58 protein-coding genes (1 of these 58 only partly in view) are annotated in these 57345 nt (G+C 47.6%); 34 read left to right on the top strand and 24 right to left on the bottom strand.

Going from position 1 to position 57345, the window contains the following annotated elements; all coding sequences use genetic code 11:
- Window positions 1-133 precede the first annotated feature (133 nt).
- From BIY29_RS03000 to BIY29_RS03020, 5 genes are all read right to left on the bottom strand, one after another.
- The gene (locus tag BIY29_RS03000) at window positions 134-1804 is read right to left on the bottom strand and encodes a flagellin N-terminal helical domain-containing protein (RefSeq protein WP_121573652.1); all 1671 of its coding nucleotides are present in this window, start codon (window positions 1802-1804) and stop codon (window positions 134-136) included.
- Window positions 1801-1992, bottom strand: coding sequence for a hypothetical protein (locus BIY29_RS03005; RefSeq protein WP_205680300.1), 192 nt, complete (start codon window positions 1990-1992; stop codon window positions 1801-1803). Before BIY29_RS03005 ends, BIY29_RS03000 begins: the two co-directional genes overlap by 4 nt.
- A 653-nt stretch (window positions 1993-2645) precedes the next feature.
- Entirely contained in the window at window positions 2646-2930 is a 285-nt protein-coding gene (locus BIY29_RS03010; protein ID WP_121573654.1) for a CsbD family protein, read from the bottom strand.
- 374 nt (window positions 2931-3304) lie between these two features.
- Window positions 3305-3523 (bottom strand): KTSC domain-containing protein, encoded by a 219-nt coding sequence (locus BIY29_RS03015; protein ID WP_121573656.1) that lies wholly within the window; start codon window positions 3521-3523, stop codon window positions 3305-3307.
- A 163-nt stretch (window positions 3524-3686) separates the two neighbouring features.
- Window positions 3687-5351, bottom strand: coding sequence for a methyl-accepting chemotaxis protein (locus BIY29_RS03020; protein WP_121573658.1), 1665 nt, complete (start codon window positions 5349-5351; stop codon window positions 3687-3689).
- 560 nt (window positions 5352-5911) lie between these two features.
- Between BIY29_RS03020 and dsrB the strand changes: the two genes are divergently transcribed.
- The 16 genes from dsrB to BIY29_RS03100 all read left to right on the top strand — a co-directional run bounded on the left by dsrB (window position 5912) and on the right by BIY29_RS03100 (window position 23680).
- Window positions 5912-6112: a protein DsrB gene (dsrB, locus tag BIY29_RS03025; protein WP_121573660.1), complete on the top strand. Its 201-nt coding sequence runs from the start codon at window positions 5912-5914 to the stop codon at window positions 6110-6112.
- 1549 nt (window positions 6113-7661) lie between these two features.
- Window positions 7662-8012 (top strand): flagellar transcriptional regulator FlhD, encoded by a 351-nt coding sequence (flhD, locus tag BIY29_RS03030; protein ID WP_109053302.1) that lies wholly within the window; start codon window positions 7662-7664, stop codon window positions 8010-8012.
- 2 nt (window positions 8013-8014) lie between these two features.
- Window positions 8015-8593, top strand: a complete 579-nt coding sequence (gene flhC / locus BIY29_RS03035; RefSeq protein ID WP_121573662.1) for a flagellar transcriptional regulator FlhC — start codon at window positions 8015-8017, stop codon at window positions 8591-8593.
- Between the two features lie 135 nt (window positions 8594-8728).
- Window positions 8729-9616 carry a flagellar motor stator protein MotA gene (gene motA / locus BIY29_RS03040; protein ID WP_121573664.1) on the top strand — a complete coding sequence of 296 codons (888 nt, stop codon included), beginning with the start codon at window positions 8729-8731 and terminating at the stop codon, window positions 9614-9616.
- Window positions 9613-10665 carry a flagellar motor protein MotB gene (motB, locus tag BIY29_RS03045; protein ID WP_121573666.1) on the top strand — a complete coding sequence of 351 codons (1053 nt, stop codon included), beginning with the start codon at window positions 9613-9615 and terminating at the stop codon, window positions 10663-10665. Before motA ends, motB begins: the two co-directional genes overlap by 4 nt.
- 39 nt (window positions 10666-10704) lie before the next feature.
- The gene (gene cheA / locus BIY29_RS03050) at window positions 10705-12714 is read left to right on the top strand and encodes a chemotaxis protein CheA (protein WP_205680305.1); all 2010 of its coding nucleotides are present in this window, start codon (window positions 10705-10707) and stop codon (window positions 12712-12714) included.
- A 34-nt stretch (window positions 12715-12748) separates the two neighbouring features.
- Entirely contained in the window at window positions 12749-13246 is a 498-nt protein-coding gene (gene cheW, locus BIY29_RS03055) for a chemotaxis protein CheW (RefSeq protein WP_109053297.1), read from the top strand.
- 135 nt (window positions 13247-13381) lie between these two features.
- The gene (locus BIY29_RS03060) at window positions 13382-15067 is read left to right on the top strand and encodes a methyl-accepting chemotaxis protein (RefSeq protein ID WP_121573670.1); all 1686 of its coding nucleotides are present in this window, start codon (window positions 13382-13384) and stop codon (window positions 15065-15067) included.
- Between the two features lie 67 nt (window positions 15068-15134).
- Window positions 15135-16763: a methyl-accepting chemotaxis protein gene (locus tag BIY29_RS03065; protein ID WP_121573671.1), complete on the top strand. Its 1629-nt coding sequence runs from the start codon at window positions 15135-15137 to the stop codon at window positions 16761-16763.
- A gap of 27 nt (window positions 16764-16790) precedes the next feature.
- Entirely contained in the window at window positions 16791-17663 is an 873-nt protein-coding gene (gene cheR, locus BIY29_RS03070) for a protein-glutamate O-methyltransferase CheR (protein ID WP_121573673.1), read from the top strand.
- Complete coding sequence (locus BIY29_RS03075) at window positions 17663-18715, top strand: protein-glutamate methylesterase/protein-glutamine glutaminase (protein ID WP_121573675.1); 1053 nt, start codon at window positions 17663-17665, stop codon at window positions 18713-18715. Before cheR ends, BIY29_RS03075 begins: the two co-directional genes overlap by 1 nt.
- Before the next feature lie 38 nt (window positions 18716-18753).
- The gene (cheY, locus tag BIY29_RS03080) at window positions 18754-19143 is read left to right on the top strand and encodes a chemotaxis response regulator CheY (RefSeq protein WP_121573677.1); all 390 of its coding nucleotides are present in this window, start codon (window positions 18754-18756) and stop codon (window positions 19141-19143) included.
- Between the two features lie 15 nt (window positions 19144-19158).
- Window positions 19159-19803, top strand: coding sequence for a protein phosphatase CheZ (gene cheZ, locus BIY29_RS03085; RefSeq protein WP_420808401.1), 645 nt, complete (start codon window positions 19159-19161; stop codon window positions 19801-19803).
- A 241-nt stretch (window positions 19804-20044) separates the two neighbouring features.
- Window positions 20045-21196: a flagellar biosynthesis protein FlhB gene (gene flhB / locus BIY29_RS03090; RefSeq protein ID WP_121573681.1), complete on the top strand. Its 1152-nt coding sequence runs from the start codon at window positions 20045-20047 to the stop codon at window positions 21194-21196.
- Window positions 21189-23273, top strand: a complete 2085-nt coding sequence (gene flhA / locus BIY29_RS03095; RefSeq protein WP_121573683.1) for a flagellar biosynthesis protein FlhA — start codon at window positions 21189-21191, stop codon at window positions 23271-23273. Before flhB ends, flhA begins: the two co-directional genes overlap by 8 nt.
- Window positions 23270-23680: a flagellar protein FlhE gene (locus BIY29_RS03100; protein WP_121573685.1), complete on the top strand. Its 411-nt coding sequence runs from the start codon at window positions 23270-23272 to the stop codon at window positions 23678-23680. Before flhA ends, BIY29_RS03100 begins: the two co-directional genes overlap by 4 nt.
- Window positions 23681-23709: 29 nt before the next feature.
- Here BIY29_RS03100 and BIY29_RS03105 read toward each other — a convergent pair whose 3' ends face one another.
- The 3 genes from BIY29_RS03105 to flgA form a co-directional block, all read right to left on the bottom strand.
- Entirely contained in the window at window positions 23710-24165 is a 456-nt protein-coding gene (locus BIY29_RS03105) for a flagella synthesis protein FlgN (protein ID WP_121573687.1), read from the bottom strand.
- Window positions 24162-24464: a flagellar biosynthesis anti-sigma factor FlgM gene (gene flgM / locus BIY29_RS03110; RefSeq protein ID WP_121573689.1), complete on the bottom strand. Its 303-nt coding sequence runs from the start codon at window positions 24462-24464 to the stop codon at window positions 24162-24164. Before flgM ends, BIY29_RS03105 begins: the two co-directional genes overlap by 4 nt.
- Before the next feature lie 81 nt (window positions 24465-24545).
- Complete coding sequence (flgA, locus tag BIY29_RS03115) at window positions 24546-25229, bottom strand: flagellar basal body P-ring formation chaperone FlgA (protein ID WP_121573691.1); 684 nt, start codon at window positions 25227-25229, stop codon at window positions 24546-24548.
- Between the two features lie 217 nt (window positions 25230-25446).
- Here flgA and flgB point away from each other — a divergent pair, with 217 nt between their 5' ends.
- From flgB to flgL, 11 genes are all read left to right on the top strand, one after another.
- The gene (gene flgB, locus BIY29_RS03120) at window positions 25447-25860 is read left to right on the top strand and encodes a flagellar basal body rod protein FlgB (RefSeq protein ID WP_121573693.1); all 414 of its coding nucleotides are present in this window, start codon (window positions 25447-25449) and stop codon (window positions 25858-25860) included.
- 6 nt (window positions 25861-25866) lie between these two features.
- Complete coding sequence (gene flgC / locus BIY29_RS03125) at window positions 25867-26271, top strand: flagellar basal body rod protein FlgC (RefSeq protein WP_121573695.1); 405 nt, start codon at window positions 25867-25869, stop codon at window positions 26269-26271.
- Between the two features lie 10 nt (window positions 26272-26281).
- The gene (gene flgD / locus BIY29_RS03130; protein ID WP_121573697.1) at window positions 26282-26959 is read left to right on the top strand and encodes a flagellar hook assembly protein FlgD; all 678 of its coding nucleotides are present in this window, start codon (window positions 26282-26284) and stop codon (window positions 26957-26959) included.
- A 75-nt stretch (window positions 26960-27034) separates the two neighbouring features.
- Window positions 27035-28243 carry a flagellar hook protein FlgE gene (flgE, locus tag BIY29_RS03135; protein WP_121573698.1) on the top strand — a complete coding sequence of 403 codons (1209 nt, stop codon included), beginning with the start codon at window positions 27035-27037 and terminating at the stop codon, window positions 28241-28243.
- Window positions 28244-28264: 21 nt separating this feature from the next.
- Window positions 28265-29020, top strand: a complete 756-nt coding sequence (locus tag BIY29_RS03140) for a flagellar basal body rod protein FlgF (protein WP_121573699.1) — start codon at window positions 28265-28267, stop codon at window positions 29018-29020.
- A gap of 21 nt (window positions 29021-29041) precedes the next feature.
- Window positions 29042-29824, top strand: a complete 783-nt coding sequence (gene flgG / locus BIY29_RS03145; protein ID WP_121573700.1) for a flagellar basal-body rod protein FlgG — start codon at window positions 29042-29044, stop codon at window positions 29822-29824.
- Between the two features lie 105 nt (window positions 29825-29929).
- Window positions 29930-30580 (top strand): flagellar basal body L-ring protein FlgH, encoded by a 651-nt coding sequence (locus tag BIY29_RS03150; protein ID WP_420808400.1) that lies wholly within the window; start codon window positions 29930-29932, stop codon window positions 30578-30580.
- Between the two features lie 16 nt (window positions 30581-30596).
- On the top strand, window positions 30597-31700 hold the full coding sequence (locus tag BIY29_RS03155) for a flagellar basal body P-ring protein FlgI (protein WP_121573702.1): 1104 nt from the start codon (window positions 30597-30599) through the stop codon (window positions 31698-31700).
- Entirely contained in the window at window positions 31700-32674 is a 975-nt protein-coding gene (gene flgJ, locus BIY29_RS03160) for a flagellar assembly peptidoglycan hydrolase FlgJ (protein ID WP_240629927.1), read from the top strand. Before BIY29_RS03155 ends, flgJ begins: the two co-directional genes overlap by 1 nt.
- A gap of 113 nt (window positions 32675-32787) precedes the next feature.
- Window positions 32788-34437, top strand: coding sequence for a flagellar hook-associated protein FlgK (flgK, locus tag BIY29_RS03165; RefSeq protein WP_121573704.1), 1650 nt, complete (start codon window positions 32788-32790; stop codon window positions 34435-34437).
- Between the two features lie 44 nt (window positions 34438-34481).
- Complete coding sequence (gene flgL / locus BIY29_RS03170; protein WP_121573705.1) at window positions 34482-35447, top strand: flagellar hook-associated protein FlgL; 966 nt, start codon at window positions 34482-34484, stop codon at window positions 35445-35447.
- Between the two features lie 94 nt (window positions 35448-35541).
- Here flgL and fliR read toward each other — a convergent pair whose 3' ends face one another.
- The 13 genes from fliR to fliF all read right to left on the bottom strand — a co-directional run bounded on the left by fliR (window position 35542) and on the right by fliF (window position 46466).
- Window positions 35542-36324, bottom strand: a complete 783-nt coding sequence (gene fliR, locus BIY29_RS03175; protein WP_121573706.1) for a flagellar biosynthetic protein FliR — start codon at window positions 36322-36324, stop codon at window positions 35542-35544.
- A gap of 2 nt (window positions 36325-36326) precedes the next feature.
- A complete protein-coding gene (gene fliQ, locus BIY29_RS03180) occupies window positions 36327-36596 on the bottom strand; it encodes a flagellar biosynthesis protein FliQ (protein WP_121573707.1) in 270 nt (89 codons plus the stop codon).
- Between the two features lie 26 nt (window positions 36597-36622).
- Complete coding sequence (fliP, locus tag BIY29_RS03185; RefSeq protein ID WP_121573708.1) at window positions 36623-37396, bottom strand: flagellar type III secretion system pore protein FliP; 774 nt, start codon at window positions 37394-37396, stop codon at window positions 36623-36625.
- A 2-nt stretch (window positions 37397-37398) separates the two neighbouring features.
- A complete protein-coding gene (fliO, locus tag BIY29_RS03190; RefSeq protein WP_205680301.1) occupies window positions 37399-37809 on the bottom strand; it encodes a flagellar biosynthetic protein FliO in 411 nt (136 codons plus the stop codon).
- Complete coding sequence (fliN, locus tag BIY29_RS03195) at window positions 37809-38222, bottom strand: flagellar motor switch protein FliN (RefSeq protein WP_121573710.1); 414 nt, start codon at window positions 38220-38222, stop codon at window positions 37809-37811. The genes fliO and fliN overlap by 1 nt, the downstream gene beginning before the upstream one ends.
- A complete protein-coding gene (gene fliM / locus BIY29_RS03200) occupies window positions 38215-39225 on the bottom strand; it encodes a flagellar motor switch protein FliM (RefSeq protein ID WP_121573711.1) in 1011 nt (336 codons plus the stop codon). The genes fliN and fliM overlap by 8 nt, the downstream gene beginning before the upstream one ends.
- 5 nt (window positions 39226-39230) lie before the next feature.
- Complete coding sequence (gene fliL, locus BIY29_RS03205) at window positions 39231-39710, bottom strand: flagellar basal body-associated protein FliL (protein WP_121573712.1); 480 nt, start codon at window positions 39708-39710, stop codon at window positions 39231-39233.
- Between the two features lie 154 nt (window positions 39711-39864).
- Entirely contained in the window at window positions 39865-41265 is a 1401-nt protein-coding gene (locus tag BIY29_RS03210) for a flagellar hook-length control protein FliK (protein WP_240629931.1), read from the bottom strand.
- Between the two features lie 4 nt (window positions 41266-41269).
- Entirely contained in the window at window positions 41270-41707 is a 438-nt protein-coding gene (gene fliJ, locus BIY29_RS03215) for a flagellar export protein FliJ (protein ID WP_121573713.1), read from the bottom strand.
- A complete protein-coding gene (fliI, locus tag BIY29_RS03220; RefSeq protein WP_121573820.1) occupies window positions 41707-43083 on the bottom strand; it encodes a flagellar protein export ATPase FliI in 1377 nt (458 codons plus the stop codon). The genes fliJ and fliI overlap by 1 nt, the downstream gene beginning before the upstream one ends.
- Window positions 43083-43790 (bottom strand): flagellar assembly protein FliH, encoded by a 708-nt coding sequence (gene fliH, locus BIY29_RS03225; protein ID WP_121573714.1) that lies wholly within the window; start codon window positions 43788-43790, stop codon window positions 43083-43085. The genes fliI and fliH overlap by 1 nt, the downstream gene beginning before the upstream one ends.
- Complete coding sequence (gene fliG / locus BIY29_RS03230; RefSeq protein ID WP_121573715.1) at window positions 43783-44775, bottom strand: flagellar motor switch protein FliG; 993 nt, start codon at window positions 44773-44775, stop codon at window positions 43783-43785. Before fliG ends, fliH begins: the two co-directional genes overlap by 8 nt.
- Window positions 44772-46466 (bottom strand): flagellar basal-body MS-ring/collar protein FliF, encoded by a 1695-nt coding sequence (gene fliF, locus BIY29_RS03235; protein WP_121573716.1) that lies wholly within the window; start codon window positions 46464-46466, stop codon window positions 44772-44774. Before fliF ends, fliG begins: the two co-directional genes overlap by 4 nt.
- Before the next feature lie 241 nt (window positions 46467-46707).
- Here fliF and fliE point away from each other — a divergent pair, with 241 nt between their 5' ends.
- A complete protein-coding gene (gene fliE, locus BIY29_RS03240; RefSeq protein ID WP_121573717.1) occupies window positions 46708-47019 on the top strand; it encodes a flagellar hook-basal body complex protein FliE in 312 nt (103 codons plus the stop codon).
- Window positions 47020-47158: 139 nt separating this feature from the next.
- On the opposite strand, the gene fliT is transcribed toward fliE, so the two are convergent.
- From fliT to fliD, 3 genes are all read right to left on the bottom strand, one after another.
- Window positions 47159-47530 (bottom strand): flagellar protein FliT, encoded by a 372-nt coding sequence (gene fliT / locus BIY29_RS03245; protein WP_121573718.1) that lies wholly within the window; start codon window positions 47528-47530, stop codon window positions 47159-47161.
- A gap of 170 nt (window positions 47531-47700) precedes the next feature.
- The gene (gene fliS / locus BIY29_RS03250) at window positions 47701-48111 is read right to left on the bottom strand and encodes a flagellar export chaperone FliS (RefSeq protein WP_121573719.1); all 411 of its coding nucleotides are present in this window, start codon (window positions 48109-48111) and stop codon (window positions 47701-47703) included.
- Between the two features lie 13 nt (window positions 48112-48124).
- Window positions 48125-49540: a flagellar filament capping protein FliD gene (gene fliD / locus BIY29_RS03255; RefSeq protein ID WP_121573720.1), complete on the bottom strand. Its 1416-nt coding sequence runs from the start codon at window positions 49538-49540 to the stop codon at window positions 48125-48127.
- Between the two features lie 524 nt (window positions 49541-50064).
- Here fliD and BIY29_RS03260 point away from each other — a divergent pair.
- From BIY29_RS03260 to BIY29_RS03280, 6 genes are all read left to right on the top strand, one after another.
- Window positions 50065-51270, top strand: coding sequence for a FliC/FljB family flagellin (locus BIY29_RS03260; RefSeq protein WP_121573721.1), 1206 nt, complete (start codon window positions 50065-50067; stop codon window positions 51268-51270).
- Between the two features lie 193 nt (window positions 51271-51463).
- The gene (locus BIY29_RS03265; RefSeq protein WP_170158876.1) at window positions 51464-54754 is read left to right on the top strand and encodes an O-linked N-acetylglucosamine transferase, SPINDLY family protein; all 3291 of its coding nucleotides are present in this window, start codon (window positions 51464-51466) and stop codon (window positions 54752-54754) included.
- An 82-nt stretch (window positions 54755-54836) separates the two neighbouring features.
- Window positions 54837-56003: a nucleotide sugar dehydrogenase gene (locus tag BIY29_RS03270; protein WP_121573723.1), complete on the top strand. Its 1167-nt coding sequence runs from the start codon at window positions 54837-54839 to the stop codon at window positions 56001-56003.
- Window positions 56004-56049: 46 nt separating this feature from the next.
- The gene (locus BIY29_RS20780; RefSeq protein ID WP_276310276.1) at window positions 56050-56178 is read left to right on the top strand and encodes a hypothetical protein; all 129 of its coding nucleotides are present in this window, start codon (window positions 56050-56052) and stop codon (window positions 56176-56178) included.
- Between the two features lie 40 nt (window positions 56179-56218).
- Window positions 56219-56857 carry a hypothetical protein gene (locus BIY29_RS03275; RefSeq protein ID WP_121573724.1) on the top strand — a complete coding sequence of 213 codons (639 nt, stop codon included), beginning with the start codon at window positions 56219-56221 and terminating at the stop codon, window positions 56855-56857.
- A gap of 181 nt (window positions 56858-57038) precedes the next feature.
- On the top strand, window positions 57039-57345 hold the 5' portion of the coding sequence (locus BIY29_RS03280; protein WP_170158877.1) for an Rpn family recombination-promoting nuclease/putative transposase. The gene runs 209 nt beyond the window's last position; 307 of the gene's 516 nt are visible here — the first part of the coding sequence; it begins with the start codon at window positions 57039-57041; its stop codon lies off the right edge, out of view.

Consider the following 57345-nt stretch of genomic DNA (forward strand, 5'->3'; position numbering starts at 1 on the left):
CCGCACCATTACTAATTAAATGGCGGCTCGATAATCTGAAAGATTTTTTATTTTGTTATTCATTTATATTAAAATGCCTTTAATGGGACGTTTCACGAAAATATATTTCGAGCTTCCCTGAGTTTTTTTGTTGTTACTCTTGCAATAGCGTTAATACAATTTCCGACTGCTGGTTGGCCTGAGATAACATGGAAACGGTTGTCTGTTGCAGAATTTGAGCTCTGACCATCGCAGATACCTCGGTGGCATAATTCGCGTCCGCAATACGGGAACGGGCGGCGCGAATCGCCTCGGTTGTATTCGTCTGAACATTCATCACTGACTCCAGACGGTTTTCCATTGCGCCCAAACTACTGCGTTTTTCATCCACCAGGGCGATGGCATTATCAATCACGGCCAATGGGTTTTCAGGATTACGCAGTCTAATTCCTTCTCCCACTTCGGAGATGTTAATGACGGTCTGATTAGTACTGGCATCGGTATAAGCGGTGTAATTCATTTCATAATAGATTTTAACTTCCCCACTGCCGTTTATTGTTCTGAGCAAAAGGCTATTATTTTCCTGGCTGACGACTGTCGCACTTTTATAGCCGGGTACGCCGTCATCGGATATGTTCATGACATAATTCCCATCAGCATCTTCTGTCAATACGTTGTTATATTGATTACCTTCGCTATCGATATAATTGACAACGACATTATCTGAGTCAATTGTGATGTCGGACGTGCCACTTACACTGGCGACAACAGAAAATGTATTAATTGCCGTACCACTACTTGCCACAATATCGACCTGCACCTCGGTGCCGTTCGTCGTTACTGCAACCGATGCGTTATAATATTGATAGTTTCCTGAACCATCATCGACTTCAAGAATATACTGGCTACCCTGCTGCAATAATCTGGCGTTCTCCGCATCAATGGTATTCCCATTACTGTCTGTAAATGACAATATTGCGGTAGTAATATCCTGGTCATCAATTTGTGTCACCGACGTGTAAAGTTCGGACGATGCAATTGCCCGGATAGTCGTCGTGCTATTTCCTGTCGCCGTATCATGCGATGCAGTATAAGCCGCCAGATAATAAACCGGCTTTCCCTGTTCATCCTGCGCCTGAATATAATACCGGTTGTTACTGCTGCTGCGTACAAATGTCAGCGAGGTTAATGGACTGTCCGGATAAGAATAACTTGTCGTAGTCGTAGTGCTGTCCAGAAAAATATTCGAGGCCACGCCCGTTAGCGTATTTTCATCATACACTTCTCCGCGGATACCACTGATAATCAGGTCGTTCAGCCCCAACTCATCTACGCTGAATCCCGGCGGAGAAAAATCCAGCGATAAGGTTTCGCCGTCGTTCGCGCCAACCTGTATATCCACCTGACCTAAACTGCCATCAAGCAGGGTCAGGTTGTTATAGCTGGTTTGGGAGGCCAGGCGATCCATCTCTTTCAAATTCATGTTGATTTCAGCCTGGATAGCATCCGATTGCTTCTGGCTATAGGTTCCATTCAACCCCTGAACGGTAAGTTCACGTATACGCTGTAGACGACTATTGATTTCGTCCAGCGTGCCCTCCGCCGTCTGAAGCAGGGAAATGCCGTCATTTACGTTGTTCTTTGCCTGGGAGAGTCCATGGTACTGGCTGGTCATCCGGTTAGAGATTGCCTGACCCGCAGCGTCATCCTTTGCGCTGTTGATGCGTATACCTGAAGCCAGACGTTCAATCGCCTGACTCAGGCTGCTGGATGATTTACCCTGCTGATTAAGAATCGTTAAATAGAGGGTATTAACCGGGATCATAGGACACCATAGTATTTAATTTGGCTGTCTATCAGATTGACTAACTGAGTTTTTGAGTTGGCATTGTGTTTACTTTCAGCCAGTAATTTTTTTCTGCGCTTATCATTGGTAAATGAAATATAACTATCAAGTATTCCCGACAGGTATTTGAAATCATCGTCTGTGCATTTATGAATAATCGTTTTCACGGGAGGCTCCTGATTCATATTTTCATTATCCAAAGCAGTTTATTGCTGTCAGCAATCGGCGTAACAGTTTATGGTTTGGATTTCCGTCTGATAAAGAACACGCCATCCCCCTTCCCAAGAATGAGAATAAATCTTTTAAACACATGTGGTTATGAGTGTTTTAAGAAATATCCTATCTGTGTTTTTGATCAAAAGATAATCGTTTTTATAGATCGATTCGATCCTATCGATCGGTTATAACGATCGAAGGCACAGAAAGGAGCGAGCAGCCATTAAGCCAGCGCTGGCAGGTTTGTAGCCACGCCTGAGTGGCTGGTGGTGTGTATAAATCATTCATCGATGTTATTGCCGCTGCTTTCCTATTCGGTAGTATCAAGATCATCGTATTCGGTATGCATATCGAGTTTTCAATCCGTATGGTTTTCTGGCTCGGGGCCTGCTGGCAAATCATCACTGCCAGATTACATGGAAGATCGGCGCAGATGTAACGCTTGGCCAATGGCAACAGTCGGCGGATTGGATTGTGGAATATCTTGAACTGACAATTTTGATGCCCGATCACATTGAGAAGACAATGCAAGGCTATGAGATAAAAGTCCTGACCGTGAAGCCAGGACTTTGTCAACAGTCTGTGGCCCAAATGGGCCTGGAGATCATTTGCGTTTTATCAGAAGGCCAATCACGATGCCAATTGCCCCGGCTGCTAATAAACCTGCGATTGGGGATTCTTTGACTTTACTGGCAACAGTATCTGTTGCGTTGCACAGCACATCGCAAGCTTGTGCTGCGTATTTTCGGGTAGCCCCTTTTATTTGATGTTTCGGTGAGTCGACAGCATCGCCGAAAGTTTCCTGAGCGGCACCAGCAGCTTCATTGGCTTTGTTTGCGACCTTATCAACGAGGTTGTCGGCATCTGTATCAAACTTGTTTGTTGACATATCTATTTCCTTTTTTACTCATAAATGACAATAAAAGGATAGTTCGTAATGCCACTCGATCCACTATTAACTGCATTACATGTTTATAGCGGTCAGCAATATCGGGTGTCAAAATTCTCGGTGCGGTTATTTTTCAAACCGACAGAAAATTACGAATGAGCACAAAAACGATGCTGGTGGACGAGCAGAATGCGGTTTTTGCTGATCAGATACGGGTATAAAAAGAGTTTGTTGCTCAGTTACTGGGAAGGGAAAATCAGACTAACGCCTGTAGTAAAGCAGGGGTGAGCCGGACTGACTAGACAGTGGACATGTTTTTTGTAGCACTTTTGTCGTAGCGCTTATCTGGGCATGTTTCCGGCTCATTCTGATCATTAGTTAATTTTTCGGCACAAAAATTTGTCTTTTATGACGCCATCAAAAAAACGGCCCTTAGATACAACAGATTCAGATATGAATTTCCCGTAAATGCGAGCTGGAACGCCAATGTATTGATAGATATCTTTATTATGAAATTCTATTTCAAGAATACGTTTTTCAGGATCGTATCCAATCGAACGAATTCTTGACGATGACACCAATTGCCGCTGCAATGACTCCCCCTCCTTTATGTGGAATGTTGGATGGAACTATAAAGGATTTTAAGCGTGTCGTGTTGTCAATATCATGCTGGACACCAGAGACTCGTGTAGCAGGTTACCCAACTAGTGCGTATTCCTGGGGGTGAGCGGGCGTTACCGCCCGCGTTAATACCCGTTAAAATGTTTCCCAATTGGTGTTATTGGTACTTATTTTCTTTGATGAAGCTGATGGCAGCGTTTGTGTCGGTTTAGCTGGCGTTTTTGCTTTCAGTGGCTCAACTGACTCGGCAAGTTTGAAAATAGAGACAATTTCTGTCAAACGGCGCGCCTGTTCTTCGAGTGATGCTGATGCAGCGGTTGACTGTTCAACTAGGGCGGCGTTTTGCTGCGTCACGCTATCCATTTCAACCATAGCCTGACCAACCTGAGTGATCCCTTTGCTCTGCTCGTTGGAAGCGGAAGCAATCTCACCCATGATGTCGGTTACGTTAGTCACGGCTTTAACGATGTTCTCCATGGCATCGCCGGCAAGCGCTACCTGGTCTGAGCCTGTTTTTACATTATTTACCGACTCATCGATCAATCCTTCAATCTCTTTTGCTGCTTGTGCACTACGCTGTGCCAGATTACGAACTTCACTGGCAACAACGGCAAATCCGCGCCCTTGCTCTCCGGCGCGTGCAGCTTCTACGGCCGCGTTCAGTGCCAGAATGTTTGTCTGGAAAGCGATACCATTTATGACATTAATGATATCGGCAATTTTCTGGGAGCTACTGGTAATTTTTCCCATAGTCTTGATTACGTCACCGACAATCTCGCCGCCATTGTTCGCTATTTTAGAAGCATTCTGCGCCAAAACACTGGCCTGGTTAGCGTTGTCTGCGTTCTGTTTCACTACGGCGCTCAATTGCTCCATGCTGGCCGCGGTTTGCTCCAGTGCTGATGCCTGTTCCTCCGTACGTGAGGATAAATCCGTATTGCCTGAAGATATTTCACCAGAGCCACGGTAAATCTCTTCCGCACTGCCCCGGATTTCAGATACGGTTGTGATCCAGTTATTTTGCATTTGCTGAACGAAAGGAATCAATTGCCCAACGCAGTTTTTACCCATACTGAGCATTTGGGTGTGTAAATGACCCACCGAGAGTACCTGAAGGTGTTTTTTAATTAATTCGAGAGGTTTAACCACGAAAATAGCCAGATAGCGATCGGTTAGCAGGACAATAATAAGTCCGATAATCAGTGCTAAAACCAGGATCTTTTGACACCAGTCGACCCAGAGATCAATCCTACTTTGCGCTTCGCCTTTTAACTGTTCAATGACGGCGTTGTATTTATCAATCGCCGTGGTGAAATCTCTGCGTAGCGGGCGATAGGTTTGACTTGATTGCTGTATAAAATCATCAATGCGATCTGCCTTGACGGCCTCATACATTGGGATAACGCCTTCAGTGAAGAGGCGATAAGAGCTGTTATAGATATTGTCAATGGTGGCGGGATCAATATTCGCATGATCGACCACTTTGAATTGAGCCAGGCCGGCCTTAAGTTTTTCTAACTCGCCAGCGACGGACTGAAGTTCCACATTGGCCTCGGCAGCATCATTTTTCTGTTTTGCACGAGCAGCACGTTCAAGAATGCTTACTGCCCGGTAGTACTGTCCATTGGCACCATTAATAATGTCGCCATTACTTTGCTGGACATTGGTTAGCTTCAGTTCAAAAGTAAGCTGACTCAACGAGTACAATGCGAATGCTGAGACGCCCCCCCATAATAAGGAAAAGAGTATAAGAATCAAAATCATCATAGTTCTGATTTTAATATTGCGGACGAAGTTCATGATGTAATTCCCGGTGGTGAAAATAATATGAATTAATCCTAAAAAAGACAGGATCGCTGCTAGCGTTTCCTTTCGAATACCCGCCTATCGGGGACTATCTGTAGGCAGGTTAATTGTCCGTTGCGGTAATTTCTTACGTTTTGGTTATCGGCATATAAAAGCTAAACTTCATCAATGCTTGACATGATTTTGCTTACTTTAGCGCGAGATTTTATTATTACAGGTGGATGAGAGTGCAGAAATATGAAGAAAAATGCAGGAATATTATGAATATCGGGCTGACGTTATAGATTGGTTGTAACTTGCTTTATCTTTCTCTATCCGCCAATCAGTATTCGACTGTTCGTTCAACTTTTAATCTTTTCTACAAATATGTGGTGGTGTATAAGATGGGAATTTACTCGCTTATCCTGGATAATGGGGTTCCGTTAAGCCATTGACCGAAATATCACCAGCCTCGATAAAGCTAAGTTAACTATTATCTGCATGTTATATTATTATACCATTCAACAATGATAATACTGTTTCTTTAGAGTCAGAGGGATTATTGAGAAAATTTCATGAAAGTTAATGATTTAGTGACAGTTAAAACAGACGGAAGATCGCGAAGGGAAGGGGTGATCCTGGCCGTTGAAGAGTTTCAGGAAGGAACGATGTATTTAGTTTCGCTTGAGGATTATCCTGCTGGTGTCTGGTTCTTTAATGAAGTTGAGAACAAAGATGGAACCTTCGTAGAGCTTAAACATTCTGCTGGGGAGTAACGAAGAGCAGATATTGACCAGCTCAAAAATCAATATCTGCTCCGTGCGTTAGTCAGTCTGCTATGTTAAAAGCTTCCCCTGTGGTCTTTCTCTGGTTGGGTTACTGACTGGGTTAATGCAAGGGAAGAGGTTGGTTGCGTTACCAATGTGGGCTGGGAAACGGGAGCAAAGGTATATATTTGCGACTGTTGGTCGGACAGCTTAAATATTGCCACGGCACAGGATAGCAGCTTCCAGAGAAGCCGCTGTCACGGTGGCCTCAAAAGTTCATTTGGAAGGCAATACTCTGCGTTGTTCGAAACGATAACGTTTTGCCTGTAACTCGAATTTTTTAGGATACAAAAATAAAAGAAAATTCGCTATTGGCTTTAGCCTGAATTAAATAGTGGTTGGTTATATAATCAGTGAGTTAATAACGTAATGCCAGATAGTGTCTGGGAACGAAATTATTAATATTGTTATTCTCTTTTTAAGAAAGTGATTTTAATTTCATCAGGTTATCTATAATTTCGTTAATGGCATTTTCTGTCAGGGAAGTAAGCGCTCATGCGATTCCCTCGTTATTATTAAAAACTTGGTTGATACATTGTTGTTTATCAACATTGGCTAATTATCAGGCTGATTTTATGTATTACAACAGTTTCACCTCTTTTTTCTGCGGAATATGAAGTAACGGCGCGAATCGGTTTATTCAGCATCAGCAGTATGTGGCAGATGATCGTAGCCCGTGTGTCATAATTTCCTTGTCCGCGTTACGTTTTCAGGTTTGGTTTCGAGCATTACGGCTCTTGTCAGTGTGAGGATTGGCATCGATACGACCAAATTCAATGTATTCGTGATTGTCTGATATGCCCGCTGATTTTACCTAGCGCACTGTATTGCCTTTACTATTGCCGTTGTAAGTAATCAGTACTTGTATTGATTGGTACAGGTGAGAGGTATTGACTGTTTTTTCGCGGCCTAAATCAATACGTAAAGAAATGAATGTTTTGGTAAAAATATAAACACATATCTGATATGTAAATTCGCTATATAAAAGTAATCTTTATTTATCTATATTTATCTTTCCATTACATAGCACGCAAAGTATTTTTCACCATGCTTATGCCTTTTTGTAACGTAAAATACATTTTTTTGTGTTAAAAATGAGCGATTAAGGAGACTTGGTAGATGAAAAATCACCCACAGCACTTCCAATTTTGTGATCTGTATCACATAATAACCAAAATCATTCCTCGCTTGCGTTGTATGTGCTACGGATTAGGCGGTACAGTTGCGCTGTTTTAGGATTAATCCTATGCTGGTTAGGATAGTGACAGAAACCTTTAAGGATTCTGAAGAACTAAGGGCGAATGGACTCAATGCATAATGGATGCATGATGAAAGTTGGCAGAAGTACTTAACTGTCCTGCATTAAGAAATGAAAAATAGTGACTAGTATCTGGCACTGATAGTTTTTTATGCCATCAATGGAGAGTGATTTTTGAACTGGGCGATATGGTCTATCACCTAACTTATGTTTTAAACATAGCCTGTCGGGATGGGAAATATGGGTACCTCTGAATTACTCAAGCACATTTATGACATTAATCTGTCTTATTTGTTACTGGCACAACGGTTAATTAATGACGAGAAAGCTTCTGCGATGTTTCGTTTAGGCATCGATGAAGCAATGGCAGATATGCTGATGCAGCTTACCCTGCCGCAGATGGTTAAATTAGCAGAAACTAACCAACTGATATGCCATTTTCGTTTTAATGATCACAATACCATCAAACTCTTGACTCAAGAATCGCGTGTGGATGATTTGCAACAAATTCATACTGGTATTTTGTTGTCGAGTCATTTATTACAACAGTTAACTTCGAAAGAAGAAAACTTGCCTAAGAAAAGGGCATAGTAATGGCGGAGAAAAGTATTGTTCAGGAAGCAAAAGACATCCAGTTAGCAATGGAACTCATTTCGCTGGGCGCTCGTTTGCAGATGTTAGAAAGCGAAACGCAGTTAAGCCGTGGACGTTTGATTAAGCTGTATAAAGAACTTAGAGGAAGTCCACCGCCAAAGGGAATGCTACCGTTTTCAACGGATTGGTTTATGACCTGGGAACAGAATATTCATTCATCCATGTTCTATAACGCCTACAGTTTTTTGCTAAAAAATGGGCAATGTAGTGGTGTTGAGGCAGTCATTAAAGCTTATCGTCTTTATTTAGAACAATGTTCACCCAAAAACGATACTCCATTGCTGGCGTTAACGCGCGCATGGACGCTCGTTCGATTTGTCGACAGTGGTATGTTGCAACTCTCTTCATGCAACTGCTGCAACGGTATGTTTATCACCCATGCCCATCAGCCAAAAAACAGTTTTGCCTGTAGCTTATGTCAACCCCCCTCCAGAGCAGTAAAAAGACGTAAACTTTCGCAAAATCTTGCCGATATTATACCTCAACTGCTGGATGAACAGGTAAAACACGCAGTCTGAGCTTGGTAGCGATTTGTGAATCTATCACTGTTTGTTATTAAGGGCAGTGATAGGTTTTCTTCTTAAGTAATTTCTGGCTACATACTCTGCGCTTTTACCTCACCTTCCGCCCACTTTTTTTACTAAGGAATTCTTGTGCTGGTTATCTTGGGTTATATCGTAATTGTGGGTTCAGTACTTGGTGGTTATCTCATGGTCGGTGGGGCCCTGGGCGCACTTTATCAACCCTCAGAGCTGTTGATCATCGGTGGCGCCGCAGTCGGTGCCTTTATCGTTGGTAACAACGGCAAAGCGATAAAAGCCACGCTGCGTGCTTTACCGATTTTGATTAAAAAATCTAGATATAACAAAGCGTTATATATGGATTTGATGGCGGTGCTATTTCGTCTGATGGCAAAATCACGCCAACAGGGGATGCTTTCTCTTGAGTTTGATATTGATAACCCTCGCGAGAGTGAAATCTTTTCAAGCTATCCCCGTATTTTGGCGGACAGTAATGTCGTTGAATTTATTACCGATTATCTGCGTTTGATGGTGAGCGGTAATATGAATGCCTTTGAAATTGAAACGTTGATGGATGAAGAGATCGAAACTGTCGAGCATGAATGTGAGGTTCCGGCTAACAGCCTGAACCAGATGGGGGATGGATTGCCGGCATTTGGTATAGTTGCGGCAGTAATGGGCGTGGTTCATTCTCTGGCCTATGTCGACCGCCCCGCTGCCGAACTGGGTATGATGATAGCGCACGCAATGGTAGGGACCTTTCTGGGGATTTTGCTCGCCTATGGTTTCGTGTCGCCGTTGGCTGCATTGTTGCGTCAGAAAAATGCTGAAAAAATCAAAATATTACAGTGTATCAAAGTCACATTACTTTCCAGCCTTAACGGTTATGCGCCGCAAATTGCAGTAGAGTTCGGCCGAAAAACATTGTACTCAACGGAAAGACCTTCCTTTACCGAACTGGAGGAGCATATACGCCGGGTGAAAGCTCCTGCTCAATCAGCGGCGGAAAATGACGCATGAAACACCAACACCCCATTATTCGCAAAAAGCGTAAATCCGGGCATGCAGGTCATCACGGAGGCTCCTGGAAAATTGCGTATGCTGACTTTATGACAGCGATGATGGCACTGTTTTTGGTTATGTGGCTGATTGCGATTTCTACGCCAATGCAGTTAGCCCAGATTGCTGAATATTTCCGGACTCCGTTAAAAATAGCGTTAACCGGTGGTTCTAAAACCAGTGAGAGTTCCAGCCCGATCCCAGGTGGTGGGGATGATGTAACCCAGCAGGATGGTGAGGTTAAAAAGAACATTAAAATCGATACGCTGGAAGGGAAATTAGACGAGATCCGGTTGAACAAGCTGAGGGAAAGATTAGATCAGCTTATTGAAGCTGATCCGCGGCTACGTGCCCTGCGTCCACATTTACTGATCGAGATGGTTGATGAGGGGCTGCGTATACAGATTATTGATAGCCAGAATCGCCCGATGTTTCAGACCGGGAGCGCGCAGGTTGAACCTTACATGCGTGACATCCTGCGGGCGATAGCGCCTATTTTGAATGATATCCCGAATAAGTTGAGTATCTCAGGTCATACTGATGATGTGCAGTACGCCACCGGTGAGCGAGGTTATAGCAACTGGGAATTATCAGCCGATCGCGCCAACGCCTCCCGCCGTGAACTTCTCATCGGCGGATTGGCTGATGGTAAAGTGCTTCGGGTTGTCGGTATGGCCGAGACGATGGGGCTGAAGCAGGCGAACGGCGGCAATGATGCGATTAACCGTCGTATCAGTCTGCTGGTGCTGAACAAGCAGGCACAAAAGAATATTGAACACGAAAACGCCGAACATAGTGCGGTAGAGGTGGATAGTGCGGAAAATTTACAAAATATGGGGTTGGAAAACCCTAAACCTCCCACGCCACCTGCCGACAATAGTAATAATAATATGGATGGAAGTGGTGAAACTCCGCCGCAACCTGTTAATGGAGTTGCTGCTCCAGAGCGTCAACAGCCAACGACAGCGTTGCCTGCTGCGCCGGACAGTCAGGCGACGCCTTCTCAATAAGCCGCGATTCACAGCAGAGGTGACCACGTGAGCATGGACATGAGCGCTTTCTATCAAACATTCTTTGATGAAGCAGACGAATTACTGGCGGATATGGAACAGCACTTGTTGTTGTTAGATCCCCTGGCACCAGATACGGAACAATTAAATGCCATTTTCCGGGCTGCTCACTCTATAAAAGGAGGGGCCGGAACGTTTGGTTTTACTGTTTTACAGGAAACAACGCATCTTTTAGAAAACCTACTAGATGGTGCTCGACGTGGTGAAATGCGCCTTAGCACTAATATCATTAACCTGTTTTTGGAAACGAAAGACATTATGCAGGATCAGTTGGACGCCTATAAAACCACGCAGGAGCCCAATGCCGAGAGCTTTGAGTATATCTGTCAGGCCCTGCGACAACTGGCTTTAGAGTCTCAGGCTGAAAACGCTGCGGCTCAGGCTACTCCGTCAGCGGAGCAGATCAATACTGTGCCTGAAAAACCTGTATCAACCGGGCAGGGCGAGGTGCGTATTGCCCTTACCGGTCTTAAATCGCAGGAAATCCCCCAATTGCTGGAAGAGCTCGGCAATCTGGGTACCATAAAAGACCCTCATCAAACTGATAGCAGTATAGACGTCACTTTGGTCACTTCTACCAGTGAAGAGGATATCAGCGCGGTCTTATGTTTTGTGTTGGAACCTGAGCAAATCAGCTTTAATTCAGCCGTTCGCGTTCAGCCAGAAACCCCTGTTGCAGAACCTCAGCCAGTGTTTGAGGCGCCTGCGTCAGAGGTGGTTCCCGCCGCGTCGGTGGCTCAGGCTGCCGCTGCCCCGGTCGTTGCCAAGCCTCATGATGCCACGAAGAACCGCAGTAAAACGGGCGATACCAGCATTCGTGTGGCGGTAGAGAAGGTTGATCAGCTTATTAACCTGGTTGGTGAATTAGTTATTACACAATCTATGTTGGCACAACAGTCAAGTGAACTTGATCCTGTCGCGCATGGCGATTTGCTGAATAGCATGGGGCAATTGGAACGTAATGCCCGCGATTTACAAGAGTCTGTCATGTCTATTCGTATGATGCCGATGGAGTATGTATTCAGTCGCTTCCCTCGTCTTGTTCGTGATCTCGCGGCTAAGTTAGACAAGCAGGTAGAGCTAACGTTACTCGGCAGTTCCACTGAGTTAGATAAAAGCCTTATCGAGCGTATTATTGACCCGCTTACCCATTTGGTGCGCAATAGCCTCGATCACGGAATTGAGTCACCAGAGAAGCGTATTGCGGTCGGTAAATCAGAAGTCGGCAACCTGACGCTGTCTGCTGAACATCAAGGCGGTAATATCTGTATTGAAGTTGCGGATGATGGCGCAGGGCTGAACCGCGAAAAGATTCTGGCTAAAGCCCTTTCTCAAGGATTGGCGGTGAGCGACAGCATGACTGATGAAGAAGTCGGTATGCTGATCTTCGCCCCCGGTTTTTCCACCGCAGAGAAAGTGACTGATGTATCTGGTCGGGGTGTTGGTATGGATGTGGTGAAGCGCAATATTCAGGAAATGGGGGGACATGTTGAAATCCATTTCCAGGCGGGAAAAGGGACGACTATTCGAATTCTGTTGCCATTAACACTGGCTATTCTTGACGGCATGTCTGTTAAGGTTAATAACGATGTCTTTATCCTGCCTCTTAATGCGGTGATGGAATCATTACAGCCGCAAGCTGAAGATTTATATCCACTGGCTGGCGGAGAACGTGTTTTGCAAGTTCGTGGTGAGTATTTGCCGCTGGTTGAACTGTTCCATATCTTTGATGTGGATGGCGCAAAAACCGACCCAACTCAGGGTATTGTTGTAATTTTGCAAAGTGCAGGCCGTCGTTATGCATTATTGGTGGATCAATTAATCGGGCAACATCAGGTTGTTGTTAAGAATTTAGAAAGTAATTATCGCAAGGTGCCAGGAGTTTCAGCCGCTACTATTTTGGGTGACGGCAGTGTTGCGCTGATTGTGGATGTTTCAGCGTTACAGGCGCTTAATCGAGAAAAGCGTGTGGTTGAAACCGCTGCTTAATAATAAAATAGAAGGTTGATTAAAGGTGGAAAACATGACTGGACTTGCAAACGTCACGAAATTGGCAGGTGAAACTGTAGGACAGGAGTTTCTGATTTTTACGCTGGGTGATGAAGAATACGGTGTTGATATTTTAAAGGTACAGGAAATTCGTGGTTATGATCAGGTAACCCGCATTGCCAATACGCCTACTTTTATTAAAGGTGTAACCAATCTGCGTGGTGTAATTGTGCCTATCGTTGATTTACGTATTAAATTTGCCCAGCAGGAAGTTGATTATGACGATAATACTGTCGTTATTGTTTTGAATCTCGGTCAACGCGTTGTTGGGATTGTTGTCGACGGCGTATCTGATGTTCTCTCTTTAACCGCCGATCAGATTCGCCCTGCGCCTGAATTTGCAGTTACCTTATCAACTGAATATCTGACGGGGTTGGGTTCGTTAGGTGAAAGAATGCTGATTCTGGTTGATATTGAAAAACTGCTTAGTAGTGAAGAAATGGCACTGGTCGACAGTGTTATGAAAGTCTGATTTATCACTTATTTGTGTGGGCCATTATTTGGGTGGTCCACACCTCGCCTTTGCTGCCCTTCGATTTGAAAAATCATAAAGATATTCAGAATAATGCCGATACCATCGGTAGTCGATCTACTCAAAGGATATGATATGTTCAGTCGTATGAAAGTTGTTACAAATTTGATACTTATATTAGTGTTATTTGGCTCACTTCAGCTTATTTCGGCAGGCGTGTTTTTTAGTTCACTGAAAAATGATAAGAATATTTTTAGTTCGGCACAGATTATTAATCAGAAGAAATCAGAATTAGATGCAACGTGGTCATATTTGTTACAAACGCGTAATACTTTAAACCGGGCGGGTATTCGCGTTGCGCTGGATACAGAAGGGCGGGGCGTAGGTGCGGCGTTTGATGAGCTGCTCGCTTTGGCCAAGGCACAACTGAATTCTGCCAGTACGCACTTTGACAATTATGATCAAATGGCAATTGTCACGCAGCAGGATCCGACAGTTGCCAAATCAGTAAAAGAAAATTTTGCGGCGCTGCATGGAGCGTTGTCCGAACTGGTTCAATTCCTCTCCAGTAATGAATTTGAAAAGTTTGTTGAACAACCCACTCAGGGATTCCAGGATAATTTTGAAAAGGCTTATAACGCTTATCAAGCTGACAGTGAGAAAATGTATCTGTCAGGAATAGCGGAAAACAATGCTGCTTATGATTCTGCGCTTTGGATTTTAGGTGCTGTTATTATTCTGGTTCTTGTATTAGCTCTGATGGTGTGGTTTGGCATTCAGCAATTAATCACACGTCCGCTTCAATATATCGTTGAGCATATTCAGTGTCTTGCTAAGGGAGATCTGACGAAAGTCATCAATTTCAATAGTAAGAGTGAAATGGGGATATTGGCAGACAGTATCCGGGATATGCAGCGTGAATTTGTCACCACGGTAAGCGCGGTGCGTAAGGGGGCTGATGCAATCTATACAGGTGCAACCGAAATCAGCGCCGGCAACAACGATCTCTCCTCTCGTACTGAACAGCAGGCGGCCTCGCTGGAAGAAACAGCCGCAAGTATGGAACAACTGACCTCAACGGTGAAACAGAATGCGGAGAATGCTCGTCAGGCCAGCCAACTGGCGTTGAGTGCATCAGAGACGGCGCAGAAAGGCGGTAAGGTCGTCGATAATGTGGTCAGAACAATGCACAATATTGCTGGAAGTTCGCAAAAAATTGCCGATATTACCAGTGTGATTGATGGTATTGCTTTTCAGACCAATATCCTGGCATTGAATGCCGCAGTAGAAGCGGCAAGAGCCGGAGAGCAAGGGCGTGGTTTTGCGGTTGTCGCTGAAGAAGTGCGTAATCTGGCTCAACGCAGCGCCCAGGCGGCAAAAGAAATTAAAGGTTTGATTGAAGATTCCGTCAATCGTGTCGATGAAGGTTCTGTACTGGTTGAAAGTGCCGGTGAAACAATGGATGAAATCGTCAGTGCGGTGACTCGGGTTACTGACATCATGGGCGAAATCGCTTCCGCTTCGGATGAGCAAAGTAAGGGTATTAATCAGGTCAGCCAGGCAATCACTGAAATGGACAGCGTAACGCAACAAAACGCAGCATTGGTTGAGCAGTCGGCTACGGCAGCCGTCGCGCTAGAGGAGCAGGTACGTATCCTTAATCAGGCGGTGTCGGTATTCCGTCTTTCCGATACTAATGCAAGTGCATACAAAACGGCACAAACGGAAAGTCGTCAGAAACCTGTTCTGCTGGCGGTATCATCGAATACGGATAAAAAATCGAAACAAAGTCAGTCGACAGAGAATTGGGAAACATTCTAAAGAATAATCAATATTGATTTGTGGCAAAGGCTTCATCGCTTAAATAAGAAAGTTGAAAGGATGTTAAATGTTTAGACGGATACGTATTTCCACCAGTTTGTTTTTATTGTTGACGGTATTTTTTGTTGTACAACTGGTATCCAGTAGTTACTCGTTTAACGGGTTTCGTGCGGACTACCAGAATTTCACTCAGGTGGCGGTGGGGAGCCAACAGCGGGACGAGTTGACGATGAGTTGGGTTGCGTTGCTGCAGACGCGTAACACATTGAATCGGGCGGCAACACGGGCGGCGCGTAATGTTGCTCAGGAGCAGGTATCTGTGCTGATGACCAGTGCCAGATCGTATTTGGCTCAGGCGGATGTACATTTTAAACAGTACCTTGCGGTTCCCAGAATGACCGATAAGGGCGTGGAACTGACTGGTAACGTGACGGCAAGCTATGAGAAGCTTCATGCCGCTCTTGCTGAATTGATTATGTTTCTCGACAGCGGACAATTACAGCCGTTTCTTGATCAGCCGACACAGTCTTTTCAGGATAACTTTGAGACTAATTTTTCAGTCTATCTGGAATATGTGAATGGGCATTTGAAAGCAGCGGGTGACAGTAGTCAACACTCTTATTCTGGCTCTAAGTGGTCGTTCGGCATTGTAGTTATGCTTTCGATCCTTATTACGCTGCTTGGACTAATCTGGTTGAAAAAAGCGTTATTACAGCCGTTAGACGTGATGCGAGAGCATTTTGAGCGTATTGCAGACGGCAATCTGGCTGAAAAAATTGCTGATTATGGGCGTAACGAAATAGGCGTTATGTTTAATGCCCTGCAAAAAATGCAGGTGTCACTGGCGAGTATGGTTTACTCCGTTCGGCAGGGAACTGATGCCATGCTACATGGTGTGCAGGAGATATCCGCCGGAAATGATGATTTGTCTTCCCGAACGGAAGAACAGGCCTCTGCCCTGGAGGAAACGGCTGCCAGTATGGAACAGTTGACATCAATAGTGAAACAGAATGCTGACAACGCACATCAGGCGGCGAAACTGGCGCAGCAGGCCACTGTTACAGCAAAAAAAGGTGGCGAATTAACGGGCAATGTCGTGACAACCATGCAGCATATCGCACTTAGTTCACGGAAAATCAGTGACATAACCAGTGTCATTGACGGCATTGCATTTCAGACAAATATTTTGGCATTGAACGCGGCGGTTGAAGCAGCCAGAGCAGGGGAACAGGGAAGGGGGTTTGCTGTCGTGGCCGGTGAGGTGCGGAGTTTGGCGCAGCGGAGCGCTCAGGCGGCCAAAGAAATTAAAGGGTTGATTGATGAGTCTGTCAGCCGTGTCCAGCAAGGCTCTGAATTAGTTGAGTCCGCGGGTAGTACGATGGATGATATTGTTCGATCTGTAGCTCAGGTTACAGATATCATGGGTGAAATTGCTTCGGCGTCCGATGAGCAGAGCCGAGGAATAGAGCAGGTAGCTCAAGCTGTCACGGAGATGGATGGCGTTACCCAGCAAAATGCGGCTTTGGTAGAAGAAGCATCTTCTGCTGTCCGGTCACTTGCGGAACAGGCTGAGATGCTCACCAACACAGTGTCAGTTTTTAATCTTGCCTCATTAAAAGATGAATACCTGATAAATGATAACGAAGATAAACCTGCTATAGCTGTAAGGGAAAGTTCAGATTGGAAAACACCATAGCAAAAATAGATATTCGAGCGATTTAATATGAAAACTACACCATCGCAAAGTCGCCCCGAACCTGCATCTATCCTGACGCAGATGGTAGATCGGTTGCCGTTGTCGGATGTCCATTTCCGGCGTATCAGCCAACTAATTTATCAGCGTGCCGGTATCGTGCTGGCCGATCACAAAAGAGAAATGGTTTACAACCGTCTGGTCAGGCGTTTGCGTTTGCTTGGGATAAATGATTTTGGCCAATACCTGGCATTACTGGAATCCGATCATAACAGCGCTGAATGGCAGGCTTTTATTAATGCGCTGACGACCAATCTGACGGCTTTTTTTCGGGAAGCTCATCACTTTCCTATACTGGCTGAACATGCCCGCAGCCGTCCTAACGGCTATACCGTCTGGAGTACGGCGGCGTCAACAGGGGAAGAACCTTATTCTCTGGCTATGACGCTGGCTGAGGTTTTGGGTAACCGGGTGAGCGGCTGTCAGGTGTGGGCCAGTGATATTGATACGCAGGTTCTGGAAAAAGCTAGTGCTGGTATATATCGGCAGGAAGAGTTGCGTTCACTGTCCCCACAGCAACTGCAACGGTTCTTTTTACGTGGTACTGGTCCGCATAGCGGGCTGGTGCGCGTTCGCCCGGAACTTGCGTCGATGGTGCATTTTCAGCAATTGAATCTGTTGGCGCCCGAGTGGTCTGTTCCAGCACCGTTTGATGCCATTTTCTGTCGTAATGTGATGATTTATTTTGATAAAGAAACTCAGGAGCGCATTTTACGCCGATTTGTTCCGTTGCTTAAACCGGGTGGGCTGCTATTTGCCGGCCATTCAGAGAATTTCAGCCAAATTAGTCGGGAATTCTATCTGCGTGGGCAGACTGTTTATGGACTGGCTAAGGAAAGATAATGAGCAAGATTAAAGTATTGTGTGTTGATGACTCTGCCCTTATGCGTCAGATCATGACTGAAATCATTAACAGCCACCCTGATATGGAAGTGGTTGCTACAGCGCCAGATCCCTTAGTTGCCCGCGACTTAATTAAAAAATTTAATCCACAGGTATTAACGCTGGATGTTGAAATGCCGCGTATGGATGGATTGGATTTTCTGGAAAAATTAATGCGCTTGCGTCCAATGCCGGTTGTGATGGTGTCATCCCTGACAGGAAAAGGCTCAGAAATCACACTACGAGCTTTGGAACTGGGGGCCATTGATTTTGTAACAAAACCGCAGTTAGGTATTCGCGAAGGAATGCTGGCATACAGCGAACTTATTGCTGAAAAAATTCGCATGGCTGCTAAGGCGAGACTACCACAGCGTAGTCAGGTTCATGAGCCTATGGCGGTTATGCAACATATGCCATTACTGAGCAGTGAGAAATTAATCGCCATAGGCGCATCAACAGGAGGAACAGAGGCGATACGCCATGTATTACAGCCTCTGCCGCCGACAAGCCCAGCATTGCTGATTACGCAGCATATGCCGCCGGGATTTACCAGATCTTTTGCTGAACGTCTAAATAAGTTATGCCAGATTACAGTGAAAGAAGCCGAGGATGGGGAACGTGTTTTACCTGGACATGCCTATATCGCTCCAGGGGCACGGCACCTTGAACTAGCACGCAGTGGTGCAAACTATCAGGTACGCTTAAATGATGGCCCACCGGTTAACCGCCACCGTCCATCAGTTGATGTGTTATTCCGTTCGGTTGCACAGTATGCCGGGCGGAATTCGGTAGGGGTCATTCTTACGGGTATGGGAAATGACGGAGCTGCCGGTATGTTGGAGCTCCATCAGGCCGGTGCCTATACTCTGGCACAAAACGAAGCAAGTTGTGTGGTGTTTGGTATGCCACGCGAGGCTATCGCTATAGGGGGCGTCGACGAAGTGGTGGATTTGCACCAGGTTAGCCAGCGGATGCTGGCACAAATTTCTGCCGGACAGGCATTACGTATATAAGCAGCTCCCGGTGAGCAATAAATATTTTAGGAGTAGGTATGGCCGACAAAGAACTCAGGTTTTTAGTAGTGGATGATTTTTCGACAATGCGCCGAATTGTTCGCAACCTACTAAAGGAGCTGGGCTTTAATAATGTAGAGGAAGCTGAGGATGGCGCTGATGCGCTCAACAAGCTTCGTTCCGGTGCTTTCGATTTCGTTATTTCCGACTGGAATATGCCCAATATGGATGGTTTGGAGCTGTTGCAAACAATTCGTGCTGATGCTTCGCTGTCGAAACTTCCCGTGTTGATGGTGACGGCGGAAGCAAAAAAGGAAAATATTATCGCCGCAGCACAGGCTGGTGCCAGTGGCTATGTCGTTAAACCATTTACTGCTGCTATCCTGGAAGAGAAGCTGAGTAAGATTTTCGAAAAATTGGGTATGTAAGGGGATCTTATGACGATGCCACATCCGATGCCGCCGGTGAATGACACTGCTTCGGCCACTGAAATTATTTCTCGTATTGGTCAATTGACCCGTATGCTGCGTGACAGTCTGCGGGAGTTAGGATTGGACAACGCGATTGCAGAAGCAGCAGAAGCAATACCTGATGCCCGCGATCGTCTTGATTATGTTGTCCAAATGACGGCCCAGGCGGCAGAGCGGGCGCTAAGTTGTGTTGAAGCCGCACAGCCGCGTCAGAATCAGTTGGAAGCTGATGCCAAATCACTGAAGGATCGTTGGGATCAATGGTTTGAAAATCCCATTGAGTTGGCTGATGCCCGTGAGTTAGTGACCGATACGCGTAGTTACCTTGAGGATGTCCCACAGCATACCTCGTTTACCAATGCGCAACTGTTGGAAATTATGATGGCGCAGGACTTCCAGGATCTTACTGGTCAGGTCATCAAGCGTATGATGGATGTTATTCAGGAAATTGAGAAACAGTTGCTTATGGTGCTACTGGAAAACATGCCTGAAAAACCCGCCTCGGCCAAACGTGCCAATGACGGCCTGTTAAATGGCCCACAAGTGGATAAAAGCGCAGCAGGGGTGGTATCTAATCAGGATCAGGTGGACGACTTGCTAGATAGCCTTGGGTTCTAGTTCTTCCAATCAGCTTGACGTGTATGACGGTGATGCCACTTGCACGTTTGTAATTTTTAGCTATTTATGGCCGTTTTATCCGGTCATAAATAGTTAGATCGTTTTTCTTCCCCGAAATACCGACCGACTATCCGTTAAAGAAACGTAAGTTCTTCCCGTTGTTCCAGCCATAAAGTTTTTCCATATTTGTCATGCTAGGCAACAAATCCCTATCCCAAGTAGTAATGACAGGAACGCTGCAGTGGCTGAAGATAGCGATCTGGAAAAAACAGAATCCCCCACTCCCCACAAAGAGGAGAAGGCGCGAGAAGATGGCCAGATCCCCCGTTCCCGTGAATTGACTTCTATTCTGATGCTGGTCGTAGGGGTAGCAATACTGTGGATGGGCGGAGACGTGATGGCCAGGAAACTGGCCGCGATGATTGCGGATGGGTTGTATTTTAACCACTCGATTATCGATGATGACAAGCAGATGTTGCGGCAGATTGGACGGTTGCTTAAACATGCAGTAATTGCGTTGCTGCCGATCATGTGTGGTGCGATGCTGGTTGCACTGTCGGCCCCTATGTTGCTTGGGGGGCTTTTGTTCAGTACCAAATCGTTTAAGTTCGATTTGACGAAGCTGAACCCACTAACCGGCTTGAAGCGAATTTTCTCCAGTCAGGCATTGGCTGAGTTATTCAAAGGGATACTGAAATCATCCATGGTGGGGGGGATAACAGCCTGGTTTCTCTGGCATAACTGGCCGCAGATGCTGCGCCTGATTAGTGAGCCGCCGGTGGTCGCGCTGGGTAATGCGCTTAATCTGATTAGCGTGTGCGGGCTGTTTATCCTGATGGGACTTATCCCTATGGTAGCATTTGATGTGTTCTGGCAAATCTGGAGCCACATCAAAAAATTACGTATGACAAAACAAGAAATACGTGATGAACATAAGGAACATGAAGGTGATCCGCATGTGAAAGGACGTATTCGTCAGCAGCAGCGCGCCATGGCCCAGCGTCGCATGATGGCAGATGTACCTAAAGCTGATGTCATTGTTACCAACCCGACGCATTATGCGGTGGCGCTGCAATACGATGAAAAGAAAATGAATGCACCCAAGGTGTTGGCAAAAGGAGCGGGCGATATTGCTTTGCGTATCCGTGAAATTGCGGCGGAACATCGGGTTCCGGTGCTTGAGGCACCGCCGCTGGCGCGGGCGCTGTATCGCCATTCCGATGTGGGAAAGCATATTCCTGCCGAATTATATGCCGCAGTGGCTGAAGTGCTGGCATGGGTCTACCAACTTCGTCGCTGGCGGCGCGAGGGTGGCCTAATACCACGAAAACCTGAACGTTTACCTGTGCCAGATGCTCTGGACTTTGTGAGAGAGAACGATATTGATGGCTAATCTGGCCGCATTGCTGCGCTTACCCAGTAATTTTAAAAGTACGCAATGGCAAATTCTGGCGGGGCCGATCCTGATCCTGCTGATTTTGTCGATGATGGTATTACCGCTTCCCCCCTTTATTCTGGATCTGTTGTTTACCTTTAACATAGCCTTATCGATTATGGTATTGCTGGTGGCAATGTTTACCCAGCGCACCCTGGAATTTGCCGCATTTCCGACCATTCTGCTGTTTTCCACTTTGCTGCGTTTGTCGTTGAATGTCGCTTCAACGCGTATTATTTTGCTGGAAGGTCACACCGGAACGGCTGCTGCCGGTAAAGTGGTCGAATCATTCGGGCACTTTCTGGTCGGTGGAAATTTTGCCATTGGTATTGTGGTATTCATTATTCTGGTTCTGATCAACTTTATGGTGATTACCAAAGGCGCAGGACGTATCGCTGAAGTGGGAGCGCGTTTTGTGCTGGACGGTATGCCCGGCAAGCAAATGGCTATCGATGCCGATCTCAATGCAGGATTGATCGGCGAAGATGAAGCGAAAAAACGCCGTGCGGAAGTAACGCAGGAAGCAGACTTTTATGGTTCGATGGATGGCGCCAGCAAATTCGTTCGTGGTGATGCCATTGCCGGATTGATGATTATGGTCATCAACATTGTTGGCGGACTGATGGTCGGGATGCTTCAGCATGATATGCCACTAGCCCACGCGGCAGAGAGCTACACGCTGTTGACCATTGGCGACGGTCTGGTGGCGCAGATCCCCGCGCTGGTGATCTCGACGGCGGCTGGTGTCATTGTGACACGGGTCAGTACCGATCAGGATGTCGGCCAGCAGATGGTAACCCAACTGTTTAACAACCCCCGCGTGATGATATTAAGTGCTGCGGTGTTGGGCTTGATTGGTATGGTGCCGGGGATGCCCAATTTTGTATTCCTGCTGTTTACCACCGCGCTACTGGCTTTGGCCTGGTGGATGAGAGGTGAAACGGCGGCGGATACTTCCTCTGATACTTCAGAGCCGGTGGTCAAACAAAACCAGCCGATTGTTGAGGCCAGTTGGGCGGATGTTCAGTTAGAAGATCCTCTGGGTATGGAGGTGGGATATCGGTTGATTCCCATGGTTGACTCTCAGCAAAACGGTGAACTGCTGGGCAGAATCCGGAGCATTCGTAAGAAGTTTGCTCAGGAAATGGGGTATCTACCACCCGTTATACATATCCGCGATAATCTGGAATTACAGCCAGCGGGATATCGTATCCTGATGAACGGGGTTGAGATTGGGCAAGGCGAGTCACACCCCGGCCGTTGGATGGCGATTAACCCAGGCAACGCAATTGGGAAGCTGCCGGGGGATGTCACTCAGGATCCGGCCTTTGGTTTGCCTGCTGTGTGGATCGATAGTGCATTGAAAGAACAAGCGCAGGCTCAGGGATTCACCGTGGTTGAGGCAAGCACGGTGGTGGCTACGCATCTTAATCACCTGATTACAGTAAATGCCAGTGAACTATTTGGCCGGCAGGAGGCCATGCAGTTGATGGAGCGGGTTACCAAAGAGATGCCAAAGCTGACAGAGGATTTTATTCCTGGCGTCGTGACGCTCACTGTCTTGCATAAGGTACTGCAGAATTTGCTGGCTGAACGGGTCTCGATTAAAGACATGCGAACAATTATTGAAACCATATCAGAACATGCGGTGGTGCAAAAAGATCCAAATGAGCTGACAGTGGTTGTTCGTGTTGCTTTAGGACGAGCTATTACCCAACAATGGTTCCCAGGGCAGGATGAAATACAGGTAATTGGTCTGGATTTCGGCCTGGAGAAAATATTGCTGCAGGCGCTGCAAAATGGAGGAGGATTAGAGCCAGGTCTGGCCGACCGTGTGTTGGAACAGGCAAAGCAGGCCGTGCAACAACAGGAAACGCTCAATGCTCCACCTGTTTTGTTGGTTAATCATGCTCTGCGTCCGTTGTTAGCACGTTTTTTACGCCGTAATGTGCCGCGACTGGTGGTTTTGTCGAACCAGGAAATTAGTGATAATCGCCAGATACACATGACATCGGTGATTGGTGCAACGAAATGACAAAGCTGTATGTGCTGCTGTTACTGCTGTTTATGCAAGCCAGTCTGGCCGTCGACGGTAGCTGGGATGGCAGCGGCGCAAATACAGTGATAAGTCAGCGTGGAATACCCACGTCATCTTCGGTTATGCGCCCTCAAGGGGGGCTACCCGCTGGCAGGATAATGACCTCCGTTCACTGGAATTATAAGTTGTTGACGTCTTCTCCATCAGGGTTGCGGGTCGCCTTATGCACACCGGGGCTTTGTGTTCCTTTGGATGGAGCAAGTGGGAGGACTCAGGCTTTGCAAGGGGTTGATGCCAATAACCCACTCTATTTTTTATATATGTTGCCGGGGAAAGGGGCGATAAGACCGCCGGTACGTGTGCTTCACTACCAGGTATTGGTGAATTATCGTGAGCGGAATTAACGCGTTGTTTTAAAAATTCATCACACAACCTAAACGCCAAATTTTCGGCCCAGCTTGTTTCCCTGACGGTGCGACTGACCATCCGGTCCATAGAGGTTTGGTTGGTTTTTCTTTTCCAAAAAACCGAGCGCATCTTGCGTATGTTTTAAATGTTGTTCTAGCAGAAGGCCATTACGGTGATTATTTTGGCTCAGATGGCGGGTCTGACGCTGAATAGCCAGCCAGCAATTATTGAGTTCTGGATCCTGATCGTAAGGCGCGTAAATGGAGAGTGTTTGCTCCATCTGAATTCGTAACTTGTCAAAATGACTGAGAGTAGACAACTGTTCATTTTTATTTTCAGTTAAACGATGCAAAAAAGCGGCATTAACGCGAGCTGCACTCAACTCTTGCTGTTCCTGAATCAATATGTCGTCAAGCTGGTGCAGGGAATCTTGTATGCGGGTTAAAATGTCAAACATGTCCATCGTTGACTCAGCCATCATCGGTCTATTCCCGACTGTGCTTCTGCAATCAGTGCATCCGCTATCTTACTGGTATCAACCTTTAATTCGCCGTTACGGATAGCCTGTTTCAAATTTTCAACTTTCTCAATATTGATATCCAGTTCACTTGATTGAGTGAGCTGCGCCTGAGCGTTACTGAGATTTACCTGCGTTTCACTGGTAGCCGTACTCTGTACAGACGCATGACTGGTCTTGCTTTTGGCATGAGGGGTTAAATCTGCATCCTGACTTTGAACAGATTTTACCCCGGATATCGGGCGTGTACTATCGATACTCATGATGTCCTCTCAGGTCGTTTGGCAAACAGGCAACGGGTGTTATGATTGTCTATCGGCTAACTGAGCAAAATCTTTAATTATTTATAACGCAACCTTAACGGTACCGTCAGCTTCTACTGAGCCGTTGACTATCTGACCAGAATTCATTCTGACCCTGACTTTATCATTCAATACCGCGTTATTCATCACTTTACCTTCACTACTGATACTAAAACCGGCTCCACTGGCGATGACCTGTACCGTTTGCCCGGATTTGACCGCCCACGGCTGACGGAACATTTTTGCCTGCAGTGGTTGTCCGGTGCCGATCATCCGTTGACTGACAGAACCAAGAACCTGATCGAGAGCGGTTACTGGCATGGTGGGGAAGGTGTCGATCCTACCCCGCTGCCATTTTATATCATCCATGCTGATTTCATGTTTGGCAGGAATGGGACGCGTGGCCACAAGATAATCGCCCGTTACCTGAACGCTGGCCTGCACAAAATATTTGTCAGAGCCACAGGTGACTCTAATGCTCAGATTTCCCCATATTTTATTACGAGAAGGGAGGGCAAACAGCGGCGCGGAGCAGTTTGACAAGCTGGACGCGGGGGTTTTTATCTTCACATCAATATGCTCAACAGGAATAGTAATCTGCTGACGGATAAATGTTTCTATTTGCGAGGATAATACCTGCGATGATGGTTCACTGGCGAAGACTGACATACCCGTCAGTAAAGCTAAAACGCCGTTAAACCAAACCAGCCGCTTGCCCCCCATCATTTGCCCTCGTTAATTGATTTAACGTCCTAATCAGCTTTACAACGCCGTCAGGAATATATTCCACGGTGGTAAGTTTACCTTTTCACCAGCCAGGCCAATCGGGAAATTAGCTACTCATTTCCCGCTTATTCCAGCGATAAGGCTATCTCTATCCCGTTTATGCTACCTGCACTGGGTAGTGTCTGCTGACGTGAATTCCTGTGGAGAAATTAGAGAGATGCTGGACAAACTTGATGCGGCCTTACGCTTTCAACAAGAAGCACTGAATTTACGTGCGCAGCGCCAGGAGATCCTGGCTGGCAATGTTGCTAATGCGGATACGCCAGGTTATCAGGCACGCGATATTGATTTTTCCACGGAGCTAACCAAAGCTATTGAGCAAGGCAGAGCATCCGGTTCAGGGCTTTCTCTCTCGGTGACATCATCCCGGCACATACCCGCGCAGACATCATCGCCACCCTTACTGGATCTGTTGTATCGGGTACCTGATCAGCCTGCATTAGATGGCAATACGGTCGATATGGACCGGGAAAGAACCAACTTTGCTGATAATAGCCTGCGTTATCAAACCAGTCTTACCGTTTTGAGCGGACAGATTAAAGGTATGACGTCAGTATTACAGGATAAATAACGACCTATGTCATTACTCAATATTTTCGAAATTTCAGGTTCGGCACTGACGGCACAATCGCAGCGTATGAACGTGAGCGCCAGTAATCTGGCCAATGCTGACAGCGTTACCGGTCCTGATGGTACGCCATATCGTGCAAAACAGGTAGTGTTCAAAGTGGCTGCGCCTGCAGGTCAGGACATCGGCGGCGTTCGGGTAGACAGCATTGTTGACGATCCGTCGCCTGACAAACTGGTCTATCAACCTGGCAATCCACTTGCTGACGAACGGGGCTATGTTCGTATGCCAAATGTTGATGTTACTGCCGAAATGGTTAACTCCATTTCAGCCTCAAGAAGTTATCAGGCTAATGTGGAAGTCCTGAACACAACAAAAACACTCATGCAGAAAACGCTGACATTAGGGCAGTAACGGAGGGGAAATGAGCATTGCTATTTCAGTTAATGAGTCAACCGATTCCAGTACGGTTACCACTACATCGTCATCAACAGGCAACAGCAGTTCAGATCTCCAAAGTCAGTTTCTGACGTTACTGGTGGCGCAATTACAAAATCAGGATCCCACCAATCCTATGGATAACAGTCAGTTAACCAGTCAGTTGGCGCAAATTAGTACGCTTAATGGTATTGAGAAACTCAACACTACACTGGGGTCGATTTCTGGACAACTGGACACCAGCCAGACGTTACAAGCATCAACCCTGATTGGTCATGGCGTGCTGATATCTGGCAACAGTATTGTGGTTGGGGAGAGCAGTTCGGTTACGCCATTTGGTATTGAACTGGACAATGCGGCCAGCAACGTGACGGTGGCCATCAAAGATTCAAGTGGCAGTACTGTGCGTACCGTTACTCTAGGAGAACAAAGCGCAGGTGTTCAGACTTACAGTTGGGATGGCACGGATGACACCGGCGCCGCCGTTGCGGAAGGCAGCTACAGCTATACGGTGACGGCTACGTCGTCATCTGGAAGCAGCGTGGTGGCTACACCGCTCAAATATGCGCTGGTTTATGGCGTCAATACGAGTTCAGATACCGCCACGCTCAATCTGGGCCTGTCGGGAACCGCAACACTTAGCGATGTTAAACAGATTATTTGATTTTTATCTCTCTGCGCTGGGTGTAGATAACCACAGTGTTTTGCGTAACTTACTTTATTCAAGAGGTGCCCTGCTATGGGTTTTTCACAGGCGATTAGTGGTTTAAATGCGGCATCCAGCAATTTGGATGTGATTGGTAACAACATTGCCAACTCGGAAACAACCGGTTTTAAAGCTGCATCGGTATCCTTTGCCGATATTTTTGCGTCTTCCCAGGTTGGTCTGGGGGTCAAAGTGGCGTCAGTCAGTCAGGATTTTGGTGATGGTACGGTTGAGTCTACCGATCGGGGGCTGGATGTGGCCATCGCCGGTACTGGCTTTTTCCGTATGACCGATGAAAATGGTTCGGTTTACTACTCACGTAATGGTGAACTTTCACTGGATAGTGAGCGCAATATTGTTAACAGCAGTGGTTATTACCTGACGGGTTATGCAGCAACGGGTACGCCGCCGACCATAAATACCGGCGCTGAACCTACGGCGATCAATATCCCCTCCGGCGATATCGCTGCCAACGCCACCAACAGCGCAAGCATGGTACTCAACCTGAACTCCAGCGCCGATACAATACCTGCCGGTACAACGTTTGATGCAACGGATGCCAGTACCTATAGCTATTCACGCACGCTGACCACCTATGACAGTCAGGGCAACACCCACAACGTTAACCTGTATTTTGCTAAAACGAACGATAATACCTGGAACGTTTATGGTGTTGACAGCAGCGATGCGGCGGCGGAACCCCAGACATTAGGTACGCTGACTTTTGACGGTAGCGGTATGTTAACCGGAACGACAGAACTGAACGTCGCCACCAATGGGATTAACGGCTCAGATGACAACACCTTTGCCATTTCGTTCACCGGCACAACCCAGCAAAGCGCCAGTGCCAGCACCATCAGCAGTTCAACTCAGGATGGTTATATGGCTGGCAGCCTCTCTTCTTACACCATCAATAGCGATGGCACCATCACCGGCACCTATTCCAACGGGCAAACCCAGTTACTGGGGCAGATCGTTATGGCAAGCTTTGCCAATCCGCAGGGTTTGAAAGCTGAAGGGGATAATGTCTGGTCGTCAACGGCCTCTTCAGGTGCGGCGATTGTCGGTACTGCGGGCGTCGGGGTATTCGGTTCACTGACCAGTGGTGCGTTGGAGTCGTCAAACGTCGATCTAAGCGCTGAACTGGTCAACATGATCGTTGCTCAACGTAACTACCAGTCGAACGCGCAGACGATTAAAACCCAGGACGCCATTCTGAACACGCTGGTGAACCTGCGTTAATAAAACGTACAGGATAGCTTTATGGATCACGCAATTTACACTGCTATGGGGGCTGCCAGCCAAACGCTGGAACAGCACTCGGTTATTGCCAATAATCTGGCTAATTCGTCCACGCCAGGCTTTCGGGCGCAGTTAACCGCTATGCGTGCGGTTCCGGTAGAAGGGCCGACATTGCAAACGCGGACGCTGGTGGTGGCATCAACGCCAACCGCCGATATGTCTCAGGGGCCGTTGAACTACACTGCGCGTTCTCTGGATGTTGCCTTGCAGGATCAGGGCTGGCTTGCAGTACAGTTGCCGAATGGTGAAGAAGCCTATACGCGCAACGGCGCCATTCAGGTTGATGCGACGGGGCAGTTGCGGATTCAGGGTTATCCCGTTGTTGGTGATGCTGGCCCGCTGACCGTGCCGACTCAGGCAAGTATCTCTATCGCGGCGGACGGAACGATTTCTTCTTTGGGGGATGGTGATGATCCCAACACGATTGCCCAGGTCGGGGCGTTGAAGTTAGTGAGCTCTGATCCGCAGCAACTGGTTCGCGGTGATGATGGCCTCTTTCATTTGACCGAGGCTGCACGTCAGCAGGCAGGTAACGCGCTGCCAAACGATGACGCGGTCAGAGTTATGCCCGGCGTACTGGAAGGAAGCAATGTGAACACCGTCAATACTCTGGTCGACATGATTGGCAATTCCCGACGTTTTGAGATGCAGATGAAAATTATCAGCAGCGTTGATCAAAATGCCCAAAGTGCTAACCAGTTGCTGGCTATCAGCTAAATTTTCTATTAAGGAAACATTATGATCCGCTCCCTCTGGATTGCCAAAACAGGGCTTGATGCTCAACAAACCAATATGGATGTTATTTCCAACAACCTGGCGAACGTGAGTACCAATGGGTTTAAAAGACAGCGGGCGGTATTTGAGGATCTGCTGTATCAGACCGTCCGTCAGCCGGGAGCTCAGTCATCGGAGCAAACCACATTGCCCTCTGGTTTACAGTTAGGTACGGGCGTCCGCCCGGTGACGACTGAACGCTTACACAGTCAGGGCAATCTGGAGCAAACCGAAAACAGCAAAGATGTTGCTATCAATGGTCAGGGTTTTTTCCAGATTCAGTTACCGGATGGCACCACGGCATACACGCGTGATGGCTCTTTTCAGCTTGATTCCAACGGCCAACTGGTGACATCCAGCGGTTATATGGTACAGCCTGCCATTACCATACCGGATACCGCCTTAACCATGACGGTAGCACGCGATGGCGTCGTCAGCGTAACGCTACAGGGACAAACGGCAGCCAACCAGGTTGGTCAACTGACGCTCAGTACATTTATTAACCCTACCGGGCTGCAAAGTCTGGGTGAAAATCTGTACCAGGAAACGGAAAGTTCCGGTGCGCCGACCGAATCAACGCCGGGGCAAAATGGTGCAGGGCTGCTGTATCAGGGCTATGTTGAAACCTCAAACGTCAACGTTGCTGAGGAACTGGTCGATATGATCCAGGTTCAACGTGCGTATGAAATTAACAGCAAAGCCGTATCGACCTCCGATGCTATGTTGCAACGCTTAACACAGCTCTGAATTAATCCCTGGCACAAAAAGAACATAAGGTTAAGCATGTTGTGTTGTTGGACTTCAAAGCCTTTATTATGGCAAAGGCGACTAAGCTGGCCGTTACTGGCGACGATGATTCTGACCGGATGCGCATACATCCCGCATAAGTCGTTGGTGGAAGGTGAAACCAGCGCGTCGCCTGCGCCCGCTCAGTTGTATGCTACCAATGGTTCTATTTTTCAGTCTGTACAGCCGATGAACTATGGTTATCAGCCATTATTTGAAGATCGTCGGCCCCGGAACGTTGGGGATATCTTGACCATTACTTTGCAGGAAAATGTCAGCGCAAGTAAAAGTTCATCGGCGAATGCCAGCCGTGATGGTTCTTCATCCGTTGGCTTGACGACCGTACCGCGTTCATTAAACGGGTTGCTTGGCAATGGCAAAGCCGATCTGGCAGCATCGGGCACAAGCGATTTTGAAGGGGCAGGCGGGGCCAGTGCGCAGAATACGTTTTCAGGAACGATCACTGTGACAGTCAGTGATGTTCTGACCAATGGCAATCTGAAAGTGATAGGGGAAAAGCAGATTGCCATTAATCAGGGCGCTGAATATATCCGGTTTTCCGGCATCGTGAATCCAAGGACCATCACAGGAAGCAATTCCGTGGTATCAACCCAGGTAGCTGATGCCAGAATTGAATATGTAGGTAAAGGCTATATTAACGAAGCGCAGAACATGGGATGGCTGCAACGATTCTTCCTTAACATTGCACCATTCTAAGAGGTTAATTATGTCAATGTACCGCCAACTGGTTATGAGCTTATTTTTTATGCTGGCGCTGATTTCATCCGTATCGGCAGAGCGGTTGCGTGATCTGGTTGACATCCAGGGTGTGCGTGATAACCCGCTTATTGGTTATGGTCTGGTGGTCGGTCTGGATGGAACAGGCGATCAGACTACCCAGACCCCATTTACCACGCAAAGTCTGACCAATATGCTCTCTCAGCTCGGTATTACCGTACCCAGCGGGACAAATATGCAGTTGAAAAACGTTGCGGCGGTAATGGTAACGGCTAACTACCCGGCTTTTGCCCGTGCCGGACAAAAAATTGACGTAGTGGTTTCTTCACTTGGCTCGGCAAAGAGCCTGCGTGGGGGAACCCTGCTGATGACGCCGTTGAAGGGGGTTGACAACCAAGTTTATGCCCTGGCTCAGGGTAACCTTTTGGTTGGCGGCGCCGGGGCGTCGTCAGGTGGAAGCCAGGTGAAGGTTAACCAGCTTTCCGGCGGTAGGATTAATAACGGTGCGATTATCGAGAGAGAACTTCCCAACACATTTGGTAATTCAAACCGGATTACTCTGCAACTGAAGCAGGAAGATTTTAGTCTTGCCCAGCGTATCAGTGACGCAATCAACCGTCAGAACAGCATTGGTAGCGCTCAGGCGCTGGATGGACGTACGGTGGAAGTCGTGCTGCCGCAAAACAATAGCCAGCAGGTTCGTTTTCTGGCGCAGATACAGGATATCCGTGTAGACGTAGGGGAAATAGATGCCAAAGTTATTATCAATTCCCGTACGGGTTCCGTTGTCATGAACCGGAGTGTCATGCTGGATTCCTGTGCGGTGGCGCAGGGCAACCTCTCTGTTGTCGTGGACAATCAGCAGGCCGTCAGCCAGCCGAATGCGCCTTTGGCCGGCGGTCAGACGGTGGTAACGCAACAGACCGAAATCTCTGTCCGACAGGAAGGGGGCTCCCTACAGCGTGTCAACGCCAGCGCTAATTTAAATAATGTTATACGTGCGATGAATGCGCTGGGGGCAACGCCGATGGATCTGATGTCAATCCTACAGGCAATGCACAGTGCCGGATGCCTGAAAGCCGATGTGGAGATTATCTGATGTTACCGTCCGGCAACCTGATGGATCAGGCCTCGGCAGCCTACGATGTACAATCCGTGAATGGATTACGCCGTGAGGCCGTACAGAATACCCCCGGCGCACTGCACAAAGTGGCCCAGCAGGTTGAAGGACTGTTCGTCAATATGATGTTGAAGAGTATGCGTAATACTCTTCCTCAGGATGGGTTGTTGAGCAGCGATCAAACACGTATGTACACCAGCATGTATGATCAGCAGGTTGCCCAGAATTTGTCGGCAAAAGGTTTGGGGCTGGCGGATATGATGGTTAAACAATTGAGCCATCATGCGGCTACCGAGCCAGACGAACAAGTTGGCAAAACCCCCATGCCGCTGGGGCAGGAACGGCTGGCGAGTGCCGCCATGCCGCCAGCCCTTATCGGTGAATTTTTTCGTCGTACTCAGCCGGAAACCGACTCAAAGCAAAATTCGGTTGCAGGTTATTCGGATTCGGCTACCAATGCGTCTTTTTCTGATCGTCTGTCTATTCCGGCGATGATTGCCAGCTTGCAGAGCGGCATACCACATCACCTTATTATGGCTCAGGCGATACTGGAATCCGGATGGGGAAAACGAGAAATTATGACCAGTGACGGAAAAACCAGCCACAACATTTTTGGTGTGAAAGCAGGTAGTAGCTGGGACGGTGATGTTGCGTCTGTCATGACCACGGAATATAAGAACGGCCAGCCTTATAAATTGAAGCAGGATTTCAGAGTGTACGATTCCTATCTGCACGCAATAAACGACTATATTACTCTGCTGACAAAAAACTCCCGCTACAAAGATGTGTTGAATGCTAATAGTGCGGAACAGGGGGCCTATGCGTTACAGAAAGCAGGCTATGCGACGGATCCGAATTATGGTGCGAAATTGGTGCAGATTATTGAACAAATTCGTAGTTCAGCCCAAAAAGCGGCGCAGGCTTATACACATGATTTAAACACTTTATTTTAAATTTTTATCGCTATCTTTACCTGAGTCTCCCTCAAGTTTCACTCCTGAACGCCGATAAATAGAATAGACGAAGCGTTATCGGGTCTCCCCCGATGGCAGAAGAAGGAAATATAATGGCCAGTTCTTTAATTAATATTGCATCTTCAGGCCTGAAGGCGGCAAATCTTGCGTTAAGTGCCACATCAAATAATATTGCCAACTCTAGCACCGATGGTTATAACCGTCAGAACGTCAAACTGGCGGAAAGTGCGGGTACTTTGACCAGCTATGGTTCGGTTGGTACTGGCGTGACGATTTTGTCGGTTGAACGTGCTTATGACGCTCTGGTTGTTGCGCAGTTGCGTGCATCGACGGCCAGCTACGAGTCAACCAATGCTTATTATGAGCAAATTTCTCAAGTGGATAACTTGCTGTCCGATAGTGAAAACAGCCTTTCCACCATGATGTCTTCCTTCTTCTCCGGTTTACAGTCATTGACGGAAAATGCCAGTGATACTTCAGCACGCCAGACGGTAATCAGCAGCGCGGAAAGTTTGGTCAACCAGTTTGTCAGTGCGGATACCTATCTGCGCGATATGGATAGCGCGATTAATCAGCAACTGTCGACAAATATTGATTTGGTTAATAACTATGCTACGCAAATTGCTGATATTAACCAGCAAATAACCCGTCTGGGCAGCAGTGGGAATTCGGCAAATGACTTGTTGGATCAGCGCGATCTATTAATCGATAACCTGAATAAGCTGGTTGGCGTAACGGTCAGTACTCAGGACAGCAATGTTATTAATGTCAGTCTTTCAAATGGCCAGACTTTGGTTCAGGGTGATACGGCTTATAAGTTATCTGCGGTCGCCTCCAGTACAGATACATCCCGTATCACGGTTGCTTATGATAATGGTATCGGTGATCCGGTCGAGATTGATGAGGGAACCCTGACTGGCGGCAGCATCAGCGGATTATTATCATTCCGCACTGACGTGCTGGATAGTACGCGTAATCAACTTGGGCTGGTTGCATTGACCCTGGCGGATAGCTTTAATATTCAGCACAGTGCCGGGGTAGATTTAAACGGTGACGCGGGAACTGACTTTTTCAGCTTTGCTTCCCCCAGCGTGATGAGCAGCACGAAGAACAGCGGTGCCGCCACGTTATCCGCCGCCTATACGGATACCAGCGCGGTTAAAGCCAGCGATTATTCATTAAGCTATGATGGTTCAGCCTGGCAAGTAACCCGTGTGTCAGATAATGCCAGTGTGGCCGCGACCAGCGGCACTGACGGTGACGGCAATACAACGTTAAGTTTTGATGGTCTGACGGTGACGGTAAGCGGTAGTGCGTCGGAAGATGACACTTTTATCGTTAACACCGTAAGCGATGTCATCAACAGTTTATCCGTCAGCGTAACGGATGTCGCGCTGGTTGCCGCAGGTAGTGGCGGTGGGGAAAGCGATAATACCAACGCGTTGAAACTATTGAATTTGCAAAATCAAAACCTGGTTGGCGGTAATGCGACCTTTAATGATGCTTATGCTTCTTTAGTCAGTGATATTGGCGTCAAGGCGCAGAGTGCGGAAACCAACAGGACGGTTCAATCCAACATCGTCGATCAGCTTACCGAGAGGCAGCAGTCTATTTCAGGCGTTGATCTGAATGAAGAATATATCGATTTGACGCGTTACCAGCAGTATTACCTTGCCAATGCGAAGGTACTGTCTACCGCAAGTACTATATTTGATTCATTACTGGCGGCAGTAAATAACTGATTCTCCGTCCATTTAGAGCATAAATTTAGCAAGAGGACGATCCGATGCGTCTTAGCACAACGAATAGTTACCAGACTTTAATTAATAATATTAACGATGCGAATAGCAAGTTCCAGAAAACCGCGCTACAGATGGCGTCAGAAAAGAGAGTTAATTCGCCATCGGACGATCCGATAGCGTCTTCTCAGGCAGTTATTTTGGCGCAGACTCAGGCAGCCAGCAGCCAATATACGGCGGCGCGTTCAAGCGCATCAAGCAGTTTAAATCTGGAAAGCACCATACTGGATCAGGTTGTTGATGTAGTGCAAAGTATTCAGACCCTGGTGGTGAAGGCGGGCAATACTACCTACAGTGATGCGGATCGCCAATCAATGGCTACTGAATTACAAGGATATAAAGATCAATTAGTGTCTTTGGCCAACAGTACAGACAGCAACGGTAATTATATTTTTGCCGGTTATGCAACAGATAGCGCGCCTTTTTCCGTCGATGCGGATGGCAACGTCAGTTACGTTGGTGGTGATACGGCGATAAGTCTGCAAGTGGATGCGAGCCGTACACTGACTACCGGTAATACCGGCAGCAGCATATTTATGACGTTGGCGGCCGGTTTCACTGGGGAACCTGATGGCTCCGCCAGTGAAAGTAATATCTTCAATACCATTGATTATGCGCTGGAAGCCCTGAATATGCCTTTGAATGAAAGTACAGAGGCAGATTCCGAGGCCTATACTGCTCTGATGGACAAGGCTAATCGCGGACTCAGTAATTCGTTGGATAATGTGCTCACTGTACAGGCAGAGGTGGGAAGTAAAATTAACGAGTTGACCACGCTGAATACGATTGGTAGTTCGCGTGATATTTTATATTCGGATCGGATGGAGTCATTAGTCGGGGCTGATCTAATCTCAACCTATTCTGACTATATTTTACAGCAGACAACATTACAGGCTGCGCTGCAAGCTTTCTCTGGTATGAAAGATTTATCATTATTCCAGATTAACGGATAAAACGTTCAAGCAATTTAAATGTGCTAAAAACCGGGCACATTTTTTATGTGTGTCATCGTTAATGATGACACACTTTTTTTTACTCTAATTATTATCAAGACGGTAAGTCTGACAATATATTTGCCAGCAAATCGAAGACTTCACCGAATACGTGTTCGGCAAACGGGGCAACTAACGGAAGCAATAACCCTATGGTTAATATCCCTATGGTCAAGGTGACGGGAAAACCAATAACAAAGACAGACAGCTGCGGAGAAACACGGTTTAGTATACCGAGCGCCAGGTTAATCATCAGCAGCAATGTAATGACGGGCAGAGCCAGCATTAGTCCATTAATAAAGATGATACTGCCAGCTCTGGCTACCGATAAAAAAACATTGGCATTTAATTGCCCGCTGCCAATCGGCAGGGTATGAAAACTATCGGATAGCATAGATATAAGCCACAGATGCCCATCAAAGGTGAGAAACAGCAACATTGCCAGCAGATTCAGAAACCTGGCTAATACGGGCATGTTCGGGCCGCCAGATGGATCGAAAAAGGTAGCGAAAGATAATCCCATTTGCAGGCCAATCACTTCTCCAGCGTGCCGAAAAACAGCAAAAGCCAACTGCATGGTTAATCCCAAAGTAATGCCAATAATCAATTGCTGAAGCAGTAACCATATTCCTGCTACGGAAAAAATAGGTGTTGAGTTAGGCTCAATATGAGGAGCGATGAGAAAAGTTATCAGTAGGGACAGGCCAATTTTCACCCGAAAGTTAATTTCGCGTTCGCTAAGTACGGGGGCCGTTGCCACCAGCGCCAGTAGCCTGACGAATGGCCAGAAATATTGCACCATCCATTCACTATAAGACTGGCTGTCAAATTCAATCATGGCTAGCCGATAATTGTTGGCAGGTTACTGAAAAGTGTTCTCATATAATCAAGGATTAGAGTGAGCATCCAGGGGCCAGCAATGAGAATGGTAACAAATACGGACAGTATTTTTGGAATAAAAGAGAGTGTCATTTCATTAATTTGCGTTGCTGCCTGCAACAAGCTAACTATTAATCCGCTAAACAGCGCTGCAAGCAAAAGTGGCGCGGCCAGTAACAATGCAATCTTCATTGCTTCGTAACCGAGAGCCATTACTGATTCTGGTGTCATTGTTTTTCCCCAAACTGCTTTTTACATCAACTATAAAAACTCTGTGCCAGGGAACCTAAGAGAAGTTGCCAACCGTCAATAAGAACAAATAGCATCAGTTTAAACGGAAGTGAAACCGTAGCCGGTGGCACCATCATCATTCCCAGTGCCATCAGAACACTGGCAACCACTAAATCAATAATGAGAAAAGGAATAAATACGGTAAAGCCGATCTGAAATGCAGTTTTCAATTCACTGGTTACAAAAGACGGCAACAGTACTCGCATAGGGACAGCTTCCGGGCCGTCCGGTGCAGGGATGTTGGCCAGACGCGTAAAAAGAGCTAAATCAGCTTCACGTGTTTGACGCAGCATAAATTCGCGTAAAGGTTGGGAGCCACGCTCAATAGCCACTTCCATGCTGATTTTGTCCTGACTGAAAGGAAGGTAGGCATCCTGATAAATATTGGTTAGCACCGGCGACATAATAAAAAACGTCAGGAAAAGACTGAGCCCCAGTAATATCTGATTAGGCGGGGCCGAGGGGGTACCCATCGCATTGCGCAACAGACTAAGCACGATGATAATCCGGGTGAAACTGGTCATCATCAACAGCGCCGCCGGAATAAATGTTAGCGACGTCAGCAGAACCAACGTCTGAACCGGTAACGTCCAGCTTTGTCCGCCATTTGCCAACGGTTGGCTTACTAACCCTGGTAACTGAGCAAAAGCAGCAGGAGCCAGAAGCAGCAAACTACCTGCAATTGGATACACCAGCAACCGAGATACGCGCAATAAACAGGATGATACACGTTGGGTCATTTTCATTCCGGCTTTCCCGGACGCTTTAATACTTTTTGTAACAACCGGGCAAACTCCGTTGGTTTTACCTGCCCGGATTCGGCCACATCGTGTGGCTGGGCAGGTTGCGTATGCAGCAGGGTAACGTTTTGCGTGGTCACCCCTAACACCAGCCAACTGTTATCAACTTCGACAATCACCACTCTTTCTCGCTGACCAACCTGACATGCTGAGATCACCTTGAGCAATTTGTTTGATTTTGTCTGCGGGGCAAAGCCAAGTTTACGCATAAGCCAGGCGATCAAAAGAATAAACAGCAGGATCCCGCCAAGCACACTGCCGACCTGCGTCAGCAGCATACCGCCGGTCAGGGGAGGCTCGGCTGCTACACTTGATAGTGCGGTCTGAGAAGATGAAGGAAGTGATGTTAGCATTAACGGCTCAGACGGCGCATACGTTCGGTAGGGGTAATGATATCCGTAATGCGGACACCATATTTATCAGCCACGACGACGACTTCACCCTGAGCAATCAGATACCCGTTAATGAGTATGTCCAGAGGTTCGCCGGCCAATCCATCCAGAGCTACCACTGAACCCTGTGATAAACGCAGGAGCTCTTTAATCGTCATCTTTGTGCGGCCCAGTTCAACGGTGAGTTTAACCGGGATATCCAGAATAAGATCGATGTCATGCAATGAACCAATACCTTCCTGTGCATCCAGCGTATTGAAAACACCGTCGGTACTGGTTGTGTTTTTTTCTGCAGTCTGTTGCTCGTTAAATGCATCAGCCCACAGATCGTCCACTGATTCCTTTCCTTCGGACGGGTTCTTGTTGTCACTCATGGGGCTGTTCCTCATCATTCAGAGAATTCAAAATGGGGTTAATTAAATGTTCAACACGCAAAGCATATTGCCCGTTCAGGGTGCCGTACTGACCAGTCAGAACCGGAACCCCATCAACATGAGCAATGAGTCTTTCTGGTTTATCAATGGGTAATACATCGCCGGGCTGCAATTTGAGTATGCGTGACAGGCGCAAAGGAATATCAACAAAATTGGCTATCAGCTCCAGTTCCGAATGTTGTACCTGTTTGGTCAGCGTTTCACGCCAGCTTTGATCTTCCCGCTGTGAGTTTTCCAGTGGGGGATTAACCAACAGTTCGCGCAGTGGTTCAATCATTGCGAAAGGAATACAGATGTTAAATTCCCCGGTCAGCGAACCAATTTCAACTTGAAAAGGTGTTGTCACCACAATATCGTTAGGTGAGGTGGTGATATTGGTAAACTTTACCTGCATCTCGGAGCGAACGTATTCAACATCGAGTTTGTAGATTGCATTCCAGGCGTCGCCGTAAGCCTCCAGCGCCAGACGCAGCATACGCTTTACGACCCGCTGTTCTGTGTGGGTAAATTCACGCCCTTCAACTTTGGTTGGGAAGCGCCCATCACCGCCAAACAGGTTATCGACGGCAATAAAGACCAGACTTGGCGAAAATACGAACAAGGCTGTGCCGCGAAGTGGCTTCAAGTGAATTAAATTCAGGTTGGTCGGTACTGGCAAATTACGAGCAAACTCATGGTAAGGAAGTATTTTTATTGCACCAACCGTAATGTCCGGGCTTCGTCTTAACAGGTTGAACAGCCCCATGCGAAACTGGCGGGCAAAACGTTCATTAATAATTTCCAGCGCCTGTAAACGTTCCCGCACAACGCGGCGCTGTGTATTAGGATCGTAGGGTTTGACATCCCCGTCTGCTCCGGCTGCGACGTCGGGTTTTTCACTTCCGTCGCTGTCACCATTTAGTAGTGCGTCAATTTCTGCCTGAGAAAGAATGCTATCGCCCATAATATTTATCGCAGTATAAAAGCAGTGAACAGAACATCAGTAACGATCAGATTCGGTTGACCAGGAACCAGTGGTGTACTCAGAACCTGTTTAATGTCCTCCACCAGTTTCTGTTTTCCCTGCTGATGAGCCAGCTCGATCGCATTCTGGCGGGAAAGCAACAGCAGCAGTCTGCTGCGTACTTCTGGTAAATAGTTATTTAACTCGCTGCGCGTCGCCTCATCCGGCAGACGCAGAGTAAAACCGACATACAGTACCCGGTCAGGATCGTTGTCAGGGTTGACCAGATTAACGGTAAAAGTATCCAACGGCATAAAAACCGGCTCTGGCGGCGGAGGTGCTTTCTGCTCGGCAGTGGCTGATTTTTGCTGATGCAGAAACCACCAGCTTACGCCTGCCGCTGTAGCGCCAGTGAATATAATAATAAGCACAACGATAAGCCAGACAGAGCGTTTACGTCCTGACGGGAGTGCATTTTCAGACATAGCTAAAGATGATTCCTGTTACTATTGATATCCAGTGCAAATAGCATTGCCCTAGATTAATGCATAATATCCCTGATTATCCCGTCAATTCCAGCCATCAATAGGATGAATAGACGAGGAAAATCGCGTTAACTTGTGCGTTTACTCACACAGGTCAGGCAAAAATATCCACTCCACCGGAGACGGACACAGCGTTGCCAATTGCTGAAGTTTGTACGATGGAAGCCGACTGCACTCCATTGGCATCGTTCACTCTATTTTGTTCAGCGCTATGATTACTTTGGAATTGCTGTTGCGCTTGTTGCTGCCATCCAGGCGAGGCATCGCTGCCCACGCTGGCTTGCCCCAGACTAATGCCGCTTTCCGCCATTGACGTTCGCAGTTGAGGAAGCGCTGCTTCCATCGCCGCTCTCACCTGGCTATTTGCTGACACCAGGTGCAGGCTCGCTTGATTATCATCCAGTTTAAGACTGATTTGCAGCGCGCCCAGTTCCTGCGGGTGCAGACGGAGTTCCGCATTTTGCTGACCGTTGCGGGTGAACATAATTACCTGCTGGCTGACAGCCTGCTGCCACTCATCACTGCCTAACTGCGCATTGATCTGTGCAGTTACCGTTGGAGCAATCGATGCGCTGGTCTGTACTGCCGGAGCCTGAGCGCTAACGGATAGAGGTTGCTGCACGGCAAGGTTCATCGCGGATAACGATTGGGAACCCGCAGACAAGTCGCCGCGCTGATGGGTTGGCGTAGATGACAACGTATCAGATGCCGCTCTGAATGATGTTTCCTGCTGGAGAGTTTGCGCACGGGTCTTTAAATCAGCGATGGCATCACTCTGCTCAGTCAGACTGCGACCTGAAAGCGAAGATGCAGACCGGGATGTCGTTGTGGCCGATGACAGCGTATTTTGCATGTTATCGTCTGACAGGAGGCCATCCTTCCCCGTTGACGCAGCTTTTACCGGTGTCATAGCCGTCAGTATTGCTGAAGTTGCAGCCTGCTCATTTTCTACGGTAGCGAGGCTAGCGGGTGTAACTGTGGCGCTGGCAGCAGGCACTGGCGTCTGGCTGGCTTGAATCATTGTGACTAGCAGTGAGGTTGTTTCATCCGCTGCCGCTAAATTCTGGTCCGCCGCTGCAACTGCCGGGGGGACATCAGACGACAAGGTTATCTTATTCTCGGTTTGCATATTGCCAGCGGCGAGAGAAATTGCGCCATCTGTACGCTCAGAATCAGGTGCCTCATCATCCGGCATTAATTTTTTGGTTTTATGGAAAGATATATTTTCCGATGCGATCGCCTGTAATCCTTGATCGGCGGCGCGAGTGGTCGAAGGAATTTCAGTATTCTGCGGCCCTGTGTTATCAGAAGGATTCTTATCCAACATTTTTTCTTCCTTCGCCGCTGTTTTCTGATTATTAGTCAGCGTAGAGGCAAGAACCTGATCGAAACTTTGCCCTTGTGCAGAAAGATCGGGAGTACCGCTATTCACAACATTTTGTTCAATATGCTGATTGTCATTTGTAGTAATCATTGTGACAGTAGACAGATTCATAACATTATTTCCTCAACGAGGTACGCTGTGCAAACTCATCCATCAGTTTTTGTTCGCGACGGTTTTCCTTGAGCAAAAGCTTCTGTGTGGCTCGCTCATGCAATGTGACAAAAGCATTCAGACGTTGCTGTTTAGCTTGCCAGGCTTGAATTGCCTGCTGTAAGCGCTGATTCCACAATGCCAACTGTTGTCGATGTTGCTCAATCGCTTTTTCAAGCGTTTGTATAAATTGTTGATAATTATACCAGTTACCAGAGTCAATTCCCTTTCCCAGATCATTCTGCAACTGTTGCCTATAATCGTCCTCATATTGAAGCAACATGTCGAGCTGTTTTTGCGCCTGAAGATGCGACTGACGAACTTTTCCCAGTAAAACGGCGGCTTCATCCGCATCTTTTTGCGCCAGATCACGTAATGTTTCCATTGGCGATTCATTTTTCATCATGCGCCCTTATCTGTCTGGAAAAGCATGGCCAGATGTTGCTGGGCCGTTTCATAATCACAACGCTCAAACATACCTTGCTGTAGAAAGGCTTCCAATTGCGGGTACAGTTGAATCGCCCGATCCAGCATGGGATCGCTGCCGCTGGCATAGGCGCCCACGCTAATAAGATCGCGATTGCGCTGATAGCTGGATAATAATTGCTTAAACTGGCGTACCGTTGCGTAGTGGCGCTCATCGATCAGGGCCGTCATGGCACGGCTGATCGATGCTTCAATGTCAATGGCCGGATAATGTCCGGATTCGGCCAGATGACGTGACAGAACAATGTGTCCGTCGAGAATGGCGCGTGCTGAATCGGCTATCGGATCCTGCTGGTCGTCCCCTTCGGTTAGTACCGTATAAAATGCAGTGATGGAACCGCCGCCATGCGTACCATTACCCGCACGTTCAACCAGCGCGGGGAGCTTGGCAAAAACGGAAGGCGGGTAGCCTTTGGTTGCTGGCGGTTCACCGACGGCTAAAGCAATTTCTCGTTGCGCCATAGCATAGCGGGTCAGGGAGTCCATAATCAGCAATACGTGCTGTCCCCGGTCGCGGAAATCTTCAGCAATGCGCGTCGCATAGGCGGCGCCCTGCATCCTCAGCAGAGGGGAGACATCGGCCGGGGCGGCAATGACCACCGAGCGGGCCAGCCCTTCACTGCCGAGAATATTTTCAATAAAATCTTTGACTTCCCGCCCACGTTCACCAATCAAGCCAACCACAATAACATCTGCCTGAGTGTATCGGGCCATCATCCCTAACAGTACGCTTTTACCCACGCCAGATCCGGCAAACAGACCCATACGCTGGCCGCGGCCAACGGTTAGCAGCGCGTTAATGGCGCGAACGCCAACGTCCAGAACATGCTCAATCGGGGTACGTTGCAATGGGTTGAAAGGGGCGGTGAGCAACGGGGCGCGATAGCCTGTTTCCGGGGAGGGAAAACCGTCCAGAGGTTTAGCGCTACCGTCCAGCACTCTCCCAAGCAGTTCTGGTCCTAGCGGCAATTGTTTCCCTTGTGGACTGCCTTCCGGCGTTTGTCGGGCATAAACACGCGCACCTGGTGTAATACCTTCGATCTCTTCCAATGGCATCAAAAAGAGTTTCTGGCCGTTAAAGCCAACCACTTCGCTTTCGACTTCTTCAGTCTGATGACCATTTTGTCGCTCGATCAAGCAGGTTGCGCCCAATGGCAAGTGCAGACCGGTTGCCTCAAGCACTAATCCGGTAGAACGTGTTAACCGGCCATAGCGACGTATCGTCGGGACACTGGCTATCCGCTTTTCAAGCACATCCAGGGAGGAGAGCCAGCGAGAGAGGCGCAGCGTCATCATAGTTCTCCCGGCGCCGCAAGGCGGCACAGCTCATGCCATCGGGTTGCCAGACTGGCATCAAGATCGCCTTCTTCTGCGTTGACTTTACATCCGCCAGGGTGAAGTTGACTATCTCCTAGCAAACGCCAGCCATGTAAGCTCAGTGTTGCCCCAAGAACCTGCTCGACGCGTTCGAGATCGGCGGGATTAACCCGCAACTGAGGCTTGCCGCTAAACATCGGTTCCTGCTGAATCAACTGTTGAATCTGGTTGAGCAGGGCGGTACCGTCACAGACCGGAGGCTGCCCCAGAACTTGTCTGGCAGCCGTCAAAGCCATCTGCATCAGTCGGGCCGGGATAACGCTATCCAGCGCATCAAGCGTTTGCTGGAACTCTGTGACCATCTGTTGTAACTGGTTGGTCAGCGGTTGCTGCTGCTGTTGCGCATCCAGCAGCCCTTGTTGCTGACCAGCTTGCAGCCCTGCCTGATAACCTGCATCGTACCCTTGTTTTTGTCCCTCGCTGAAACCAGCCTGGTTAGCCTCTTGCTGAATCCGTTCGCGTAATATTTTCAACTCATCAACGGGCTGAACAACGGCATCCGTGGCATCAGCTTGCTCATCTGCTGTGTTCGATGGCGGAGCCGGTTCTGGTGAGGCTGGCGGCACGGCGAAATCATTCAGTGTCCAACGCTGCCACGGCTGATTGTTAAGGGCCTCAGACATAGGTATCCTCGCCGCCGCCAATAATTATCTCGCCGCTGTCGGCCAGGCGACGAACGATAAGCAGAATGGCCTTCTGCTCGGTTTCCACCTGCGACATACGTACCGGCCCACGGGTGGTCAGGTCGTCGCGTAAAATTTCGGCCGCACGCTGAGACATATTGCGCAGGAATTTTTCGCGCAACGGCTCTTCGGCGCCTTTCAGAGCCAGCAGCAGCGATTCGGATTCCACTTCCTGCAACAACCGCTGAATACTGCGATCGTCCACATCAACCAGATTTTCAAACAAGAACATTTCGTCGATAATTTTCTGTGCCAATTCGCCGTCGAATTCTCGCACCGCTTCAATAACCGCCTCTTCCTGTTGCGTTTTCATCAGGTTGATAATCTCTGCGGCGGTGCGAACACCCCCCATCTTGCTGCGTTTAAGGTTTTGTCCGTCAAGCAAACCGTTGAGCACTTCTGTCAACTCAGCCAGTGCGGAAGGTTGCACTCCGCCAAAGGTGGCAATACGCAGCATGACATCATTGCGCAGGCGCTCATCAAACAATGCCAGGATATCGGCGGCTTGGGAGCGCTTTAAATGCACCAGAATGGTGGCGATAATCTGCGGATGCTCATCTCGAATCAGATCAGCAGCGCTTTGCGGTTCCATAAAGTTCAGGGTTTCCATACCCGAGGTGGTTTCACGGCTCTCCAGAATGTCTTCCAGCAGACTGGAGGCTCGCTCTTCACCCAACGCTTTGACCAGCACAGATCGCAGATAATCGCCTGCATTTACGCTCAATGCGGCATATTGTTCGGCATCCGCTTCAAACTCTTTCAGCACTTCAGTCAATTGCTGATGAGAAACCTGACGCATGTTTGCCATGGATGCGCTGAGATGCTGAACTTCACGTGTTGAGAGGTGAGTAAATACATCCGCAGCGCGATCTTCACCAATCGTCATCAATAAGATGGCGCTTTTTTCTGTACCGGTCAGACTCATAGTTCACTACCCATCCATTGACGGATTACCAAAGCGACAACGCGCGGGTCATTTTCGGCCAAATCGCGGATGCGCTGACTTTGCAATTCAGCACTGACACGTTGCTGAGATTTCTTCTGTTGTTCCAGTTCATCTTTGCCCAGCTTAACGACCACGTCATCATTAATTCCAGCTGAGGAGGCTGCCGCATCCGCTGATATGGTTTTTTTCTGCAACTGCGGACGTATCAGTTTACGCCATAATATCCAGGCGACAATCAGCACCAGCAGCCAGCGACCCGCGCTAATCAGCAGATCAAAGAAGGCCTGTTGCTGCCAGAACGGAAGCTCGCTACCACCCTCGGTTGACTGGGTAAAGGGCGTGTTGACCACGTTAATCGAGTCCCCGCGCTCACTGCTGTATCCCATCGCTTCACGAGTCAGATCTTCAATTTGTTTCAGCTGTGCTTCGGTTAATGCTGCTGGCTGACCGTCTTCACCTGCTGGCAGGTAATTGACCACGACGGCAACAGACAGACGCTGTACCGTTCCCGCACTCTGCTTGGTGTGCCGGATAGTGCGATCCACTTCATAGTTGGTGGTTTCGTCACGACGGGTATTGCCGGGTAAGGTATTGGTATTGGTTTGTGCGGTCGCCGCGTTATTTTGTCCAGCCTGATTCTGCCCGGCTTGATTGTTTGCATTGGCTGCCGGCGCGGTAATAGGCGCGACAGGGGCAGGAGCCGGCTGGTTGGATAGCGCGCCGGGTACGCCGCCTGAATTCTGCCCGCCGCGTTGTTCGCTCTGGCTGAGTTGCTGTGAGCGAATCGCCGCTTTGTCCGGTGCCTGATTAGGCTGATATTGCTCGTCAGTCTGTTCACGGCTGGCAAAATCGAGCTGGGCTGTTACCTGCGCGTGAACATTGCCTGTTCCGACCATCGGCGACAGAATGGCTTCAATACGGCGCTGATAGCGACTTTCGACTTCATTGGTGTATTTCAACTGCGCGGCGTTCAAATCGCGACCTGTACCATCGGATTGCGTCAGCAAACGACCATTCTGGTCCACAACGGTGACATTATCGGGCGGCAGGCCGGCCACGCTGCCCGATACCATATAGGCGATGGCATTGATTTGCCCTTCGTCCAGCGCACGGCCCGGATGCAGGTTCAGCGTAACGGATGCGGAAGGCGCCTTTTGTTCACGCACGAACAGCGATGGTTTCGGCATAGCCAGATGAACCCTGGCATTTTGTACCGGCCCCAGTGTTTCGATAGTACGGGATAATTCACCTTCCAGCGCACGCTGGTAGTTAATCTGTTCACTGAACTGGCTGATGCCGAATTTTTCCTGGTCGAGTAATTCGAATCCGACCGCTCCCCCTTTAGGCAACCCTGATTGCGCCAGACGCAGGCGCGTTTCGTGCACCTTATCGGCCGGAATTAATAACGCGCCGCCGCCGTCAGCAAAGCGGTAAGGGATATTCATCTGAGTCAGTTGCTGCACAATGGCTCCGCCATCGCGATCGTTCAAATTACTGTACAATACCCGATAATCAGGACTCTTCGCCCACAGGGTCAGCGCGGTAATGATAGCGACGGCGGCAGCGGCGGCTATCAATAACGGCACTTTCGGGTTGGCCCGTAAACGACTGAACAGCGCTGTCAATCCATCACTACCTTTTGAGAGTGGGTTGCTTTTCGCGGTGCTCATGCAATATTCCTGATGGTAAACATCTTGATAATTTTTAGTAACAACAAAACAGACTCCCTGATGAGCAATAACGTTATACGCATCAACAATGGCTGCTCCCAATACGGAGGAATGACATTATTTCCTTGCAGGTAGACTTTTGATGGCTGAATTAGCTGCGTTTTTTATAGCTATTTAGCGCGTTAGAAGAAGCAGGAATCTGGTATGGTTTCATCATCATTTATTCTGTAGTGGTAACAAAATGTCAATTCAGGGTATCGAGTCCGTTCTGCAACAGTTGCAGGCAACAGCAGTACAAGCGGGTGGCGGTGTGTCGTCTGATGTCAGCAACGGCGGGTTTGCCGCCGAGCTGAAGTCTGCTCTTGATAAAATCAGTACACAGCAACAGGCCGCCCGTACTCAGGCGCAGGATTTTGAACTGGGCAAACCCGGAATAGCGCTTAATGATGTCATGGTTGATTTGCAAAAATCGTCTCTTTCGCTGCAAATGGGCATTCAGGTAAGAAATAAACTGGTTTCAGCTTATCAGGAAATCATGAATATGACGGTGTAAGAATGACAATTTATAAGCTGATCACACCTGCATAACCGTCATTCCTGCGAAAGCAGGAACCTTGCGTTTGTTGATGTGTTATTTTCAGATAGGTTTCCGATTACTCACCCCATCCGTGGGGCTCGTCCTTCAGTCGTATTTAACTAATATCCCCTGGCAACATGGATTCATCATCAGCAAATTTATGGTAAGCCTGATTCACCGATTTTTGCCGGGATGACGTCCCGATCAACGTTTTTAGCTCTTCCATCCGTACTTTAAGTAAGCGGCTTATTTCACTTTCATTATGCAGGATTTGCTGTAGGTAGTCCTGAATCTGTTGCTGTTCTGATAATGTCGCATTATGGGGTTGTTCTTCGGTGATGACGGGCAGTTTATTGATCGCATTAACGTACTGTTGTTCCAGTTCGATCAATTTCTCCCAGTCAGCCTGCTGCGCCAGCTGAAGCATGTCGATGCTAAGATTTAAAATACTTTGATAGCCGTTCAGCATGGATTGACTGACGTGCATTACATTTTCCTTGTGCAAACGCAGTAAAGTTACAAGAGCGAATAAGATGACTGATAAATCAATTTATATTCGTCATTCCCGTGTAGGCGAGAGTCTTGTATTGCCGGGTGAACCAGACCTGCCTATGCGAGGATGACGGTTCCGGCAAGGATTTTAAACTCAGCCAGCTATTAGCCTGCTTTCGCCTGAGCTGGCGCATCCTCACCAATTTGTTGCCAGGAATCGGCAATGCCGCGTAGTAACTCGATAATCTGAGCGAGCGTCTCGCGGTCATTATACAAATTAACGTGTAACAGTTTTCTGACCATATAATCGTACAACTGAGCCAGATTCTGGCTGATTTCCCCGCCTTTCTGCATATCCAGCGAGGCCTGCAACCCGTTGCTGATAATTTTTATCGCTTTGGTAATGGCGTTGCCTTTGGCAACCGTATCACCCTGCTGAATAAAGATATCGGCGCGTATCAACGCACTTAATGCGCCGTCAAATAGCAGCGTAATCAGCTTATGCGGGCTGGCGCTCATTACGCCGCTTTCCAACCCGACTTTCGCATAAGCCTGAGAACCGTACATTGTTGACATGGTAAACCCCAAATTAACTATTGCTGCTGGATGTCAGCGCTTCAAACTGATTGGTCAGGTATGTACTGAGCGTGCTCATTTCCGACATCAACACGTCCAGCTTGACAAACTGGGCCTTGTAGCGGGCCATGGTGGACTCAATACTGGCTTGCACTTTGGTGTACTGTTTTTCCAGGCTGCTGATCATATCAGTGACATCTTCTTTCGCCTGTGCGATCGTCCCTTTACTATCGGTAAAGGTGCTCACTTTAGCCACCATCTGCGTCGCCAGACCGGTAGTTTTTCCGTCACCGACGAAGAAGTCACTCACTGCCGAACTATTTTCGGTCAAGGCATTGATCAGATCGGTATCGTTGACCGATAACGTGCCATCACTCTTCAGCGTGATACCCAGCTCATTGACTACCTTATAAGTATCGCTGCTCTGCGCGGTGCTTAATAACGATTTAAGCTGATTTTTCGCCGAACGAAGTACCGAATCCCCAGAAAGTACGCCGGTGTCCAGTTCGGGATCGGTGAGGGTAGTAAAGGCGGATTGCAAGGTATTGTAGGCAGTGGCCCAGGCCTTAATGGCGCTGGTGGCGTCGGTAATACTTTTACTGATGGTCAGCGTTTCTGCCGAGGTAGAGACGGCGCTCAACGTCAGCGTCACGCCTTCTGCCGGCACATCGGTAACGGTATTGCTGCTACGCTCAATCGCTACGCCATTTACGGTCAGTTTGGCGTTTTGCGCGGCAACGGATTCGGTGCGAGTGGTACTGGTATCTCCCAGAATTGCTTCCAACGCACTATCGTTGCTGCTAATGGAGATGGTATTGGCTTCACCGGTTTCGTTTGAGGTGATGGTCAACTGGTAACTGCTGTCGCCGGACTGCACAATGCTGGCGGTAACACCGGCGTTGGCTGAGTTAATCGCGCTGGCAAGACTGGACAACGTGGTCTGGGCATCGGTCAGGCTGATGCTGACGGCGCTTCCGTCGCCGACGGTAATGCTCAGTGTGCGATCGCTCAGTCCGCTGGTACCTAACTGGCTGGTTTTGCTGCTTTGCGTGTCTGTGACCAGTGTTTGCGCGGTAGCCAGTTGCGTCACGTTGACGCTGTAACTGCCGGTGGCGGCGGAAGAACTAACCTCGGTGCTGAACGCGGTATTGGTGGTGGTGTTTTTGGCGTTAAACAGATCGCTGTCGGTCAGTTTTTCCGTGGCAGTGGCGTAGGTCTCCAGCGCGATTTGCAGCGCATCATACGCATCGGATTTATCCTGATAGGCGGTCTGTTTATTGGTGATGACCGTCAACTTTTGTTCTTCCACGGTCTGCATTGATTCCAGCAGCGAGGACAGATCCAAGCTGGAGCCGACGCCGAGCCCCAGCGTTGACGTCAGCGAACCGATAGTGGATGTAGATGTAGTGGATGAAATGGTGGTTGCCATAAATCCTTACTCCTGATGAGTGACTTTTAAATCCAGTTTTTTGGTTATCGGCAGCATAGAATAAAAATTTACCTGAAAGAAAAAATATTGTTGCCGTTAATAAGCAAACTGATTATAGCTTTATCTGGCTATTAACTGAGGAGCATATCGCAGGCTTTCGATATATCCGCTTTTCCGGTCGGACCGCCAGTGATGCGTTCCAGACGCGGAACTGGCTTGAACAGCATTCCTGCTGTTCATCCTAAACTCGGCCCCATTTACGCCAAAGGGAAAACAACCTGTTGCCCGGAGTTTCTCCCTGCGTTGTGACTAAGAGACAGCCTATGCAGCGGGGATGGCGGAATAAATAAAAGCACAGAATAGTGAAACAAAAGCCCCTCTGACGTAAAAATTTTTTAAATTAAATGCTAAAGATTAGAAATAGAGCGCCGATATCAGAGAGGACGGTGGTTGACGCCGTAGGCAGTTAAGCCTGAACCTTTATTGCTAAACATCCACTGGATGATTAAAAGGAACTCCTTATTATGGCACAAGTAATCAATACCAACAGCATCTCGCTGGTTGCACAGAATAACCTGAACAAGTCTCAGTCTTCTCTGAGTACGGCGATCGAACGTCTGTCTTCCGGTCTGAAAATCAACAGCGCAGCCGATAACGCCGCTGGTCAGGCCATCTCCAACCGTTTCACCTCTGCTATCAACGGCCTGACTCAGGCATCCGCCAATGCCAGCGACGGTATCTCTCTGGCGCAGACCACTGAAGGCGCGTTGAACGAAATCAACGATAACCTGCAGGCCATCCGTACTCTGACCGTACAGGCGCAGAACGGCACCAACTCTTCTTCCGACCTGACATCTATCCAGGACGAAATCACTCAGCGTCTGTCTGAAATTGACCGTATCTCCGAACAGACCGACTTTAACGGCGTAAAGGTGCTGGATGGCAGCAAGACTTCTGTTTCCATTCAGGTCGGCTCTCAGGATAACCAGACCATCACTATCAATCTGTCTAAGATCGACAGTTCGACGCTGAAACTGAGCACGTTTAACGTGTCTGGTCCGGCAGCAGGTACAATTAGCGGAGCTGCTACTGCTGACTTCCAAAAGGCCTTCGGTACGACAACTGCCGTTGATGGTTCCTCTGTAATAGCTAGTGCAACTGAAGTTGCTACCGCGAAAGCCGCCTTTGGTATCAGCGATGCTTCCGCTATCACAGTTGCAGAAACGGCTCAGGTCGATGCTAATGGTAACTGGTTTGCCAAAGTATCAGTAAACGCTGCTACTCAGACCGACGTCGATAATTTGGCATTGCGTGGGGTCAATGTTTCAGTGGGTGAGGCCAAAGATTTCTATGTTGCTATCGATCCTGCGAAAGCCGACACTACTACTGCAGGTACTGCTGCGTTTACGTTAACGGCAGACGATCTTACCGCCACCTCGCTGCAGTCTCAGGCAACAGCCGACCCTCTGGCGAAGCTGGATGAAGCGATCTCTACGGTTGACAAATTACGTTCTAATCTGGGTGCGGTACAGAATCGTTTCGAGTCCACCATCAATAACCTGAGCAGCACCACCACTAACCTGAGCGAAGCCCAGTCGCGTATTCAGGACGCCGACTACGCGACGGAAGTGTCCAATATGAGCAAGGCGCAGATTCTGCAACAGGCTGGTACTTCGGTGTTGGCTCAGGCTAACCAGGTACCGCAGACGGTACTGTCTCTGCTGCAATAAGTTAGCATCAATCGCAATAATTAAGCGACATAATGACGGGTGTTATACCCGTCATTTTTTTATGTGCACTATACTGCGTATCTCTTTGATTTGTGGAATCCTTGTTCACAAGTTATATCGATATAAATCAATCCATTGTCGCCAGCCAATTAAAACGTCGAATATGAAAAAATTATCCAAAAGCCCATGGGGTATGAGCAAAGAAACGCACCAGTTACGCGTAAGCAATAATATACAGCGTGCGATTGGATTGGTCTTATCTCACCCGGAGAAAGCGTTCGAGATAGCTAAAGAGAGTCTGCGCGATAATGATAAGGATCTATACTCACTGATCGTCGCCGGGCGGGCGTTGCAGCAGCTTGATAAGCTCACTGACGCGGAAGAGTATATTGACAAAGCGGTGAAATACCATCCAGAGCATATGGATGCGCTCTATGCCAGAGCGGATCTGTACAATACAGTCGGCCGGTTGGATGAAGCTGAAAGCGTGCTGACTGATGCATTAAAGGTTGAGCCACAGAATGGTGAATTACTTGGTCTTCAGGCGTTGGTACTGAAAAAACAGCATAAGTATGATCAGGCTGAAGCGTTGCTGGAAAAACTGACGAAGCTGGAACCGGGTAACTATTTGCACTGGAATAATCTGGGAACGCTGAAACTGGATTTTGGCTTATTCGAAGAAGCGGAATATTGCCTGAAGAAAAGTGAACGAGTTTCTAAATATTATTATCCCTTTTTTAACCGCATCACTACTTGGCACTACTGGCCTGATAAGAGTGCGGAACAGATTCTGGCGCTGTGTAAAGTCTGGCAATCGAAGTTTTTGCCGGGTGACAAGACTGTTCGCGCCGAAGCCGGCAGTAAAACCGCTGATAAACGCATTCGTATCGGCATGATTTCCGACGGTTTTCGTAATCATCCGGTAGGCAACATGATTGTTTATGGATTGTCGCATGTTCCGACAACCCAACTGGAGTTTTATGCCTACAGCACCAACCATGTAGAGGACCACATCACCCGGCGGATAAAAGCGCTTTGTTCGCGGTGGCAAGTGATTGCAAACGTTACCGATGATGCGCTGGCGCAGCAGATTCGAGAGGATGGCGTTGATATTCTGTTCGACTTATGCGGCTATAACGCCAACAGCCGTATGCTGACCATGATGAGAGCGCCAGCACCAATCCAGATAAAATGGGTGGGCGGGTTGATCAGCAGCACTGGCTTAAAAGCCATGGACTATCTGCTGAGCGATAGCGTGGAAACTCCGCCGGGAGTGGATGGGTTGTATACCGAAAAATTGATTCGCCTGCCGGACGACTATATTTGCTTCGATCCGCCAGCCTATCTTCCGCCGGTAACCACGTTGCCAGCGACCCAACAAGGCTACATTACTTTCGGCTGTTTTAACAATTCCTCTAAAATCAATGAAATTTTGCTGGAACAGTGGGCAAAGATTTTGCATGCGGTGCCGGATTCGCGCTTATTTTTGAAAAGTTCTCAGTATAGCAGTGAGAAACTATGCGAAAGAATTTATGCCACGCTGCAAGCGCACGGTATTGCGCGCGAGCGGATAAAAATTGAGGCTTATTCACTGCATAAGGAATTACTCTCCCGATATAATGAGGTTGATATTGCGCTGGATCCTTGGCCCTATTCCGGCGGATTAACCACTTGTGAAGCGATGGCGATGGGGGTGCCGGTGGTGACGCTGCCCGGCCCGACGTTTGCCGGCCGTCATTCCGCGACCCATCTGGTGAACGCGGGCATGCCGGAACTGGTGGCGAATAGCTGGGAACAGTATATTGATATTACCGTGGGGCTGACGCGGGATTTGGCCAGCCTGAGCGTGATTCGCCAGCATTTGCGCGATATTCTGCTGGCTTCCCCCGTTTGTGACGGCAAACGCTTTGCCAAACACTTTTCCGATGCTATGCGTGCCGTTTGGCAGCGTTATTGCGAAGGCAAAAAACCTGAGGCATTAACGTTAAGCAACGATTTTCAGCCTTATTTCCATGATGATAAACAACCGGTGACGTTGCAGCATCCTGTGGCGAAGGATTCCGGCAAAAAAGACGCGGATGAGTCGTTCAGTTTTAAAATGGAGGGGAAAATTATTGCCCTCGATGATGGCGGCAGCGTTGCGGTAAGCCCTGCGTTTATTCCGTTGGTCGCGACCGAAGCGTTTCATTTTGTTATTACGGATCTCATCGGCAGAGTTCAAAATAGCCATTTACCGCTGCGAAAAAATGATATACAGCATATTAAATTTCATGGTTTGGGGGATGGGCAGTCAACGCCAGTCTATATGTGCCTTGCCGAAGAATACAGCAGTAGCCTGAAGCCGCTGGTAACGCAGGAGCAACAGGTAATAGCGGAAGTAATGGCGCAAACGGTGAAGCTCGATCAAATCGAAGGGCTGGAGCAACTTGATTGGCTTATTCTGGATAATCGTTACGATATTAGTAAAGTGATTGCCCATGGCGAGCGGATACTTTCGAATTGCCCTGTCGTTGAGATACGTATCAGTTTCGCTGCAACGCATCAGGAACAAAGGTTATTCAGTGATATTACCGCATTGCTGGTACAATACGGTTTTGCTTTCCATTCGCTGGCTAAAGTCGAGTATGCATCACCAACCCATATCGATGAGCGGAATACGCTGCCATCTTCAAGAATGCTAGCCGCCGCAGCCATCTATGTGCCTAATAATGCCCGGTTACAGATGATGACGGAAAAACAGCGTGAGAAATTAGCGTTTATTATGCACACGGCTTATCGGGCGCATGATTTTGTCTATTCGGTATTGAAAATAGACTCCGAAGAGAGAGCTAAATGTTATTTTGACGACAACAGTGCTACCAAAGCCGATCGTGCATCTACGGCTACGCCGGAGATGAGGGGTATACCCCTCATTCCTGATAGACCAAGGATGTCAGAAAAGGAAACGCAACTGTTTGAACGCTATCTGAAACAGGCTAAATCTTACTTTGAATTCGGCAGCGGCGGTTCGACCAAGCTTGCCGCCAGAAATAATGTTGAAGTATTCGGTGTTGAAAGTGATAAGCAATGGGTAGAAACGCTTAAAAAAGAGGTGGGCCCGTTCTGTAAAGTTGAGTACGTAGATATTGGTCCGACACAGGCGTGGGGATTTCCGGTCGATAATACGCATCGGGAAAAATTTTCGGATTATAGTGCAGCGATTTTGCTACATGATAGCGCTTTTGATTTTATTCTTGTCGATGGGCGTTTTCGCGTTGCCTGTACGCTGAATACGATAAAACATACATTACAAAAACAAAAAAATATTACGGATACGCTGATCTTCATTCATGACTTCTGGAACCGACCTGATTACCATGTCGTGCTGACGTTTTTAGACATGGAAGAGAAGGCTGAAAGTGCAGGGGTTTTTAAGCTAAAAAATCATATAGATATTGCATCGCTTAATAATATGCTGGAAGAGTATAAATATATTCCCCAGTAAAATAATATAAAGGCACCTGACTTCGGTGCCTTTTATCCAAGATGTCATATTAATTTTCTTTATATGTGTAAATGGGGCTGTCATGAAAATAGCCATTGCCGGAACAGGATATGTTGGATTGTCCAATGCGATGCTTTTGGCTCAGCATAATGAAGTTATTGCTGTCGATGTTGTAGCTGCAAAGGTTGCAATGTTGAATGATAAAGTGTCTCCTATCGTTGATAAAGAGATTGAAGATTTTCTTCATCATAAGACATTGAATTTCAAAGCAACTTTAGATGCGTTAACCGCATATCAAGACGCAGATTTTATTATTATCGCCACGCCTACTGATTATGATCCGGAAACGAATCATTTTAATACGGATTCTGTCGAATCAGTAATACGGCAGGTACTGTCTTTGAATCCCAATGCGGTGATGGTGATCAAGTCAACAATACCGGTTGGTTATACGCAGGAAATCAAAAGTAAATTCAATACGGATAATATTATATTTTCACCTGAATTCTTAAGGGAAGGGAAAGCCCTGTACGACAATCTTTATCCCTCTCGTATTGTGGTCGGTGAGCGTTCCGAGCGTGCTGAGAAATTTGCGCAGTTATTACTTCAAGGGGCGGTTAAAAAAGATGTACCTGTATTATTTACTGAGTCCACAGAAGCAGAAGCGATTAAGTTATTTTCCAACACCTATCTGGCAATGCGTATCGCTTTTTTTAATGAACTAGATACTTATGCCCAGTCTTTAGGTCTGCAAAGCAGACAGATCATCGAGGGTGTTGGGTTGGATCCAAGAATTGGCAATCACTATAATAACCCTTCATTTGGTTATGGCGGTTATTGTCTTCCCAAAGATACAAAACAGTTATTAGCGAATTACGCCAGCGTTCCTAACAACATTATTCAGGCTATCGTGGCTGCGAACGGTACTCGTAAAGATTTTATTGCAGAATCGGTAATAAAGATGAATCCGAAAGTCGTCGGAATTTACCGATTGGTGATGAAAGCTGAATCTGATAATTTTAGAGCTTCTGCTATTCAGGGGATAATGAAACGGATAAAAGCAAAAGGCATTGAGGTTGTTGTTTACGAACCCAATTTATATGATAAAGACTTTTTCCGCTCCCGAGTTGTTAATGATTTAAATGAATTTAAGTCATTATCGGATGTCATTTTGGTTAACAGAATGTCGTCGGATCTCTTGGATGTCGCAGATAAGATTTATACTCGGGATATCTTTGGTATAGATTAACGTTAAATTCGTAAGTAACCATGCTGAAGATCATTATAAAGACTGGATGGACGCGATTCGTATGCATCTGGCCGATCTGGATGCCAGCGCGCAAATGGGCGATGCGTTGCAGACCGCGGTGAAACGCGACTGGATGCTGACCGGCGAAAATCTGGCGCTATGGCGTAAGGCGTAAGGCGTGGCTGCCGGATTGATAGGGTAAATATGGAGATGCTATGAGTGATGAAATGAAAAAATCCTTTGAGTATACTAAACCGTTTACGGCTAATAAAGGGGAAGAATATTTCATGAGATTCATTCCCTGGGTTATGAGGATAATGACAATATTATTTGTTTTGGTTTCGCTTTCTTTATGGTTTGAATATGACTGGCCTTTTTTCATAAATATTAATGACATTTCATTTTTAATGGTTTTTTTTCTGTCTTTGTTTTATTTTATCTTTCTTTCTATTGATTTTTTTAGAATGTGTAGATTGAAATTAGATGACAGGAAGTATGTGGGGGAATCGATTGATCGACTAACAAGTGTAAGTGATATCATCTTATTTAAAATGAAAAAAATAGAAGAGATTGGCGTGGGTTATTCACAGCGCTTGAATCGGTCAATTATTGTTATGTCTTCCATTTTTTGTTCAGGAGGAGCAGTTTTTGTTTTTAAAGAAATTGGCGGGATAGATTTTAGTTTGCTATGGAATGATAGTCGTTGTTTTGTTATCGCAAGTCTCTTTTTCTTATCTATAACGCTGGTTTATTTAATGTCTAGCGCCAGAATCAGAATGGTAAGATATACTATTTCATTGATAGATGCGGCGCTTGAGATAAAAGAAAAGGGGAAAGGGGACCATACTCGATAAATTTTATTACCAAGTATAGAATAATGCCGGAAGGAGTGCTTTACCCGACACTTTCTTGGTGAGTGTAACGTACATATGCGGTGATATTTTTTTTCGGCTGACTTTCCGGTTTTTATTTTCCCTCCGCCCATACGTATTTTTATCCGTTATCTTGTAACTCTAACGAAATAGCCTGAACTGGTTGGATGGCTTTCACGATCCGGCGCTGGCGCGGCAGATCTACACCACGGCGTTTCCGCTGCTGGACTTGACGGTGATCCCGGATGAAGAAATTAAAACCCATCGTCGGGCCGCCTTGCTGGAACTGGTGCTGAAGCATATTCGAACGCGGGATATGCTGGAGCTGGCGCGGGATATCGGCATGTTGATGGAATTGTGGACGCTGCCCTTGACGCAGCAGCGGGCGTTGATGTTTTATATTCTGAGAACGGGGCGGACATCCGATTATCGGGCCTTTATTGATGGGGTAATCGAACCTCTAACCGGTG

The sequence above is a fragment of the Brenneria alni genome (genome assembly GCF_003666245.1).
GTDB lineage: Bacteria > Pseudomonadota > Gammaproteobacteria > Enterobacterales > Enterobacteriaceae > Brenneria > Brenneria alni.

What these genes read in the sequence shown, in the direction of transcription:
- BIY29_RS03000 (WP_121573652.1), bottom strand. Translation starts at nt 1,804, where the DNA reads ATGATCCCGGTTAATACCCTCTATTTAACGATTCTTAATCAGCAGGGT.
- BIY29_RS03010 (WP_121573654.1), bottom strand. Translation starts at nt 2,930, where the DNA reads ATGTCAACAAACAAGTTTGATACAGATGCCGACAACCTCGTTGATAAG.
- BIY29_RS03020 (WP_121573658.1), bottom strand. Translation starts at nt 5,351, where the DNA reads ATGAACTTCGTCCGCAATATTAAAATCAGAACTATGATGATTTTGATT.
- dsrB (WP_121573660.1), top strand. Translation starts at nt 5,912, where the DNA reads ATGAAAGTTAATGATTTAGTGACAGTTAAAACAGACGGAAGATCGCGA.
- flhD (WP_109053302.1), top strand. Translation starts at nt 7,662, where the DNA reads ATGGGTACCTCTGAATTACTCAAGCACATTTATGACATTAATCTGTCT.
- flhC (WP_121573662.1), top strand. Translation starts at nt 8,015, where the DNA reads ATGGCGGAGAAAAGTATTGTTCAGGAAGCAAAAGACATCCAGTTAGCA.
- motB (WP_121573666.1), top strand. Translation starts at nt 9,613, where the DNA reads ATGAAACACCAACACCCCATTATTCGCAAAAAGCGTAAATCCGGGCAT.
- cheA (WP_205680305.1), top strand. Translation starts at nt 10,705, where the DNA reads ATGAGCGCTTTCTATCAAACATTCTTTGATGAAGCAGACGAATTACTG.
- cheW (WP_109053297.1), top strand. Translation starts at nt 12,749, where the DNA reads ATGACTGGACTTGCAAACGTCACGAAATTGGCAGGTGAAACTGTAGGA.
- BIY29_RS03060 (WP_121573670.1), top strand. Translation starts at nt 13,382, where the DNA reads ATGTTCAGTCGTATGAAAGTTGTTACAAATTTGATACTTATATTAGTG.
- BIY29_RS03065 (WP_121573671.1), top strand. Translation starts at nt 15,135, where the DNA reads ATGTTTAGACGGATACGTATTTCCACCAGTTTGTTTTTATTGTTGACG.
- cheR (WP_121573673.1), top strand. Translation starts at nt 16,791, where the DNA reads ATGAAAACTACACCATCGCAAAGTCGCCCCGAACCTGCATCTATCCTG.
- BIY29_RS03075 (WP_121573675.1), top strand. Translation starts at nt 17,663, where the DNA reads ATGAGCAAGATTAAAGTATTGTGTGTTGATGACTCTGCCCTTATGCGT.
- cheY (WP_121573677.1), top strand. Translation starts at nt 18,754, where the DNA reads ATGGCCGACAAAGAACTCAGGTTTTTAGTAGTGGATGATTTTTCGACA.
- cheZ (WP_420808401.1), top strand. Translation starts at nt 19,159, where the DNA reads ATGCCACATCCGATGCCGCCGGTGAATGACACTGCTTCGGCCACTGAA.
- flhA (WP_121573683.1), top strand. Translation starts at nt 21,189, where the DNA reads ATGGCTAATCTGGCCGCATTGCTGCGCTTACCCAGTAATTTTAAAAGT.
- BIY29_RS03100 (WP_121573685.1), top strand. Translation starts at nt 23,270, where the DNA reads ATGACAAAGCTGTATGTGCTGCTGTTACTGCTGTTTATGCAAGCCAGT.
- BIY29_RS03105 (WP_121573687.1), bottom strand. Translation starts at nt 24,165, where the DNA reads ATGATGGCTGAGTCAACGATGGACATGTTTGACATTTTAACCCGCATA.
- flgM (WP_121573689.1), bottom strand. Translation starts at nt 24,464, where the DNA reads ATGAGTATCGATAGTACACGCCCGATATCCGGGGTAAAATCTGTTCAA.
- flgA (WP_121573691.1), bottom strand. Translation starts at nt 25,229, where the DNA reads ATGATGGGGGGCAAGCGGCTGGTTTGGTTTAACGGCGTTTTAGCTTTA.
- flgB (WP_121573693.1), top strand. Translation starts at nt 25,447, where the DNA reads ATGCTGGACAAACTTGATGCGGCCTTACGCTTTCAACAAGAAGCACTG.
- flgC (WP_121573695.1), top strand. Translation starts at nt 25,867, where the DNA reads ATGTCATTACTCAATATTTTCGAAATTTCAGGTTCGGCACTGACGGCA.
- flgD (WP_121573697.1), top strand. Translation starts at nt 26,282, where the DNA reads ATGAGCATTGCTATTTCAGTTAATGAGTCAACCGATTCCAGTACGGTT.
- flgE (WP_121573698.1), top strand. Translation starts at nt 27,035, where the DNA reads ATGGGTTTTTCACAGGCGATTAGTGGTTTAAATGCGGCATCCAGCAAT.
- BIY29_RS03140 (WP_121573699.1), top strand. Translation starts at nt 28,265, where the DNA reads ATGGATCACGCAATTTACACTGCTATGGGGGCTGCCAGCCAAACGCTG.
- flgG (WP_121573700.1), top strand. Translation starts at nt 29,042, where the DNA reads ATGATCCGCTCCCTCTGGATTGCCAAAACAGGGCTTGATGCTCAACAA.
- BIY29_RS03150 (WP_420808400.1), top strand. Translation starts at nt 29,930, where the DNA reads ATGATTCTGACCGGATGCGCATACATCCCGCATAAGTCGTTGGTGGAA.
- BIY29_RS03155 (WP_121573702.1), top strand. Translation starts at nt 30,597, where the DNA reads ATGTACCGCCAACTGGTTATGAGCTTATTTTTTATGCTGGCGCTGATT.
- flgJ (WP_240629927.1), top strand. Translation starts at nt 31,700, where the DNA reads ATGTTACCGTCCGGCAACCTGATGGATCAGGCCTCGGCAGCCTACGAT.
- flgK (WP_121573704.1), top strand. Translation starts at nt 32,788, where the DNA reads ATGGCCAGTTCTTTAATTAATATTGCATCTTCAGGCCTGAAGGCGGCA.
- flgL (WP_121573705.1), top strand. Translation starts at nt 34,482, where the DNA reads ATGCGTCTTAGCACAACGAATAGTTACCAGACTTTAATTAATAATATT.
- fliR (WP_121573706.1), bottom strand. Translation starts at nt 36,324, where the DNA reads ATGATTGAATTTGACAGCCAGTCTTATAGTGAATGGATGGTGCAATAT.
- fliQ (WP_121573707.1), bottom strand. Translation starts at nt 36,596, where the DNA reads ATGACACCAGAATCAGTAATGGCTCTCGGTTACGAAGCAATGAAGATT.
- fliP (WP_121573708.1), bottom strand. Translation starts at nt 37,396, where the DNA reads ATGACCCAACGTGTATCATCCTGTTTATTGCGCGTATCTCGGTTGCTG.
- fliO (WP_205680301.1), bottom strand. Translation starts at nt 37,809, where the DNA reads ATGCTAACATCACTTCCTTCATCTTCTCAGACCGCACTATCAAGTGTA.
- fliN (WP_121573710.1), bottom strand. Translation starts at nt 38,222, where the DNA reads ATGAGTGACAACAAGAACCCGTCCGAAGGAAAGGAATCAGTGGACGAT.
- fliM (WP_121573711.1), bottom strand. Translation starts at nt 39,225, where the DNA reads ATGGGCGATAGCATTCTTTCTCAGGCAGAAATTGACGCACTACTAAAT.
- fliL (WP_121573712.1), bottom strand. Translation starts at nt 39,710, where the DNA reads ATGTCTGAAAATGCACTCCCGTCAGGACGTAAACGCTCTGTCTGGCTT.
- BIY29_RS03210 (WP_240629931.1), bottom strand. Translation starts at nt 41,265, where the DNA reads ATGAATCTGTCTACTGTCACAATGATTACTACAAATGACAATCAGCAT.
- fliJ (WP_121573713.1), bottom strand. Translation starts at nt 41,707, where the DNA reads ATGAAAAATGAATCGCCAATGGAAACATTACGTGATCTGGCGCAAAAA.
- fliI (WP_121573820.1), bottom strand. Translation starts at nt 43,083, where the DNA reads ATGACGCTGCGCCTCTCTCGCTGGCTCTCCTCCCTGGATGTGCTTGAA.
- fliH (WP_121573714.1), bottom strand. Translation starts at nt 43,790, where the DNA reads ATGTCTGAGGCCCTTAACAATCAGCCGTGGCAGCGTTGGACACTGAAT.
- fliG (WP_121573715.1), bottom strand. Translation starts at nt 44,775, where the DNA reads ATGAGTCTGACCGGTACAGAAAAAAGCGCCATCTTATTGATGACGATT.
- fliF (WP_121573716.1), bottom strand. Translation starts at nt 46,466, where the DNA reads ATGAGCACCGCGAAAAGCAACCCACTCTCAAAAGGTAGTGATGGATTG.
- fliE (WP_121573717.1), top strand. Translation starts at nt 46,708, where the DNA reads ATGTCAATTCAGGGTATCGAGTCCGTTCTGCAACAGTTGCAGGCAACA.
- fliT (WP_121573718.1), bottom strand. Translation starts at nt 47,530, where the DNA reads ATGCACGTCAGTCAATCCATGCTGAACGGCTATCAAAGTATTTTAAAT.
- fliS (WP_121573719.1), bottom strand. Translation starts at nt 48,111, where the DNA reads ATGTCAACAATGTACGGTTCTCAGGCTTATGCGAAAGTCGGGTTGGAA.
- fliD (WP_121573720.1), bottom strand. Translation starts at nt 49,540, where the DNA reads ATGGCAACCACCATTTCATCCACTACATCTACATCCACTATCGGTTCG.
- BIY29_RS03260 (WP_121573721.1), top strand. Translation starts at nt 50,065, where the DNA reads ATGGCACAAGTAATCAATACCAACAGCATCTCGCTGGTTGCACAGAAT.
- BIY29_RS03265 (WP_170158876.1), top strand. Translation starts at nt 51,464, where the DNA reads ATGAGCAAAGAAACGCACCAGTTACGCGTAAGCAATAATATACAGCGT.
- BIY29_RS03270 (WP_121573723.1), top strand. Translation starts at nt 54,837, where the DNA reads ATGAAAATAGCCATTGCCGGAACAGGATATGTTGGATTGTCCAATGCG.
- BIY29_RS20780 (WP_276310276.1), top strand. Translation starts at nt 56,050, where the DNA reads ATGGACGCGATTCGTATGCATCTGGCCGATCTGGATGCCAGCGCGCAA.
- BIY29_RS03275 (WP_121573724.1), top strand. Translation starts at nt 56,219, where the DNA reads ATGAGTGATGAAATGAAAAAATCCTTTGAGTATACTAAACCGTTTACG.